The sequence below is a fragment of the Streptomyces sp. NPDC050997 genome, from assembly GCF_040660135.1.
Taxonomy (GTDB): domain Bacteria; phylum Actinomycetota; class Actinomycetes; order Streptomycetales; family Streptomycetaceae; genus Streptomyces.
The window spans coordinates 1-57,104 of sequence record NZ_JBFAGK010000023.1 but is presented as its reverse complement, the minus strand read 5'-3'; the positions used below and the strand labels follow the sequence as shown (position 1 = coordinate 57,104).

Sequence of the window (57,104 nt, the reverse complement as noted above, 5' to 3'; positions counted from 1 at the left end):
CCTCGTCGACCCGGCTGGCGCCGGGACGGGTGGACTCGCCGCCGACGTCCACCAGGTCGGCGCCCTCGGTGACGAGGGCGAGGCCGTGCTTGACGGCGGTCAGGGTGTCGAAGAAGCGGCCGCCGTCGGAGAAGGAATCGGGGGTGACGTTCACGACTCCCATGACCGCGCAGCGGCCCCATTCCGGAAGGCCCGCGACGCGCCCGCGTCCGCTCTGCTTGCTCATACGTTCAGCGTAGGCCCAGGGCGGGGTCACAGGGCCCGGGCCCGGCCGATGCGACGGGCCGGGGTGAGACCCGAGCGGAAGCCCCCGGCTGGAGGAGGGGGCGGGGCTTCCGCTCGGGCCGGTCTCGGTGGCCGCGGCCGGCCTCGGCCTTGGTCCGCTTCGTGAGGCGGCCCGGACCCTCTTCGTCAGGCGGGCGCGCACGTTGTCGTCAAGCGGCCCGCGCGTGGTCGTCAGGCGGCCCGGACCGTCTTCGTGAGGCGGGCGCGCACGTGGTCGTCAGGCCGCCCGCACGTGGTCGCCAGGCGGGCGCGCACGTTGTCGTCAGCCGCCCGCGCGTGGTCGCCAGGCGGCTCGGAGGGTCTTCGTCAGGACGCCGGACGGCGTCGTCAGACCGCCGCTCTGACACTCCGTTCCGTGCCGTGGGCGCACGCGCGCGCGGGGGTCGTACGGCGGCGCAGGAAGCGTGGCAACGGGAGGGCGAGGTTGACGAAGCCCTCCGCCTGCATGGCGGCGAAGCCGATGCGCGGCAGGTCGCCGGACGCGCGGTAGACGACGAAGCGCGGCTCCCAGCGTGGCTGGAACTTCGCGTTGAACTTGTACAGGGACTCGATCTGGAACCAGCGCGAGAGGAAGACCAGCAGCCCGCGCCAGGCGCGCAGCACCGGGCCCGCGCCGATCTTCTCGCCGCGCGCGAGTGCGGCGCGGAACATCGCGAAGTTGAGCGACACGCGCGTGATGCCGAGGCGCGGGGCCGCCTGGAGGGCGGCCACGATCAGCAGCTCGTTCATGCCGGGGTCGGCCGAGCGGTCGCGGCGCATCAGGTCCAGGGAGGCGCCGTCCGTGCCCCAGGGCACGAAGTGCAGGATCGCCTTCAGGTCCCCGTACGGACCGGGCTGGTCGTCCACCTTGTGGGCGGTGGCGATGAGACAGTCGCCGTCCTCCGGGTCGCCGATGCGGCCGAGCGCCATGGAGAAGCCCCGCTCGGTGTCGGTGCCGCGCCAGTCCTCCGCAGCGCGGCGGATCCGCTCCAGCTCGGCCTCCCCGAGGTCACGGACGCGCCGTACCCGGGTTTCGTAACCGGCACGCTCGATGCGCTTGACCATCTGTCGCACATTGCGCATCGCGCGGCCGGCGAGGGAGAAATCCGCGACGTCCACCACCGCCTCGTCACCCAGTTCGAGGGCGTCCAAGCCGGTCTCCCGGGTCCAGACCTCGCCGCCGGTCTCGGAACAGCCCATGACGGCGGGGGTCCAGGAGTGGGCCGTGGCCTCGTCCATGAAGCGTTCGATGGCGCCCGGCCAGGCCTCCACATCCCCGATCGGGTCACCGCTGGCGAGCATCACGCCGGAGACGACCCGGTAGGTCACCGCGGCCTTGCCGCTGGGCGAGAAGACGACGGCCTTGTCGCGCCGCAGCGCGAAGTGGCCCAGGGAGTCGCGGCCGCCGTGCTTGTCCAGCAGGGCGCGCAGACGAACCTCGTCCTCCTCCGTGAGGCGCGCGGCGGGGTGTTCGGGCCGGAAGGCCAGGTAGATCGTTGTGACGGCGGTGAGCAGGCCGAGGGCGCCCAGGGAGAAGGCGACCGTCCACGAGGTGTTGCCCTGGTAGTCGACCGGGCCCTCGAAGCCGAACAGGCCGTACAGGACGTGCGTAATGCGATCGGCCAGGCTCGGGTCGCCCACCATGCGTTCCGCGTGGACGCTGACGATGACCAGTCCGAGGACCAGGGAACCGGCGCCCATGAGGACGAAGTTGGCGAGCGCGCGCCACCGGCTGCGCGGGTCGGGCAGCGCCGCGAACTGGTCGCGGTGGCGCAGCAGGGGCGCGAGCAGCGCGAGCGAGATGAGCACGCCCACCAGGGAGTGCCGGTACGTGAACTGCGCCACCGCGCCGGCCGGGAGCAGCACCACGGCCGCGCGCCAGGCCCGGCGCTTGTGGCGCTTGAGCCCGTGGGCGAGCAGCAGCAACAGGACGCCGGCGCTGAGCGAGAGCGCGGCGGCGAACGGCCCGAGCGCGCCGGGCAACACCTCGGCGAGGGTGTGCATACGGCTGTGCCGGAAGCGCGGGAAGACGCCCGCGGCGATGTCCAGAAGGCCTACGAGGGCACACGCTCTGCCGACGAGGGCGGGTACGGCTTCGGGGCGCGGGCCACGGAGTACGCGCCCCACCCGGTGTGGTCGGGCCGGAACCAGGCCCGACATTTCCTCATCTGTCCTGACAGACATCGCATCCTGTAGTTCTGCGAGAGACCTTGGATCCGGTACCGATTCGGGCATCCGGCGACATTGCGCCCTCTAGGACGGTGTCTTGCACGGAGAGGTTCACTCATCTCTTCAAAGCTGGTTCAAAGGGCGAGGAAAGCGGAAGCAACCAATGGGTCTCACAAGCAACAACACGCTGGCACTGGCGGTTCTGGCGGCCGTTGTGCTGTTCGCCGGCACGGTGTGGCTGTGGCCAAAGCTGGCCCGGCGGTCCTGGCGGGCCGTCGGCGGGCGCGTGGGACTGTTACTCGCGACCCAGTTGGTGCTCTTCGTTTCGGTGGGCCTCGCCGCCAACCAGGCTTTCGGGTTCTACGCCTCCTGGGCGGACCTGTTCGGGCGGGAGACCTCCCAGGGTGTGGTCGTCGACCACACCACCGGCGCTCCTTCGGGCGGGCCCCTTCAGGTGATCGAGACGGGAAGGGTGCGAGGGGCGACCGGGCTCCGACCGTCGTCGGGCGGGCAGATCGAGAAGGTCGACATCGTCGGCCGTACGACAAACATCGCCACGCGCGCGTACGTCTACCTGCCGCCTGAGTACTTCCAGCCGCGATACCGCACCCGTACCTTTCCCGCGGCCGTCGTCCTCACCGGTTATCCGGGTACCGCACAGGCGCTGGTGAGCAAACTCCACTACCCGCGCACGGCTTTGGATCTCGCCCAGGACGGCCGTATGCAGCCGATGATCCTGGTGATGCTGCGGCCGACGGTGGCGCCGCCGCGGGACACGGAGTGCGTGGACATCCCAGGGGGGCCGCAGACCGAGTCGTTCTTCGCCAAGGACCTGCCCGACGCCGTACTGGCGCACTACAGGGTGGGCCGGAAACCGGGCAGCTGGGGCATCATCGGTGACTCCACGGGCGGCTATTGCGCGCTGAAGCTCGCCCTGCACCACCCTGGGGTGTACGCCGCCGGGGCGGGCCTGTCGGCGTACTACGACGCGCCCAAGGACCCCACCACGGGCGATCTCTTCCACGGCGACAAGGGACTGCGCGACCGCGCGAACCTGTGGTGGTACCTCAAACACATGCCCGCGTCCGACACTTCACTGCTCGTCACCAGCAGCAAGGTCGGCGAGCCGAACTACAAGGACACGCTGAAGTTCATAGAGCGGGTGAAGGACACAGGTCTGACCCGCATCTCGTCGGTCATCCTCGAAAGCGGCGGGCACAACTTCAACACCTGGCGGCGGGAGATTCCGCCGACGCTTCAGTGGATCAGCGGACGACTTGCCGGCCACTGAAAACGATCTTGCGGATCTCGCCCTTCTTGCCGACCCCGTCCCGCCAATCCCGTCGTTCCTGCCGAATTCAGTGACAGATCTGATTCCTGATGACGTGTGAAGGCTGCGGGATGGCTGTCTTTTTACGGGCCGGGGCACCATGATTCGCCTACGCGCGGTAAGTTTCTGGCCATGCCACGTGGACGTCACCGCCATTCCCCGCCCTTGCACAGGCTGCTACCCCCGTCGGCGATCGCTGGCGTGTCCCTTGTCTGCGCGCTAGGCCCCTGGGTGTTCACCCAGCCGATGGCGCTCCGAGGACTGGCCGCGGCCGCCGCGGCGACGGCGATCGTCGGAGCGGTCGTGATGCGCCACTGGGACACGCAGGCGGGCAAACAGGTCGCCGACCTCACACGCGCGCGGGCGGGCGACGAGTGGCGGTACGAGGAGCGGGTCGCCGAACTGGAGAGCGACCTGGAGGAGTCGCGCGAGCTACGGGTCAAGCTGGAGCAGCGACTGCGGGCCAAGCGGTCGGAGCTGGCGGGACTGCGCAACGAACACGCGGCGCTGCTGCGGCGGTACGCCACGGCGGAGACCGAGCGGGCGAGCGCCCTGGAGGGCCGCCGGCTGCTGGAGATAGAGACCGCGGTTCCGGCCCGCGAGCTGCTGCCGGCGCCGGCCGCGTCCGCCGAGGAGGCGGGGGCTGTGGCTGCCCCGGCGAAGTCGACGGCCGACGAGGCGGTGGAGGGCGCGGAGACGGCGGAAGCCGCAGAGGGCACAGAGGGCGCGGCTCCCGCCGCCTTCTCGCCGACGGGTTCGCAGCTGTACCTGCGGGCGAAGGGCGCGCTGGCGCGCTTCGGCGACGAGGGCGACGAAGGCGATGCGCGCGACGAGCGCGACGAGCGCGACGGTACGGCGAAGGCCGAAGCGGAGGACGCGGAGTCTGAGGGCGCCGAGTCTGAGGAAGCCGAAGCAACGGATGCCGAAGCGACGGACGTCGAAACGGCGGATGCCGTGACCGCCGTGACCGCCGTGACCGCCGTGACCGCCGGGGCCGACGAGGCCGCCGCCCCCGTCACGGATGTCGAGCTCACCGACGTCGAGCCCGGCGAGCCCGTCATGGCCGGCGAGGTCAAGAGCATCGCCTCAAAGAACATCGCGTCCAAGGGCCTCGCCAAGGACAGGCCCAAGGACAGGCCGAGGGGCGTGCCCAAAGGCGGGCATGAGGGTGCCTCGGACGGTGCGTCGGTGAAGGTCGGCTCCGCCGAGGGGGCCGCTGCCGGTGCCGCCGGGAACAACAAGCCGGAGGCCGCGCAGGAGGACGAGGCGCGGGGGAAGCCCGAGGCGGTCGACGCGCATGAGCGTGCGACCGCCACCCTCACGGCCAGGGGCGCCCAGCCCGTCCGGCAGCCCTCCGGGCACTTCGTCGCGCCGACCGCGGTGGCGGTCGTACCGTCGACTCCGGTGCGACGCCCCACGGTCGAGGGGGACTTCGACTTCTTCGGTACGAAGCAGGGGGCCGAGCCGGCCGCCCTGGAGGCCGTGCAGAACGAGGACCTCGCCGACGTGGTCGGCCAGGAGGCGCTCGCCCTCCACAAGGCCGAGTCCGAGGCCGAGTTCAAGACGGCGAACGAGGAGTCGCGGGGCGTCGGCCAGGTGATCGACCTGACGGCCCACGACGAGACGGAACAGATCGACCTGCAGGGACTGCGGAGCGCGGTGTCCTGACGGCTGCCGCCTCCACCCCGCCGGCCACCGGTGGTCAGGACGCCATCCACCGGTCCGGCCGCGCGTCACGCCGTCCCGTCCGCGATCTCTCCGCCTGCGCCCGCAGCAGCTCCGCGGCCTCTCCTGCGTCCCGCAGGCGGGCCGTCACCGTCTTGTTGGCCCCCGTGTCCACCTTGACGTCGGCGACCCGCCACAGGCGCTTCCACGGCCCTTGAGCGAGCCGTACGCTCTGCACCTTCGCGTGCGGGACGAGCGACAGGCTGCGGCTCAGCAGTCCGTGCCGCGCCGCGAACACGCTGTCGTTGACGGCGAGTCCGTACCCGCGCCACCACACCGGCCGGCACCGCCCGGCCCGTCGGGGCGGCCGGGACAGCGCCGACGGCGGCGGGACGGTCACCCCGGGCAGCACGCGCGCGACGACCGATTCGGCGACCGCGCGCGGAGCGACCGGCACCAGCACCGAGTTGGACGACCCGGCCACGTCCAGCTCGACCCGCACCCAGCCTCCCCCACTCTCGGCTTCGCTCGAGCGGGGGGACCCCCATCGCCTCCACAACAGCGGCTCCACGATCCGTACGGTCTGCACGCGCCCCGGCGGCACCGTCTCGTGGGTACGGTCCAGCAGCCCGTGGTCGATGCGCAGTCCGTCCGGCGACTCGCCGACCGTCCAGTCGTACTCGCCGACGAACCGCCCCACACTGGTCGCGCCCGCCGCGCCCAGCAGCGGCACACCGGTCGCGAGGACCGTCCACACGCTGTGGGTGGCCAGCCACAGCAACGGCGGTACGACGAGCGCGGCGGCCAGCGTGCCCCAGGTCGCGCCGGTCAGCAGCAGGGAGACGGCGAGGACCCGCGGCGGCACGCGCAGCAGCTCGCGGGAGGGTGCCTCGCCGACCTCGTGCGCCGTCTCGGGCGCGAAACCGGCGGCGCGTGCGAGGAGTTCAGCGCGCAGCGCCCGCGCCTCGTCCTCGCCCAGGAAGGCCAGTTCGTCCTTCTTGTCCACGCCTATGACGTCGAGCTTGAGTTTCGCGACGCCCGCGACCCGCGCGAGCAGCGGCTGGGTGACGTCGACCGCCTGGATCCGCTCCAGCCGGATGTGCGCGGTGCGCCGGAACAACAGGCCGGTCCGGATGCGCAGTTCGGTGTCGGTCACCGCGAAGTGGGTGAACCACCAGGTCAGAAAGCCGTAGAGGGCGGCGGCCGGAACGAGTACGGCGAGCGCTATCAGCAGCGTGGTGGTGGTCAGCCTGGTCAACTGGCGCTGCGCCTGGTCGGGATCGTGCACCGCCCACCCGATGAGCACCGCGATCGGCGCCCACGCCCGTCTGAGCGGTGTCACGGGGTGCAGCCGCCGCTCGATGAGGGGCCGCTCCTCGAGTACGCCGCCCTCGACGCCCGGCGCGGTCACAGCCCCGCCGATCGGGCCTCGCCGAGCTCGCTGAGCCGATCGCGCAGCCGTTCCGCCTCGGCCGGGTCGAGCCCCGGGATGGTCGCGTCGGTCGCCGCGGCCGCTGTGTGCAGCTGCACGCTGGCCAGCCGGAAGTGACGTTCCACGGGCCCGGAGGTGACCTCGACCAGCTGCATCCGCCCGTACGGCACGACGGTCTCCTCCTGCCACAGCACGCCCCGGCTGATCAGCAGGTCGTCGGCGCGTTCGGCATAGCGCCAGGAGCGCCAGTTGCGGCCGAGCATCACCCAGCCCCACGCCATGAGCACCAGCGGCAGCAGCGCGAAGGCGGCCCACTCGGGCTCGACGAGCAGCCCGAGCAGCAGGCCCAGCCCCAGGGCCAGCAGCCCCAGCCACACCACCAGCAGAAGCCGCCGCATGCTCAGCAGCCTCGGCGGCAGCCCGGTCCACACCGGCTCGTCACCTGCGGTCCCCGTATCTGGCGCGCTCCCCGTCTCCATACCGCCAGCGTACGTAGGAGAGACTGAGTGCATGACTCCCACGACGGAGACCATGGTCGGAATCGGCGGCGCCGCGGAGAGCACCGACATGGTGCTCAACATCGGCCCTCAGCACCCGTCCACGCACGGTGTGCTGCGCCTCAGGCTCGTCCTGGACGGCGAGCGGATCCAGCACGCGGAGCCGGTGATCGGCTATATGCACCGCGGCGCGGAGAAGCTGTTCGAGGCGCGTGACTACCGCCAGATCATCATGCTCGCCAACCGCCACGACTGGCTGTCGGCGTTCTCCAACGAGCTGGGCGTGGTCCTCGGTGTGGAGCGCATGCTCGGCATGGAGGTGCCCCCGCGCGCGGTGTGGACCCGCACCCTGCTCGCCGAGCTGAACCGGGTGCTGAACCACCTGATGTTCCTGGGCTCGTATCCGCTGGAGCTCGGCGGCATCACGCCGGTCTTCTACGCGTTCCGGGAGCGCGAGGTGCTCCAGAACGTGATGGAGGAGGTCTCCGGGGGCCGTATGCACTACATGTTCAACCGCGTCGGCGGTCTCAAGGAGGACCTGCCGGCCGGATGGGCCACCCGCGCGCGTGCCGCCGTCGCCGCCGTGCGCTCCCGTATGGACCGGTTCGACGATCTGGTGCTCGGCAACGAGATCTTCCGGGGGCGTACCCGGGGCGTGGGCGTCCTCGCACCGGAGGCTGTGCACGCCTACGGAGTGAGCGGGCCGATCGCGCGCGCCTCGGGCGTCGACTTCGACCTGCGCCGGGACGAGCCGTACCTCGGATACGGGGAGCTCCAGGACACCCTCAAGGTGGTCACCCGGACGGAGGGCGACTGCCTCGCCCGCTTCGAGATCCTCCTGGAGCAGACCCACAACGCCCTCGACCTGGCCGACGCCTGTCTCGACCGGCTCGCCGACCTGCCGCCCGGGCCGATCAACCAGCGGCTCCCCAAGGTCCTCAAGGCGCCCGAGGGCCACACGTACGCGTGGACCGAGAACCCCCTCGGCATCAACGGCTACTACCTGGTCAGCAAGGGCGAGAAGACCCCGTACCGGCTGAAGCTGCGCTCGGCGTCGTACAACAACATCCAGGCGCTCGTGGAACTGCTGCCGGGCACGCTGGTGGCGGACATGGTGGCGATCCTGGGGTCACTGTTCTTCGTGGTCGGGGACATCGACAAGTAGGTCTCCCGGCACGTCTCCGGGACGGGTGACAAGCAGGTCTCCCGGGGGCGCGTCCGGGAGTGCGACCGGCTGGAGCAGCCACCCGAAGTCGCCGAGTCCGCCCGTCGCGGTGAGCTCGGCGGCCTCCCCGGCGCTCGCGAGGGCGCGCACGTAGGCCGTGGGGTCGGTGGATGCCAGCGCGAGCGGGGGGCGTGCGCCTGTGAGGCCCAGGGCGTGCAGGGCGGCGCGCTGACTCAGGAGGCGCCCTCCGGGCAGCGCGCACGCGTCCAGCGCGACATGCGCCGTGAGGTCGCACGAGCCGTCCGGCACGGGTGCCGTCTCCCGCCCGTCCCGGAAGCCGGTGAGCGTTCCGAACGGGGGGCGCGCGTCCACCGTGTGCGCGTAGTCCACCGCCACCGCGAGCCCCCGCTCCACGGTGGCGACCGCCGCCGCCCACGCCTCGTCCCTGGGCAGCCCGATCTCGGCCCGCAGCCCCTGTTCGGCCGGCAGCGGCCACCACCGGGTCAGCCACTGGGCCGCCGGGCCGCGGACCGGCTCCGCCAGGCGCTCCCGCCCGTCCTCCCGTACGCGTACCAGCCGCGGTACGCCCGCGGAGTCCACCTCGGCGACGTCCACGGGCACGTTGTCCAGCCACTCGTTGGCGAACAGCAGCCCGGTGACCCCCTGCGGGGGCTCGGCCAGCCACTCGATCCGGTGATCGAGGTCCGCGGGTCGCTCGGCGATCTCGACGGCGTACCCACGCGCGCGGGCGGCCACCTCGGCGGGCAGCGCGGCGAGCACGCCCGCCGCCAACTCGCCGCGCCCCGCGGCCATGTCGACGAAGTCGAGCTCCGCCGGCCGGCCCAGCGCCTCGTCGACCCGGCACAGCAGCCTGGCCACCGCCTCCGCGAACAGCGGCGACGCGTGCACGGACGTACGGAAGTGCCCGGCCGGTCCCTCAGGCCCTCGGTAGAAGCCCTCCGGACCGTAGAGCGCGGCCTCCGTGGCGGCCCGCCAGCCGCGCCAACCGTCCCTCGTCGTCCCTCCGTTTTCCTCCGTCACGTCGTCAGGCTAGGCGCACAGAGGAACGGAGCCTCCACCTTGCGGAGTATGCGCGGGGGCTACGGATCGGCCCTCCGGTTGACCCCTGCACGCATCTCGCTTCCCTACGCTGGGTTACGTGCAGCGCCTCTACGACTTTCTCCGCAGGCACCCGACATGGGTCGACAGCTTCTGGGCCGTCTTCCTCTTCGGGATCTCCGTGGCGGGTGAAGAGGCCCGCCACGGCACCCGGGGCACCGATTCCCCGGGTGTGATCGTGCCGATCGTGCTTCTGCTGTGCCTGGTGATCGCGCTGCGCCGGCGGATGCCGGAGAAGATGCTCCTGCTGGCCCTCGGCCTCGGAGTGACGCAGGTCGTGCTGGACGTCGAGACGTCGCCCGCCGACTTCGCCCTGCTGGTGATCGTCTACACCGTGGCGGCGACGGGCGCCCGCTGGGCCTCGCGGCTCGCGCTGGCCACGGGCCTGTGCGCGGCCACCGTGGCACAGCTGCGCTGGCCGAACGCCGACTCGGGCGCCCTGGGCAACGTCGCGCAAATGATCTTCCTGACGGTGCCGTTCGCGCTCGCCTGGGTGCTCGGCGACTCGATCCGCACCCGCCGCGCCTACTTCGCGCAGTTGGAGGAGCGGGCCGCCCGTCTGGAGAAGGAGCGCGAGGCACAGTCGAAGGTCGCGGTCGCCGCCGAGCGGGCCCGGATCGCCCGCGAGCTGCATGACGTCGTCGCGCACAACGTGTCGGTCATGGTGGTCCAGGCCGACGGCGCCGCCTACGTCCTCGACGCCGCCCCCGACCAGGCGAAAAAGGCCCTGGAGACGATCTCCTCCACCGGCCGCCAGGCCCTCGCCGAGATGCGCCGCCTGCTGGGCGTGCTGCGCACCGGCGAGCACCAGGAGGGCGGCGAGTACGTCCCGCAGCCCGACGTGGAGCAGATCGAGGACCTCGTCGAGCAGTGCCGCGGCTCCGGACTGCCCGTCGACTTCAAGGTCGAGGGCACCCCGCGCCCGCTGCCCAGCGGCGTCGAGCTCACCGCGTACCGCATCGTCCAGGAGGCCCTGACCAACACCCGTAAGCACGGCGGGCCGAACGCGGGTGCCAGCGTCCGGCTGGTCTACTTCGACGACGGGCTCGGCCTGCTCGTCGAGGACGACGGCAAGGGCGCCCCGCACGAGCTGTACGAGGAGGGCGGTGTCGACGGCAGGGGGCACGGCCTGATCGGCATGCGTGAGCGGATCGGCATGGTCGGCGGCACCCTGGACGCCGGCCCGCGTCCCGGCGGAGGATTCCGCATCAGTGCGCTGCTCCCTCTCAAACCGGCGCACTGACGTCCACGCGCCCCGTGTTGACACCTGTAACGCCCCCCACGGACCCCCGACGAACCCCCTACGACCTACGAACCCCCGACGGACAGAGAACGGAAGAGGCCCCGATGACGATCCGCGTGATGCTCGTCGACGACCAGGTGCTGTTGCGCACCGGGTTCCGGATGGTGCTCGCAGCGCAGCCGGACATGGACGTCGTCGCGGAGGCGGGTGACGGCGTGGAGGCTCTTCAGGTGCTGCGTTCGACGGCCGTGGACGTCGTCCTGATGGACGTCCGTATGCCGAAGCTGGACGGTGTGGAGACCACCCGCCGCATCTGCCTGGAGTCCGACCCGCCGAAGGTGCTGATCCTCACCACCTTCGACCTCGACGAGTACGCGTTCTCCGGGCTGAAGGCGGGCGCCTCGGGCTTCATGCTCAAGGACGTGCCGCCCGGTGAACTGCTGGCGGCCATCCGCGCGGTGCACAGCGGTGACGCGGTGGTGGCGCCGTCGACCACGCGCCGCCTGCTCGACCGCTTCGCGCCGCTGCTGCCGAGCGCCGGCAAGGAGCCCCAGCACAAGGAGTTGGAGCGGCTCACCGGACGGGAACGCGAGGTCATGATCCTGGTCGCGCAGGGCCTGTCCAACGGTGAGATCGCGGCCCGGCTCGTGCTGTCCGAGGCGACCGTCAAGACCCATGTGGGCCGCATCCTGACCAAGTTGGGGCTCCGGGACCGGGTGCAGGTGGTCGTCCTGGCGTACGAGACGGGGCTGGTGCGCGCGGGCGGGCACGGTTAGCGGCTGGCGGCTGACGCTGACGCTGACGGCTGGGGGCTCCGGTCGGCGGTCGGCGGTCAGCGGTCAGCGGTCAGCGGTCAGCGCAGGATTCCTTCCAGGAAGTCGCTGCCCAGCCGGGCCACCACGGTGACGTCCAGTTGGTGCAGGACGTACCGGCCGCGGCGCCGCGTGGTGATCAGCCTTCTTCAGCACACCCAGGTGCCGGGATATCTCGGGGGCCGTCACGCCGTGCACCTGGGCCTGCTCGCTCGTGGTGTGCGAACTGCACGTACCGCGCCGACCGGCTCGGTGAACCGGCGCCGCCCGCGCGCGGCGCCCACGACTGGCAGGTCGTCCGCGAAGTGAGTGACCGTCACGCGTTCCGGGCGGCCCTCGCCGAGCGCCCGGCCCACGGACGGATACGCCTTGCCGTGCGCCGCCGGCTGCGTCCCCGGTCCCGTTCCGCCCGCTGACACCTGACCACCTGACGGTCCTTCGGTCAGCGGGGATCGGCCAGCCTGGAGACGAAGTCCGCGACCGCCGACCTCACGTCGTCGCGCGTCCACTCCAGGCCGGCCGCCCGTACGTAGACCTCCGTACAGGCCAGACCGGGGCCCTTCTGGTCCCAGGGGTTGGCGAACAGCAGGGTCCCCGTCTCCTCGGCCTGCCGGACCGCGGCCTCCGAGACGACATCGACGTCGTACGGCAGCCAGACCTGGAAGTCGTGGGTGTGCGGCACCTCTGGGTGGACGCGCGCCCACGGCACCCCGGCCGCCTCGAACCCCGTGCGCAACGCGTCGGCCACCACGCGCGCGTGGGCCACGTACACCGGCAGCCGGGGCAGCTCCCGCTCCAGGCCGATCAGCGCCGACAGCGCGGTCGGGAACTGCTGGAAGAGCGTGCCGCCGTACCGGTGCCGCCAGGCCTTCGCCTCCTCGACCAGCGTCCTGGGGCCGGCCAGGGCCGCTCCGCCGTATCCGTCGAGGGACTTGTAGAACGACACGTAGACGCTGTCCGCCAGGGCCGCGATCTCCTCCAGGGGGCGGCCGAAGTGCACGGTGGACTCCCACAGGCGGGCCCCGTCGAAGTGGACCACCGCGTCGCGTTCCCTGGCCGCCGCCACCACCTCGGTGAGCTCCTCCCAGGAAGGCAGCACGAAACCGGCGTCCCTGAGGGGGAGTTCGAGCATCAGCGCCCCGAAGGGCTCGTCGAAGTCGCGTACCTCGTCCGCGGTCGGCAGCCGGGGCTCACTCGTGACCCGGACCGGGCGCAATCCACTGACCTGGCTGAACGCGTTCCGTTCGTGCGACTCCGGGTGGGCCAGCCCATGCAGGGCGACCGTCGCGTCACCGGTGCGGCCCGCCCAGCAGCGCAGGGCCACCTGCTGGGCCATCGTGCCCGTCGGGAAGAACGCGGCGGCCTCGGTGCCGAGCAGGCCCGCGACCTTCTCCTCCAGGGCCTCGACCACGCCGTTGCCGTACATGTCCGACGTCTCGTCCAGGTCGTACACGTCCGCCGCCGCGTCCAGCAGGGCCAGGCGCTCCCTCAGCGTGCCGAGGAGGCCCAGGCGGGCGAGGACGCGTTCAGCGCCTCGGACGGCGGCGATGCGTCGCTCCCTGCGCCGTGTACGCCGTTCCTCGTCGGAGACCCGCTCGGGCTCCTCCTCACCCGAGACCTGCGTCGGCCCGATTGCGTTCGCTGCCTGCTCCGCCGTATCGCTCATGCCCGGATCATGCCGGTGGCCCTCCATGCGGGCATCCGGATTTCCGTACTTTCGCAAGTGGGCACCCGGTGTACGGAAACCCACAGCCTGTGGACAACCGGACACCCCTCGAACCAATCGCGTTAACATGACGAGAAATCGTCCGGTACCCAGAGCGGACTGGAACGGGGAGGCCGCCGTCGCGTGAGTACATTCCAACAGCCGGATCCCCAGGACCGCCCCGCGCGGCTCACCGTCGGTGTCGTCGGTGCCGGCCGCGTGGGCCCCGCGCTGGCCGCGTCCCTCCAGCTCGCCGGGCACCGTCCGGTGGCCGTCTCCGGGGTCTCGGACGCCTCCCGGCGCCGGGCCGCGCAGCTGCTGCCCGACGTGCCGGTCGTCCCGCCCGCCGAGGTCATGGAGCGCGCCGACCTGGTGCTGTTGACCGTCCCCGACGACGCCCTGCCCGGTCTCGTCGAAGGGCTCGCCGAGACCGGTGCCGTACGGCCGGGACAGCTGCTGGTGCACACCTCAGGGCGATACGGCTCGAAGGTCCTGGACCCCGCCCTGCGCGTGGGCGCGCTGCCACTGGCCCTGCACCCGGCGATGACCTTCACCGGCACGCCCGTTGACGTGCAGCGTCTGGCCGGATGCTCCTTCGGCGTCACCGCGCCCGAGGAACTGCGGCTGGCCGCCGAGGCCCTCGTCATCGAGATGGGCGGCGAACCCGAGTGGATCGCCGAGGAGATGCGGCCGTTCTACCACGCGGCGCTCGCGCTGGGCGCCAACCACCTGGTGACGCTGGTCGCGCAGTCCATGGAGCTGCTGCGCGCGGCCGGTGTCGAGGCTCCCGACCGGATGCTCGGCCCGCTGCTCGGCGCCGCCCTCGACAACGCCCTGCGCTCCGGCGACGCGGCCCTCACCGGCCCCGTCGCGCGGGGCGACGCGGGCACTGTCGCGGCCCACGTCGAACAGCTGCGCAAGCACGCCCCGCAGGCCGTCGCCGGCTACCTGGCGATGGCCCGCACCACGGCGGACCGGGCGCTCGCCCACGGCCTGCTGAAGCCGGAACTCGCGGAGGACCTTCTCGGGGTACTCGCCGACGGGACAGACAGGACCGACGGCACCGAAGGGGACGCCCGATGACCACCGTCCTGCTGCGCACCGCCGCCGAACTGCGGGCCCGCGCGCGCGGAGGCCGCCGCGCCGTCGTGATGACCATGGGCGCCCTGCACGAGGGGCACGCCACGCTGATCCGCACCGCGCGCGAGATCGCGGGACCCGACGGTGAGGTCGTCGTCACGGTCTTCGTGAACCCCCTGCAGTTCGGCGAGGGCGAGGACCTCGACCGCTACCCGCGCACCCTGGAGGCCGACCTCAAGATCGCCGAGGAGTCGGGCGCGGACGTCGTCTTCGCGCCCGCCGTCGACGAGGTCTATCCGGGCGGCGAGCCCCAGGTCCGGGTCAGCGCCGGACCCATGGGGGAGCGCCTGGAGGGCGGTGCGCGGCCCGGCCACTTCGACGGCATGCTCACCGTCGTCGCCAAGCTGCTCCACCTCACCCGCCCCGACGCGGCGCTCTACGGCCAGAAGGACGCCCAGCAACTCGCCCTGATCCGCCGGATGACGCGGGACCTGAACTTCGGCATCGAGATCGTCGGCGTGCCCACCGTGCGCGAGGAGGACGGGCTGGCCCTGTCCAGCCGCAACCGCTACCTCTCGCCGACCGAGCGGCGCACCGCCCTCGCGCTGTCCCGCGCGCTGTTCGCGGGCGGCGACCGGCACGCGGCGCAGGAGGCACTGCGCGCCCGGGCCCGTGAGGTGCCCGCCACGCGTGCGCGTGCCGAGGCCCTGAGCGCCATAGGGGAGTCCCGGGCCGCCGCCGACACCCACGCCGTCGCCAAGGCCGCCCCGGGCGGCCCCGCGACCGTCCGCGCGGCCGCCCGGCTGGTCCTCGACGACGCCGCCCGTCTGGATCCGCCGCTCGCCCTGGACTACCTGGCGCTCGTCGACCCGTCCGACTTCACCGAGATCGAGGACGACTTCACCGGCGAGGCAGTTCTCGCCGTCGCCGCCCGGGTCGGGACGACCCGGCTGATCGACAACATTCCCCTCACCTTCGGAGCCGCCTCGTGACCAGCACAGGCATACGACTGCACGCGCCCGCCCCCGGATGGTCCATCACCGCGGACGTCGTGGTCGTCGGCTCCGGAGTCGCCGGCCTCACCGCGGCCCTGCGCTGCGAGGCCGCCGGCCTGAACACGGTCGTCGTCACCAAGGCCCGCCTCGACGACGGCTCCACCCGCTGGGCGCAGGGCGGCATCGCCGCGGCCCTTGGCGAGGGCGACACCCCCGAACAGCACCTGGACGACACGCTCGTCGCGGGCGCGGGCCTGTGCGACGAGGAGGCCGTACGGCTCCTCGTCACCGAGGGCCCCGACGCCGTCCGCCGGCTGATCGAGACGGGCGCCCACTTCGACGAGTCCGCCGAAGGACGACTGGAACTCACCCGCGAGGGCGGCCACCACCGCCGCCGCATCGCGCACGCCGGCGGCGACGCGACCGGCGCCGAGATCTCCCGGGCGCTCGTCGAGGCGGTCAACGAGGCGATGCCGACAGGCACGCGCGCGCGAGGGCTGCGCACGATCGAGAACGCGCTCGTCCTGGACCTGCTCACGGACGCCGACGGCCGTACCGCCGGAGTGACCCTGCACGTCATGGGCGAGGGCCAGCACGACGGCGTGGGTGCCGTGCACGCCCCCGCGGTGGTCCTCGCGACCGGCGGCATGGGCCAGGTCTTCTCGGCGACCACCAACCCGTCCGTCTCGACGGGCGACGGAGTGGCGCTCGCCCTGCGCGCGGGCGCGGAGGTCTCCGACCTCGAGTTCGTGCAGTTCCACCCCACCGTGCTGTTCCTGGGCGCGGACGCGGAGGGCCAGCAGCCCCTGGTCTCCGAGGCGGTCCGCGGCGAAGGCGCCCACCTGGTGGACGCCCAAGGTGTGCGCTTCATGGTCGGCCAGCACGAACTGGCCGAACTCGCGCCGCGGGACATCGTCGCCAAGGGCATCATGCGCCGCATGCAGGAGCAGGACGCCGAGCACATGTTCCTGGACGCCCGGCACTTCGGCGCCGACATGTGGGAGCACCGCTTCCCGACGATCCTCGCCGCCTGCCGCGCCCACGGCATCGACCCGGTCCACGAGCCCATCCCGATCGCCCCGGCGGCCCACTACGCCTCCGGCGGCGTCCGCACCGACGAGCACGGTCGCACCACCGTTCCCGGCCTCTACGCGTGCGGCGAGGTCGCCTGCACCGGCGTGCACGGCGCGAACCGGCTCGCGTCGAACTCCCTCCTGGAAGGGCTGGTCTACGCCGAGCGCATCGCCGCCGACATCGCGGAGAGCCGCGCCGTGAACGGTCTCCACGCGCGCGTGCCCGCGCCGGTCGAGCACCCCGAGACGCCCGCCCACCCCCTGCTCGCACCGGAGTCCAGGTTCGCGATCCAGCGGATCATGACGCGCGGCGCGTGCGTCCTGCGCTCCGCCCAGTCCCTGGCCACCGCCGCGGACGCCCTCCAGCGCCTGCACGCCGACGCCCGGGGCGCCCTCGACGAGAACGGCAAGACCGCCGAGCCCGGCGTCGACACCTGGGAGGCCACCAACCTCCTGTGCGTGGCCCGCGTCCTGGTCGCCGCCGCGCGCCTGCGCGAGGAGACCCGGGGCTGCCACTGGCGCGAGGACCACGCCGAGCGCGACGACACCGCGTGGCGCCGCCACATCGTCGTACGGCTCAATCCGGACCGCACACTCGCCGTACACACCACCGATACCGCAGACTTCCCCCCGACCCGGCAGCACCGCCAGCGCCTTCAGGAGCAGTGACAGAAGTGAGCACCCCCGACCTTCCCCTCGTCCAGAGCGGCGGCTGCGGCGACGGCTGTGCCTGTGGCGCCGACGCCGGCGTCGGCGGCGAGGAGTACCTGGAGTGCGGGCTCGACCCCGCGCTCGCCCAACTCCTGGCCGACGCGGGACTCGACCCCGTGGAGGTCGAGGACATCGCCAACGTCGCCATCCAGGAGGACCTCGACCAGGGCGTGGACGTGACGACCGTCGCGACCATCCCCGAGGACGCCGTCGCCACCGCCGACTTCACCGCGCGCGAGGCCGGCGTGGTGGCCGGCCTGCGGGTCGCCGAGGCCGTCGTCTCGGTGGTCTGTACGGACGAGTTCGAGGTCGAGCGGCACGTGGAGGACGGCGACCGCGTCGAGGCCGGGCAGAAGCTCCTGTCGGTCACCACGCGTACGCGTGACCTCCTGACCGCCGAACGCAGCGCGCTCAACCTCCTGTGCCGCCTGTCGGGCATCGCGACCGCCACGCGCGCGTGGGCGGACGTCCTGGACGGCACCAAAACCCGTGTGCGGGACACCCGCAAGACGACGCCCGGCCTGCGCTCCCTGGAGAAGTACGCGGTGCGCTGCGGCGGCGGCGTCAACCACCGCATGTCGCTGTCCGACGCGGCCCTCGTCAAGGACAACCACGTGGTCGCCGCGGGCGGCGTCGCCCAGGCCTTCAAGTCCGTACGTGAGGCCTTCCCCGAGGTGCCGATCGAGGTCGAGGTCGACACCCTGCACCAGCTGCGCGAGGTCGTGGACGCCGGAGCCGACCTGATCCTGCTCGACAACTTCACGCCGGGCGAGTGCGGGGAGGCGGTGGCCCTGGTACACGGCCGCGCGGCCCTGGAGGCCTCCGGCCGGCTCACCCTGGGGAACGCCAAGGTCTACGCGGACACCGGCGTCGACTACCTCGCCGTAGGGGCCCTCACCCACTCCTCGCCGATCCTGGACATCGGCCTGGACCTGCGCGAGGCGGAGTAGCGCGATGCTCCTCACGATCGACGTGGGCAACACGCACACGGTTCTGGGTCTGTTCGACGGCGAGGACATCGTCGAGCACTGGCGGATCTCGACGGACGCCCGTCGCACCGCCGACGAGCTGGCGGTGCTCCTGCGGGGCCTGATGGGCATGCATCCGCTCCTCGGCGACGAGTTGGGGGACGGCATCGACGGCATCGCGATCTGCGCGACCGTGCCGTCCGTGCTGCACGAGCTGCGCGAGGTGACACGGCGCTACTACGGCGACGTACCCGCGGTCCTCGTCGAACCCGGCGTGAAGACGGGCGTGCCGATCCTGACCGACAACCCCAAGGAGGTCGGCGCGGACCGGATCATCAACGCGGCGGCCGCCGTCGAGCTGTACGGCGGGCCCGCCATCGTCGTGGACTTCGGTACGGCGACGACCTTCGACGCGGTGTCCGCGCGCGGGGAGTACGTCGGCGGTGTCATCGCGCCCGGTATCGAGATCTCCGTGGAGGCCCTCGGCGTGAAGGGGGCGCAGCTGCGGAAGATCGAGGTGGCGCGACCGCGGAGCGTGATCGGCAAGAACACGGTCGAGGCGATGCAGGCCGGGATCATCTACGGGTTCGCGGGCCAGGTCGACGGTGTGGTGAGCCGGATGGCGCGGGAGCTGGCGGACGAACCGGAGGACGTGACGGTCATCGCGACGGGCGGGCTCGCGCCCATGGTGCTCGGGGAGTCCTCGGTGATCGACGAGCACGAGCCGTGGCTGACGCTGATCGGCCTGCGGCTGGTGTACGAGCGGAACGTCTCGCGGATGTGACCCGCGGTGCGGGCCGGCGCACCTCTGGACGCGATCTGAGGGCTTGAGGGCGCACGTCCGGGTGGGTGGCCACGGGCGCCACACCCGGTGCCCTTATGTCAAATTTGTCTGATTAGCGCGTATCGTCGCCGCATGCCCACGCCATACGGATCCCGCGGCGGCATGGCGTTCGGTGTGGAGGAGCTGCGTGTGCTCCGCCGCGCTCTCGCCCTCGCCATCCACCCCACGCCCGCCCCGGCCGAGGACGTCCAGGACTGTCTCCGCCTAGCCGAGTCCCTCGACGAGGCGACGCGTGAGGGCGCACGGCTGCGTGCCTTCCTGGTGGCCGACCTCGCCCGGTACCGCGCCGCCCTCCCCGGCACCGCCGCCGGCTATCTCACGCTCCTGGAGGAGGCACTGGGCGCCGGATACCGCCCGGACCCCGACGACCTGGCCGCGCTCCGGGCCCTGCGCGGCAACCCCGTCGCGGCCGTCCTCCTCGACCGCTGCCAGGCGCTGGCCGAACAGGACGTACGGGCCCGTCTGGCCCGCGGTGCCGCTCGCCGGGCCGTCCCGGCCACCCCGACCGTCCCCGCCTCCCGTACGCGCCTCCTGGCCCTCCCCGGAGGCGGTTCCGCTGCCACCGAGCACCCGGCCGGACGGCGCGGCGCCGAAGAGCGGGCCAAGAGCCACGCGAAAGCCTCCGCCGGGGTTCTTTCCACGGATTCCGCCAAGGAGCCGGCGAAGGAACCGGCCAAGGATCCGGACAGGGGGCCCGGCCGAAAGCCCCCGCAGAAGCCCGCCGAGCGGCCCGAGCGGCCGGAGCGGCCCGCCGCCCCCAGGCCGGCGTCCCCCGCCGCCCCGAAGCCGTCCCGCCCCATCCCCACCCCGGGCGAGGTCTTCCCCCGTCGCAAACCGACCACCCCGCCGCCCGCCGGCCCTCCGCAGCAACTGGCCGCGGGCTGAGGCGTCCGTCGCCGCCCTGGTTCCCGGGGGACGCTCCGCCCCACTTCGCCCCACCCCGCCCCGGGCGTCCCCCGGCCCGTGGCTACTCTGGACGCATGGACTACGTCTCCGCGCTCGTGCCGCCGGTCGTCATGGCCGTGTTCTTCATCGGTCTGATCAGGGTGATCGTGAAGACCCAGGGCGGGGCCAACAAGGCCAAGGAGGACGCGGCCGTCGACGCCGCCCTCGCGCGCGCGGAGAACGTCCGTCAGAGCTCCGCGAGCAGCGACGCCTGAGCGGTAGCCGCACGGGGCGGTGACGGTCGTCCCGCCCGCTTACGGCAGTGCGTCATGGGCGTACGACTCCGAACTTTCCCGAGTCGTCCGCCCTTTTTGCGCTTGTTTGCCGGTGTAGTGCACGTCCGTCAGGCCAATACCGGGATCTCCCACTATTGTGCTGAACTGTGCCTCGCCCATTGGGAGAACTCGAAGACGCGGTCATGACGCGGGTGTGGAAGTGGAACCGCCCGGTGACCGTTCGAGAAGTCCTGGAAGATCTCCAGCAGGAACGGTCCATCGCGTACACCACGGTGATGACCGTCCTGGACAATCTCCATCAGAAGGGCTGGGTGCGCCGCGAGGCGGAAGCCCGGGCCTATCGATATGAGGCGGTCTCCACCCGGGCCGCGTACGCCGCGGCGCTGATGAACGACGCCTGGTCCCAGAGTGACAACCCGGCCGCGGCTCTCGTCGCGTTCTTCGGCATGATGAGCGAGGAACAGCGGCATGCCCTGCGAGATGCCGTACGCATGGTCCAGGGTCCGGAATCATCAGAAGCCCCTCCCGGCCCACCCCCCGATACCGCCGGGACGAACCCCGGCTCGGCACCGGAGGGCGACGAGCGATAGCGTCCGCTCATGTCAGCAGAGAGCTCAGCGGAGAGTCCGTCCGCGGAGAGTCCCGAAGTCACCGCAAAAGCCATCACCGTCCGGCGGGCCCGCACCGGCGATGTCACGGCCGTGCGTAGCCTCCTTGACGCCTACGTCCGTGACCGCATCCTGCTCGACAAAGCGACGGTGACCCTTTACGAGGACATCCAGGAGTTCTGGGTCGCCGAACGGGACGACAACGCCGAGGTCGTCGGCTGCGGCGCCCTGCATGTGATGTGGGAAGACCTCGCGGAAGTCCGCACTCTCGCGGTGAAGGGCGGCTTGAAGGGGGCCGGTGTCGGCCATCAGTTGCTGGAGAAGTTGCTGCACACGGCACGCTGGCTCGGTGTTCGCCGCGTTTTCTGTCTGACCTTCGAAGTGGACTTCTTCGGCAAGCACGGCTTCGTCGAGATCGGCGAGACGCCCGTCGACACCGATGTCTACGCGGAGCTCCTGCGTTCCTATGACGAAGGCGTGGCGGAGTTCCTCGGTCTCGAACGAGTGAAACCGAACACCTTGGGCAACAGTCGGATGCTTCTGCATCTGTGATCGCCAAGGCGTGCCATGGGTCGACAAGGTCAGATGGGGAAGACCAATTCCGCCCGGCCCGGGCCCTGCCCAGGTTCCCTATGTCCGAAACGCACATGTTTCCGGACTGTGGGAGGTCGGTCGATCCCTCCCGGGGTTTGTGTTTTTCCAGCAAAAGCGGTTTGCTTTCCGACGTACTGCAGTACTGCATATAACAGGGGACGGCGAAACGGCGGACGCCGCAGACCCCCGGTCCTCAAGTTATGGATGAAAGGAAATCCGGTGGCACAGAAGGTTCAGGTCCTTCTTGTCGATGACATCGACGGAGGCGAGGCGGACGAGACCGTCACGTTCGCGTTGGACGGCAAGACCTACGAGATCGATCTCACGACCACCAATGCGGACAACCTGCGTGGTCTTCTTGAGCCTTACGTGAAGGGTGGTCGCCGCACTGGGGGCCGTGCTTCGGGTGGACGCGGAAAGGCGCGTGCCGCTTCCGGCGGCAGCCAGGACACCGCGCAGATCCGCGCTTGGGCGAAGGACAACGGTTACGAGGTCAATGACCGCGGCCGCGTTCCGCAGACCATTCGTGAGGCTTACGAGAAGGCCAACGGCTGATCGAGGTATCCGGCTCGGTGCGGATCCGGCCCGAAGTGGTGCCTGGCTCAGTGCCGGGCTTGGGGGACGGCCGACGGCCGGGCGCACGGGTGTCGCAGCCGCAGGCGGTGACACTGCGTTGCCACGGTGCTCAGAACGCGTACGAGATCGGGGGCGCCCCCACCGCCCCCCATGGCCGACAGCGTCGGCAGCGAGGCCTCGACCTCGCACCCGGGCTCGGGGGGCCGCACCCACACGGCGGCTCCCTGCACGGCCCCGAAGCGGCCCTGGGAGAGCGAGCGCACCCCGGCAGGTCCCGGGGGCGAGGGAAGCCGTGGAGCGGCTTCGTGGAGCGGCCGGGTCACCGCCGCCTGCTCGGGCTCATCGAGAACTGTCTTCCCGGGCCGTGCGTAGAGCAGCCCCGCCTGCCCCGGCTCGCAAAGCAGCCCCGCCTGCCCCGTCTCCGGCGGCGAGGGCGCGTCCAGTACCCCTCCCTCGCCGATCATCGTGAGGTCGAGCGGCAGCGTGCCCCACTCCAGCCAGTGCAGCACCCCCGGCAGCTCCTCCGCGCTGCCCGCGGCCACCAGGATTCGCATCCGGTGGCCCTGCAGGGCCACGGGGGACGCTGCGGCCAGGTGACGCAGCGCCGCTCGTCCCGCCTCGGCCGGCACATCCAGAACGTCGAAGCGCAGGCCCACCGAGAGCTGTACCGGGGCCCCGGGGATGCCTGGAGTTCCGTGCTGTCCGAGCTGTCCGGGCGGCGCGGGCACTGTCGGCCAGCCCAGTTCGTTCTCGTACCACCGGCGGATCCGGTCGCTCGGATCGAGTGGTCGACGGGGGAGCGGAACCGTGGGGGATCCGGTGGTTACTGGGGGGAGGGTGCCAACCATGCCAAGTGCAACAGTCGAAGAGGCACGCGAGTTACGATGCGTGCCCTTTCGTATGCGAAGAGTGCTGAAGCGGGGGCGTTCGGGCGTGCGGGGAGGCGTGAGGTTGTTCGCCCATAGCGGAGCGAACCGGTGTGCGCGGCATGGAGTGTGTCAGTCCCAGCGGGTAAGACATCCCTAGTGGGAGGGGGCGACACGCAGGAGAGGCCGTCTCACGTTCGCCATCGGCGTACTGATGGTGAGGGTAACTGCCTGGCCTGCGGGAACATCGTCTCGCACCATCGGGTTGGAGCAGATGTCGGCGTTCGGGGTCAGGAGGCCATCGACGGTGTCGGCAGTTGGAATGAGCGGTCCCCGCTTGCGGGACTAAGCTGCGGAAGGACAGGGAGGGGAAGTTCCCCCCACTGCCTGACCGCTCTGAGGAGCGATTAACGATGTTCGAGAGGTTCACCGACCGCGCGCGGCGGGTTGTCGTCCTGGCTCAGGAAGAAGCCCGGATGCTCAACCACAACTACATCGGCACCGAGCACATCCTCCTGGGCCTGATCCACGAGGGTGAGGGTGTCGCCGCCAAGGCCCTTGAGAGCCTCGGGATTTCGCTCGAGGCGGTCCGCCAGCAGGTGGAGGAGATCATCGGCCAGGGCCAGCAGGCCCCGTCCGGGCACATCCCCTTCACCCCCCGTGCCAAGAAGGTCCTGGAGCTGTCGCTCCGGGAGGCTCTTCAGCTGGGCCACAACTACATCGGCACGGAGCACATCCTGCTCGGCCTGATCCGTGAGGGCGAGGGCGTCGCCGCCCAGGTCCTGGTCAAGCTGGGCGCCGATCTCAACCGGGTCCGGCAGCAGGTCATCCAGCTGCTCTCCGGTTACCAGGGCAAGGAGACCGCCACCGCCGGCGGCCCTGCCGAGGGCACCCCCTCGACGTCCCTGGTCCTCGACCAGTTCGGCCGGAACCTCACCCAGGCCGCTCGTGAGTCCAAGCTCGACCCGGTCATCGGGCGCGAGAAGGAGATCGAGCGGGTCATGCAGGTGCTGTCCCGCCGTACCAAGAACAACCCGGTCCTGATCGGTGAGCCCGGCGTCGGCAAGACCGCCGTCGTCGAGGGCCTCGCCCAGGCCATCGTCAAGGGCGAGGTGCCCGAGACCCTCAAGGACAAGCACCTCTACACCCTGGACCTCGGCGCGCTGGTCGCCGGCTCCCGCTACCGCGGTGACTTCGAGGAGCGCCTGAAGAAGGTGCTCAAGGAGATCCGCACCCGCGGCGACATCATCCTGTTCATCGACGAGCTGCACACGCTGGTCGGTGCGGGTGCCGCCGAGGGCGCCATCGACGCCGCTTCGATCCTGAAGCCGATGCTGGCCCGCGGTGAGCTGCAGACCATCGGTGCGACCACGCTGGACGAGTACCGCAAGCACCTGGAGAAGGACGCGGCCCTGGAGCGCCGCTTCCAGCCCATCCAGGTCGCGGAGCCGTCCCTGCCGCACACGATCGAGATCCTCAAGGGCCTGCGGGACCGCTACGAGGCCCACCACCGTGTCTCCATCACGGACGAGGCGCTGGTGCAGGCCGCGACCCTGGCCGACCGGTACATCTCGGACCGCTTCCTGCCGGACAAGGCGATCGACCTGATCGACGAGGCCGGCTCCCGGATGCGCATCCGCCGGATGACCGCGCCGCCGGACCTGCGTGAGTTCGACGAGAAGATCGCCGGCGTCCGCCGCGACAAGGAGTCCGCGATCGACTCGCAGGACTTCGAGAAGGCCGCCTCCCTCCGCGACAAGGAGAAGCAGCTCCTGGCCGGCAAGGCCAAGCGGGAGAAGGAGTGGAAGGCCGGCGACATGGACGTCGTCGCCGAGGTCGACGGCGAGCTGATCGCCGAGGTCCTCGCGACCGCCACCGGCATCCCGGTCTTCAAGCTGACCGAGGAGGAGTCCTCGCGTCTGCTGCGCATGGAGGACGAGCTCCACAAGCGGGTCATCGGCCAGATCGACGCCGTCAAGGCGCTGTCGAAGGCGATCCGTCGTACGCGTGCCGGTCTGAAGGACCCGAAGCGTCCCGGTGGTTCGTTCATCTTCGCCGGCCCGTCCGGTGTCGGTAAGACCGAGCTGTCCAAGGCGCTCGCCGAGTTCCTCTTCGGTGACGAGGACGCGCTGATCTCCCTCGACATGTCGGAGTTCAGCGAGAAGCACACGGTGTCGCGTCTCTTCGGTTCGCCCCCCGGCTACGTGGGCTACGAAGAGGGTGGCCAGCTGACCGAGAAGGTCCGCCGCAAGCCGTTCTCCGTCGTCCTGTTCGACGAGGTCGAGAAGGCCCACCCGGACATCTTCAACTCGCTGCTGCAGATCCTGGAGGACGGTCGCCTGACCGACTCCCAGGGCCGGGTCGTGGACTTCAAGAACACGGTCATCATCATGACGACCAACCTCGGCACCCGGGACATCTCCAAGGGCTTCAACCTGGGCTTCGCGGCCTCGGGTGACAAGAAGTCCAACTACGAGCGCATGAAGAACAAGGTGTCGGACGAGCTCAAGCAGCACTTCCGTCCCGAGTTCCTCAACCGCGTCGACGACGTGGTCGTCTTCCCGCAGCTGACCCAGGACGACATCCTCAAGATCGTCGACCTGATGGTCGGCAAGGTGGACGAGCGCCTCAAGGACCGGGACATGGGCATCGAGCTCTCCCAGGCCGCCAAGGAGCTGCTGTCCAAGAAGGGTTACGACCCGGTGCTGGGTGCGCGGCCGCTGCGCCGCACCATCCAGCGCGAGATCGAGGACACGCTGTCGGAGAAGATCCTCTTCGGCGAGCTGCGTCCCGGTCACATCGTGGTCGTGGGCACCGAGGGCGAGGGCGAGGCCCAGACCTTCACCTTCCGCGGTGAGGAGAAGTCGGCGCTGCCGGACGTCCCGCCGATCGAGCAGGCGGCCGGCGGAGCCGGACCGAACCTGAGCAAGGAGGCGTAAGCCTCACGGCCGTAGGCCGGGGAAAGGGGCCGGTGCTTTCGAGCACCGGCCCCTTTCGCATGCCCGCGGGTGGTTACGACAACTGACCGTCGTAGTCAGGAAGTTTGTACGTCTTCTCGGCGTGGCCGCCCGACAGGTCGGTGGCGCTGTTGCCGATGTTCGCGATGATCGTGTAGCCCTTGGACTCGATGTCGACGCGCTGGGCGGTCTTGTAGGTGGCGACGTCCTTGAAGAGGTCGCCCAAGCCGCGGACGTAGAGCCCGGACACCTGGTAGCCGACGGTCTTGAGGTTGTAGTCGGTCACGCCGGAGATGATTCCCGGGCGGGCGGTGACGAAGTACAGCGAGACGCCGTGCTCCTGGGCGTATTCGGCGACGTCCAGGACCGGCTTGTTGGCGGGCTGCGGATAGCTGAAGCCGAAGTCGGTCTCCAGCGTGGTGTTGTCGACGTCGAAGACGATCGCCTGCTTCTCGCCCGGCTTGGTGGCCGCTATGCGCTGCTTCAGATAGGGCAGCGCCTGGTCCATGACGACCTGGCAGTCCTGCTGCCAGGTGGCGTAGTCGACATCCGCGGCCGCGGCGGCCGAGGCGGTCGTGGAGGTGTTCGTGGTCGTCGTCGCGGCCTCGGCGGGGACTGCCAGCGCCATGAGGGCGGCGGCGGAGGCGGCGGTGACGGCTGTGCGGCGCGCCCAAGGGCGTCGTCTTGTCATGTGGGGGGTTCCTCTCACGTCCGGACGTTCTGCAGTATTCGGATGCATGTTCGTGGGTGAGGGTGGCGCGAGGGGAACCGTAGGGTTACTGAGGGGTAAGTAGCTAGAGACGGGCGTCACATTTTGCGGGATTCCTGAAGCTGACTGATGGTCAGAACCCTGAGCGGGAGCCCTAGTTGGCCGAAGCGATACAGGGAGTCGATCCATCCGCCCTCCCCCTGGGCCCTGTTTGGGCGGCGGAGTAGCCGCCGTCACATTCTGAAGCCCGATGATCTCGCGGTCCCGTGATATGCCGCACAGGCGATTTGTCCGTTACTAGGGGGAATAGTGGAAAAGCAGAAATGCGCAAAAAGGACATTTGATATGTAACCCACGGGTCGGCCTTGCCGTCCTGGGCTGGTTTATCCCTGATGGGCGTTCTGTCAATAAGCATCAAGCTTTTGAATGAAATACTAGTTTCGTTCGTAGATAGCTGATTTGGGGTGATCTGGGACCGGCGGTTACCAAGGGATGGCCCATCCGGCAGGCGCTTGTGCGCCGGGTGGTCTTTCTGTCCCCGTACCCGTGAGGTTCTGATGTCCCAGCGTGTCTTGTCCCGTTCTTCCCGTGCGTCCCTTCTCCGTGCCCGCGCGGCCGTTCTCGTCGTCGGCCTGGGAGCGTCGGTCGCGCTGGGGGCCGGAGTCGCGGCCGCCGCCGATGTCACGTCGGCGGCCTCCACCGCCGGCGCCGTCCAGGCGCAGTCCGTCGCGCAGGCGAAAACCGCCAAGACCACCGCCGCCGAGCAGGCGAAGGCGAAGGCGCAGGCCGCGGCGAAGAAGGCCGCGGCGAAGAAGGCGGCCGCCAAGAAGAAGGTCTCCTGGATCGACCCGGTGCGGAAGTACACGCTGTCCGCGAAGTTCGCCCAGGCCGGCGGTATGTGGCAGCACAAGCACAGCGGGCAGGACTTCGCTGTGCCGAGCGGTACGCGCGTCATGGCCGCGCACGGCGGCACCGTCGTCAAGGCGGGCGGCAACGGCGCCGGTGACGGTCCCGCGTACGGCAACGCCATCGTCATCAGGCACGGCAACGGGACGTACTCCCAGTACGCCCACCTGTCGCGGATCGACGTGAACATCGGCCAGATAGTCAAGACCGGTCAGCGCATCGCCCTGTCCGGCAGCACCGGCAACTCCAGCGGCCCGCACCTGCACTTCGAGATCCGCACCACCGCCAACTACGGCTCGGCCATCGACCCGGTCAAGTTCCTGCGCGCCAAGGGCGTCCACGTCTGAGGCCGCCGCCTCGGGGTGGCCCCGGATCGCTCCGGTCCCGGGCCGTTCCAGGCCCTCAGGCGCCCTTGTGTGCCTGGGTCACCAGGTCCGTAGCCACGTCCAGGACCGCCTTGCGCTTTTCCTCGGGGGTGGCGTCCAGGTCCTGGAGCAGGAACATCCCCGCGTGCATGGTGAAGAGAGCGCTGACGCAGCGGACCTGGTCGGCCAGGTCCGCGTCCGGGTCGACGATGATCTCGCGCAGGCCCTGCATGCGGTCCTTGAAGGTCTCGCCGACCCGCAGCTCACGTACCGTCGCCTGGTTCTCCTGCATGAAGCGGAACAGTGGCGTCGCGCCGGCCAGGATCTCGCTGTAGCGCCGCACTATCTCCTTCTTCGTCTCCAGGGTGTGCGGCTGCTGCCTGCCCCACTCGATCAGGTCGAGGATGGGTTGCGTGCGGTCCTCGAAGATGCTGACGAGGATCTCTTCCTTGGTCTTGAAGTGGTAGTACAGGGCCGCCTTGGTGACGTCGAGGCGCTCCGCGATCTCGCGCAGGGAGGTCTTCTCGTACCCCTGCTCGGCGAAGAGTCCGAGTGCCACGTCCTGGATGCGCTGGCGGGTGTTGCCGCGGCGCTGCTGCTTGGGGCCGTCCATGATGCCGCCCATCCTCGCGTTCCTCGACTTTCCACGAAACTTACTTGACGACCGGCTAGTTGCGCGTCTACCTTCCCCTTAGTGTAGTCAACTAGCCGGGCGGCAAGTAAGTAGGAGTCCCGGCCGCAGTACCAGGGGAGTGGGAAACGATGGCGGACACAGAGACGGCCGGCCCCGTCGACGCGGTGGCGGAGAAACAGCCCAAGAGCGTGCGGGTCGTGCTGCTCGCGCTCATGATCACGATGATGCTCGCGATGCTCGACAACATGATCGTGGGCACGGCGATGCCGACGATCGTGGGTGAGCTCGGCGGACTCGAACACCTTTCGTGGGTGGTGACCGGGTACACGCTCGCGACCGCCGCCTCCACCCCGCTGTGGGGCAAGATCGGCGACATGTACGGGCGCAAGGGCGTCTTCATGAGCTCGATCGTGCTGTTCCTGATCGGGTCGGCACTGAGCGGCATGGCCCAGGACATGGGGCAGCTGATCGGCTTCCGCGCGATTCAGGGCCTCGGCGCCGGTGGTCTGATGGTCGGCGTCATGGCGATCATCGGCGACCTGATTCCGCCCCGCGAGCGCGGCAAGTACCAGGGCATGATGGCGGGCGTCATGGCGCTCGCGATGATCGGCGGGCCGCTGGTCGGCGGCACCATCACCGACCACTGGGGCTGGCGCTGGGCGTTCTACATCAACCTGCCGCTCGGCGTGGTGGCGCTGGCCGCGATCAGTGCCGTACTGCATCTGCCGAAGAAGCGGGCGCAGGCGCGGATCGACTATCTCGGCGCCGGTCTGCTGACCGTCGGCATCACCTCCATCGTGCTCGTCACCACCTGGGGAGGCTCGGAGTACGCCTGGACGTCCGCGCGGATCATGGAATTGATCGGCATCGGCGTCGCCTCGCTCATCGGGTTCGTGTTCTGGCAGACCAAGGCCGCCGAGCCGGTCGTGCCGCTGCACATCTTCCGCAGCCGCAACTTCACCCTGATGTCGCTCATCGGCTTCATCACCGGCTTCGTGATGTTCGGTGCGACCCTCTTCCTGCCGCTGTACCAGCAGTCGGTGCAGGGCGCGTCCGCGACCAACTCCGGGCTGCTGCTCCTGCCGATGCTCGGCGCCATGCTGGTCACCTCGATGGTCGCGGGACGAGTGACCACCAACACCGGCAAGTACAAGATCTTCCCGGTCGTCGGCAGCGTCATGATGGTCGTCGGGCTGTATCTGCTCTCGACGATGGACACCGGTACTACCCGGTTCACCTCCGGGGTGTTCATGGCTGTCGTCGGTCTCGGCATGGGCTGCCTGATGCAGATCACCATGCTGGTCGCGCAGAACAGCGTGGAGATGAGGGACATGGGTGTCGCGTCCTCGTCGACCACCCTGTTCCGTACGCTCGGCTCCTCCTTCGGTGTCGCGATCATGGGCGCGCTGTTCAACAACCGGGTCAACGACGTCATGTCCGAGCGGGCCGGGGCGCTGGGCTCCAAGGTGACCGAGCAGTCCGCGCAGCTGGACGCGGCGAGCCTGGCGAAGCTGCCGGAAGCGGTGAGCGAGGCGTACAAGCACGCGGTGTCGTCCGGCACGCACTCGGCGTTCCTGCTGGGAGCGAGCGTCGCCGTGGCCTCGCTGCTGGCGGCCGTGTTCGTCAAGGAGGTTCCGCTGAAGGGAGCGGGACCGCAGAAGGCGGACGAGGATTCGAAGGGCGACGGTTCGACGGACGGTGTGGCGGCGAACTCGCCGGTCGTCGAGGCCGTCTGAACTCGCGACTGATCTCTCGATGAGCAGAAGGCCCCCGGACGGTGTCCGCCCCGGGGGCCTTCGTCATGTCCGGAGCTCGCACGAGAATGTCCGGAGCCCGCGCGAAAGTGTCCGGAGCCCGCACGAGACCGGTCCTGTCCGGCGGGGGCCGTCGGCGAGCGAGGGCGCCTTCCCACGGACGACTGTCGCGGTGACGTGACCACGCGACCTTCGAGGCGCGCGGCGTCGAATTCATCCAGGCCGCAGGAGTTCATGCAGGCCGCAGAAGTGGCCGTACGGCATCGAGGCGATCGCCCGCGACGACAACGGCAACCGGCAACCGGCAACCCGCACCCGCCGAGCCGCCGCGGCAAGCAGCTCGACTACTCGAAGGACCTCGACCGCTGAGCCGCTGGAGAAACTACGGCAGCATCGGATAGCTGCCCGTGTTCGTCGGCGCGTGTTCCGGCAGCCACAGCACGGCCACCGCCCCCTCCGCCGGTACGTCCTCGGGCGCGCCCACCGGTCGTACGTTGCGGAAGGTCAGCCGGGCCCCCAGCACCCTGGCCTGCCCGTCCGCGATGGTCAGGCCCAGCCCGTGGCCGCGGCCGGAGCGGTCGGTGCTGCCCGTGCGGAAGCGGCTCGGCCCCTCGGCGAGCAGGTGCTCGGGGAACCCGGGGCCGTGGTCGCGGACCCGGATCACCCGGCCCTCGACGGTGACCTCGATCGGCGGTCTGCCGTGCCGGGCCGCGTTGGCGAGCAGGTTGAACAGCACGCGCTCCAGGCGGCGCGGGTCGGTGGTGACCTCCGACTCGTGCACCACCCGCACCTCGATCGCGGGGTCCTTCGCCACCACCCGTCGGCTGATGAACTCGCCCAGCAGGATGTCCTGCAGCTCGGCCCGTTCGGAGGCGCCGTCGAGGCGGGCGACCTCCAGGACGTCCTCGACGAGGGTGCGCATGGCCTTCGCCCGGTCGAGGACCAGCTCCGTCGGGCGGCCCGGGGGCAGCAGTTCGGCGGCGGTCAGCAGTCCGGTCACCGGGGTGCGCAGCTCGTGCGCGATGTCGGCGGTGACCCGGCGCTCCGCCTCCAGCCGCTGCTGCAACGCGTCCGCCATGGCGTCCACCGCCCTCGCGAGATCGTCGGTCTCGTCCCGTACGACCCCGCCGATGGCGTCCCGCACCCGCACGTCCGCCTCGCCGTTGGCGACCTGGTTCGCCGCGGCCGCCGCCTTGCGCAGCCGGCGCGAGAGCTGCCCGCCGATGAGTACGCCGAGCGCGCTGCCGCCGAAGACGACCGCGATGGAGCCGATCACCAAGGCCTGGTCGAGGTCCTTGAGGATGTCGGTGCTGCGGTCGGTGAACCCGGTGTGCAGGGACAGCACATGCCCGCCCTTGACCGGTACGGCCGCCCAGATGTCCGGCACCCCGCCCGGCCGGTCCGACACATAGGTCGCCCGGCGCCCCTGCTCGACCTTCGCCCGCAGCTCCCCGGGCAGACCCGGGTCGTCGATCTTGATGCTGGGGAAGTTCGGCCGGTCGGACAGCTCGTAGTTGCGCTGGGCGATCTGGACGCGCTCGTCGGCCAGGTCACGCGCGTTGTCCAGCATCGACACACGCGCCGCGTTGTGCACGACGAGACTCAGTGCGATCGCCACCAGCGCACCGACCAGCGCGATGGCCGCGCTCAGCTTCCAGCGCAGGCCCGTACGCAGGCCCAGTCTGTCCATGACAGCTGTGCCCGGTCGCCGAAGGTTCCTCCCCCGCATATCTCTGATACCCCTGCTCAGGCCTTCAACTTGTAGCCGAAACCGCGGACCGTCTCGATCCGGTCCTGGCCTATCTTCGTGCGCAGCCGCTGCACATGGACGTCCACGACCCGGGTGTCACCACCCCAGCCGTAGTCCCACACCCGCTCCAGGAGCTTGTCGCGCGAGAGCACCGTGCCCGGCGCGGTGGAGAACTCGAGGAGCAGCCGCATCTCGGTCGGCGTCAGCGCCACCGGCTGCCCGGCCCGGCGCACCTCCATGCCCTCGGTGTCGACCTCCAGCTCACCGAAGGCCAGCAGGCCACCGCCGGCCGCCAGGGCCCCGGACTCGTCCGTACGGTCGCCACCGCCGGCGTGTCCGAAGCGGCGCAGCACGGCGCGGATCCGGGCGACCAGGACCGCGCCGTCGAATGGCTTGGTGACATAGTCGTCGGCGCCCGCCTCCAACCCCAGTACGACGTCGATGGAGTCGGCACGCGCCGACAGCATGATCACCGGGACGGTCGACTCGTCCCGGATACGGCGGCACAGGCTCACCCCGTCGAGCCCGGGCACCATGACGTCCAGCAGGGCGATGTCGGGGCGGTCCGCGCGGAACGCGTCAAGGCCCGACAACCCGTCGGGCATGGCGGTGACCGCGAAACCGTTCCGCTCCAGGGCGAGCTGGGTGGCCTCGCGGATGACGTCGTCGTCCTCGACGAACAGAACGTGGGTCTGGTCTGCCATCCGTCGCTCTCTGTTCTCGGTCCTCGTGTCGTGCCGTCACGCGGTGATCGGATCGGCGGGCCCGGTCGGTTCACGCCGTCATGGATCCATCTTCATGTCCGTCGTCAAGGAGTCGTCAGCCGGGTCAGCCGGATCGGCCCGGGGCAGCCGGGTCAGTCGGCCGTCGCCGGTGTGGGGCTGTCCTCGGACGTCTTTCCGTAGTCGTTGCGCGAGCTGTACGTCTGGGCGAAGCGGCTTCCGCTCCAGTGGTATGTGATCACGGTCTCGCCCGACGGAGCCGACACCGGGTCGCCCCTCTCGTACACCTGCTTGGTCACCACCAGATCGCCGCGGTCGATCTCCGCGTAGACCGGCGGCTCCTCGGCCTTGAAGACGTTCTGGTACGAACCGTCCTGCTCGCGATACACATACGAGCCGATCCCGACCGCGTCCCCGCAGGTCAGCACGTTGACGACGACGTCGTCCACCGAACCTCCGGTCAGGTCGCCGTACGACACGTCCACCGGGTACTGGTCGGCCACGCACGGCTTCAGCTCGCGCTTGACCTCCGCGGAGACCGCCGGATCGGCCTTGACGAGCCGGACGGCGTCCGCGCGGTCGGTCGTCCGCGCAGGGGACGGCGAGGGCGACGGAGAGGCTTTGGCGCCCGTCACCGTGTCGGCGTGCGCCGGGCCCTCGTCGCGTGCGCCGGTGCCGCCGGTGCCGCACGCGGACACGCAAAGGGCGAGGGCGGCGAGCACGGCCACCGCCGTGATCGCCGCCTGCAAAGCCCCCCGGGCGGGTGTGGGCCCCGGCGGGCGGGGGTCGCCGTCGTCGGGATCCCCGCCCGTGTGCCCGGTGCCGCTGGCCCTCGTGCCTAGGCCGCGCAACGCTCCCGCTCCTCACGCTCCAGCGCGCGTGCGTCCAGATCGCGACTCTCCAGCTCCTCGCGGAGCCGGGCGAGCGCCCGGTGCAGCGTGCTCTTGACCGTTCCGGCCGACATGCCGAGTGCGGCGGCCGTCTCCTCCGTGGACATCTGCTCCCAGTGTCGCAGCACGACCACGCTGCGCTGCTTGGGGGCGAGGACCTTCATGATGTCCATCAGCAGGGCGCGGTCCGCGTGCTGCTCGGTGGCGTCGTCGACCGAGGCGTCCGGGAGCTGCTCGGTCGGCACCTCCTCCAGCTTCCGCGCCCGCCACCACTCGGTGCGGGTGTTGATCATCACCCGGCGCAGGTAGGCGTCCGCGAGCCGCTTGTCCGCGATCCCGTCCCAGCGGCCGTACGTCCGCACCAGCGCCGTCTGGAGCAGGTCCTGCGCGTCGACCGGGTCCGGGACCAGCCGGCGTGCGCTGCGCAGCAGCGCGTCCTGCCGGGTGCGGACGTACTCCTCGAACTCGAGCACCTCGCCCTGCGCCATGTCGACCGCCTCCTGATCCCCGTGTCCGCCGGCTTGTTCACCGTCGGTCCGTCCTTCGTCGTCCCGGGTCCGCCGGGTACGCAACTGAAGCTACGGAGTTGTTGTCACGGGGCTGTGCGAAGCAGCGCGCGGCTAGCACTCGGCTGTCCGTCGGTTGTGTAACAGAAGTAGGGACGGGGTAAGACGGCACACCAATTGGCGTTGATATAGGGGGATTTGGCATCAGCTTCGTGTCAACGGCAGTCGATACAAACCACCCGGGAGGGGTTCCACCAGACCGTCCGAGACCAGACCGTCCAGTGCCCGGGCGCGCTGCACCGGCTCATGCCACACCCGGTCCAGGGCCGGCTGCGGGACGGGCCCGCGCGCGTCGCGCAGTACGGCGAGCAGCCTGCCGCGGACCTGCCGGTCCGTACCGGCGTACGTCTGACCCCGGCGCGGCGGACCCTCGTGCTCCGGCTTGCCGGCGAGCCGCCAGGCGCACTGTGCGGCGATCGGGCAGCGGGGGCAGCTCTCGTTCTTGGCGGTGCAGACGAGTGCGCCCAGCTCCATGGACGCGGCTGCCCAGCGCGCGGCCGTCCTCTCGTCCTCGGGCAACAGCGAGCGGGCCAGCTTGCGTTCGGCGGCGGTGGTGGCGTTCGGCGGGTATCGCACGCCGGTCACGGCCCGGGCGAAGACCCGGCGGACGTTGGTGTCCAGTACCGCGTGCCGCTGCCCGTAGGCGAAGGAGGCGACGGCGGCGGCCGTGTACTCGCCGATGCCGGGCAGCGCCAGCAGCTGGGCGTGGTCCGTCGGTACGTCACCGCCGTGCCGTTCCGTTATGGCGACGGCGGCGCCGTGCAGCCGCAGGGCGCGGCGCGGGTAGCCGAGCCGGCCCCAGGCGCGCACGGCCTCGCCCGGCGCGTCCTCGGCCAGGTCGGCGGGGCGCGGCCAGCGGGCCAGCCACTGCTCGTAGACGGGCAGGACGCGGTTCACCGGCGTCTGCTGCAACATGAACTCGCTCACCATCACCCCCCACGGGCCGGCCTCGGGGCGCCGCCACGGGAGATCGCGGGCGTGCTCGTCGAACCAGTCGATGACGGGGGTGTGGAGCGGCTCGCCGAGGGCGTCGCCGACGGGGCTGTTCACGGGGTGCGGGGACTTCGTGGGCACAGTCATGGCCTTCCGATCCTGCCATGACGAAGGGCGCGCACGTGTGTTCCCCGGGGGGCGCGCGCTGGTGTGTTCCGGAGCCGGGGGAGTGTGAGGGGGCGTCCGTCGGCCTGTCGGCGAGGTCGGCCGGCCGACGGGGTGGTGGGGCGGCCGGTCGGCCGAATCCGGTGGGTCCGCGGGGAGGTTGTGGGGTCATGGCCGGGCTGGGGGACCGGTTACCGGGTGCTCGCGCGGGGCCAGTGCGGGTTCGGCGCCGTCAGGTCACCGGCCGACCCGACGCATCGCGCAGCCCCTGGTCACAGACCGTGATCGATCGAGGGGTGTCGTCACAGTTCGCGATCGTCACGTGCCGCTCTTGACGACGGACGAGGGCGGGACGGTTGGTTCCGGGATGATGATCCGGAAAAGTTGTGATCCACGGCGGCGGGTGGGACCAGCGCACGCGCCGATCTCTCGTACAGTTTGCGCCGTGGGATCTCTGCGCAATCCGGTCGGGCCGCTTCCCTCCTCCATCTACTGGCGACGGAGGGTCGTACTGGTGTCCGTGATGGCCCTGTTGGCGCTGCTGGTCGCCTGGATCGTCATGTCGGGCGGCGGAGGCGGCAACAACGGTGCCGACGGGTCCAACGACAAGAATCCCTCACCCTCGACGATCACTCCCGGGCCGACGGGTTCCGGGCCCGCGATCAGCCAAGCGCCCGGCGGGCGGGAGGAGTCGAGCGGCGGGGACTCCAGCGGCTCGGGGTCCGGTGACGGTTCGGGTGACGGTTCGGGTTCGGACGCCGGGTCCGGTTCGGGTGGCTCCGGCGGGTCGAACGGCTCGGAAGGTTCGGGCGGCGGGACGGCCGGTGGCGGTTCGGGCGGCAGCGTCGGCACCGGCGACGCGCTCCCGGCGAGTTCCACGCTTCCCAACTGCGCCGCCAGCGCCATGAAGTTGACCGTGCGCAGCCTCCACAACACGTACGGGCCCGGTGCCACGCCCGCCCTGCTGCTCACCGCGACGAACTCGTCCGGCGGTGACTGCAAGGTCGATCTCGGCCCGAAGAACGCGGTGTTGACGATCACTCAGGCGGCCGGCGAGGACGACTACTGGTCCTCGGCGGACTGCCCGAAGCCCTCCGGAAACCTGGTGTTCCGGGTGCCGGCCGACAGCAGCATCACCTACACGGTGAAGTGGGACCGCAAGCCCAGCGCTCCCGAGTGCGCGACTCCGCCGAAGGGGTCGGCCGGGGCCGGGACGTACCTGGTGGAGGCGAAGACCCCCGGCTTCGGGACCGTCCAGACGTCGTTCGTGCTGGAGAACGACTGAGGCGTGCCGGAGAAGTCTGAGGCGCGTCGGAGATGACTGAGGCGCGCCGACGACGCTTGAGGCGTAGTGGCGAACGTCTGAGGCATGCCGGCGAACGTGTTCGCCGCGTGCCTCAGAGCCTGAGGGGCACGCCCTAGACGTAGCGCTCCAGGATCGACGACTCCGCCAGCCGGGAAAGCCCCTCCCGCACGCTCCGTGCCCGCGCCTCGCCGACGCCGTCCACGGTCTGCAGGTCGTCCACGCTCGCGGCCAGCAGCTTCTGCAGGCCGCCGAAGTGCTCCACCAGCCGGTCGATGATCGCGCCCGGCAGCCTGGGCACCTTCGCCAGCAGCCGGAAGCCCCGCGGGGACACCGCCGAGTCCAGCGCCTCCGGTGAGCCGGTGTAGCCCAACGCCCGTGCCACCGTGGGTAGTTCGAGCAGTTCGGCGTGGGTGAGCGCGTCGAGCTCGTACAGCGCCTCCTCGACCGTGCGGGAGCGCTTCGCGGTCGGCTCGGGGACGTAGTCCCGGACGACCAGCTCACGCTCGGGCTCCACGCCGGCGATCAACTCGTCCAGCTGCAATGCCAGCAGCCGCCCGTCCGTGCCGAGCTCCACCACGTACTCGGCGATCTCGGTGGCGATACGGCGGACCATCTCCAGGCGCTGGGCCACGGCCGAGACGTCCCGGACGGTCACCAGATCCTCGATCTCCAGCGCGGACAGCGTGCCCGCGACCTCGTCGAGGCGGAGCTTGTAGCGCTCCAGGGTCGCCAGCGCCTGGTTGGCGCGGGACAGGATCGCCGCCGAGTCCTCCAGGACCCGGCGCTGACCGTGGACGTACAAGGCGATCAGCCGCATCGACTGGGAGACCGAGACGACCGGGAAGCCGACCTGCTTGCTCACCCGGTCCGCGGTGCGGTGCCGCGTGCCCGTCTCCTCGGTGGGGATCGTCGGGTCGGGGAGCAGTTGGACACCCGCCCGAAGGATCTTCGACAGGTCGGAGGACAGCACGATGCCGCCGTCGAGCTTGCACAGCTCCCGCAGTCGCGTCGCGGTGAACTCGACATCCAGGACGAAACCGCCCGTACACATCGATTCGACGATCTTGTCGGAGCCGAGCAGGATGAGGCCGCCGGTGTTGCCGCGCAGGACCCGCTCAAGGCCGTCGCGCAGGGGTGTACCGGGAGCCACGGCGCTCAGTGAGGCACGCATCATGCCATCGGCACCGGAACTCCCGCCGGACTTTCCGGGAGCTGCTGCCCGGTCGTTGGCTGCCACTGCACTCCTCCGGTCGCAGGTTCTTAGGCCTTCCCCTTTCGCACAAGCTGTTCGTACGGACGGGCGAGACCAGGGCAAAGTCTACCGGCGGTCCTCGTCGTCCCGTGGGGCCTCTCGCCGACGCGAGCGTGGAAGGACTCTCAGGGCGTCCCCTATGTCCGCGACTTCCAGCACCTTCATGCCCGGCGGGACCTTGCCCGGGTCGCTCGGTACGAGCGCGTGCGTGAAGCCGAGACGGTGTGCTTCGGCGAGCCGGCGCTGCACTCCCGTGACCCGTCTGACCTCGCCCGCGAGGCCTACTTCGCCGATCGCGACGAGGTTCTTGGGCAGGGGGGCGTCGCTGGCCGCCGACGCCAGGGCGAGGGCGATGGCGAGGTCCGCGGCGGGCTCCGACAACTTCACACCGCCGACTGTCGCGGAGTAGATATCCCTCTTGCCCAGGGCGCTGATCCGGCCGCGCTGCTCCAGGACGGCGAGCATCATCGACACCCGGGAGGTCTCCAGCCCGGACGTCGTGCGCCGGGGCGAGGGGATCTGCGAGTCGACGGTGAGCGCCTGGACCTCGGCGACCAGGGGGCGGCGGCCCTCCAGGGTGACGGTGAGGCAGGTGCCGGGCACCGCTTCGGCACGCCGGGTCAGGAACAGGCCGCTGGGGTCGGCGAGGCCGACGATGCCCTCGTCGTGCAGCTCGAAGCAGCCGACCTCGTCCGTGGCGCCGTAGCGGTTCTTGACTCCTCGTACGAGACGCAGGCGGGCGTGCCGGTCGCCCTCGAAGCTCAGTACGACGTCCACGAGGTGTTCCAGCAGGCGGGGACCGGCGATGGCACCGTCCTTGGTGACATGGCCCACCAGGAGAGTCGCCATCCCGCGCTCCTTGGAGGCCCGGATCAGCGCACCCGCGACCTCCCGCACCTGCGCCATGCCGCCGGGGGCGCCGTCGATCTCCGGGGAGGCCACCGTCTGCACCGAGTCGACGATCAGCAGGGACGGCTTCACCGCGTCCAAGTGTCCCAGCACGGCGGACAGATCGGTCTCGGCGGCGAGATACAGGTGGTCGTCGATCGCACCGATCCGGTCGGCGCGCAGCCGGACCTGGCTCGCCGACTCCTCGCCGGTCACATAGAGCGTGCGGTGCTCCTCGCTCGCCGACTTGGCCGCCACGTCCAGGAGCAGGGTGGACTTGCCGACGCCGGGCTCGCCCGCGAGCAGGGCCACGGCGCCGGGGACCAGGCCACCGCCGAGCACCCGGTCCAGTTCGGGCACGCCGGTGGAGCGGGCGGTCGCCTGCCGGCCGTCGACCTGGCCGATGGGCACCGCGGAGGTGGTGACGCGGCCCGGTGTCGTCGTCCGCACGGCGGGCGCGCCGTACTCCTCGACCGTCCCCCAGGCCTGGCACTCGGGGCAGCGGCCGAGCCACTTGGCCGTCTGCCAGCCGCACTCCGTGCAGCGGTAGGACGGGCGCTCCTTGGTGGACTTCGTGCGGGCAGCCATGCACGAACCGTAACCGCCACCACTGACAGCACGGACGGGGCCCGGGTGACGTGCCTCGGACCGCCCGGCCCCGCCTCACTGTCACCCCGCGCGATCCGGCCACCCGCATCGTGAACAAGCCACGGACGGAGCCGTTCGTGTCCCCTATTGAGGGATCGTTTCACCCGTATGGATTAAAAGAACTCAAGGGACAAGAAGGGACGAACGTGTGCCCCCTACGGTCCACGGGTGATGAGCAGCATTCCGGAGACCTCGACCCGCATCACCGGCGCACACCGGGCGCACCGGGAGGCGCGCGACCGCGCGGCGGCGCGCACGCTGGCGCAGTGGCCGCTCGCGCGCTACGAGCCGTACCTGGACGGCCTGTTCACCTACTGCCTGTCCGTGCTGTGCGACCACGACGCCGCGACCGCCGCCCTCGGCGACGTCGTCGCGCTCGCCGAGAAGCGCCGTGGCCCGGACGCCGCCGGGGACCTCAGGGCCTGGCTGTACGCGCTGGCCCGCTGGGCCTGTCTGCGCAAACTGGCCGAGGCCAAGCAGAAACGTCAGAGCACGCACGCGGCGGGCCGCTCCGGCACCGACCGGCGCCGGAGCGCGCAGCCCGCCACCGAGCCGGTCTCCGACGACCTCCAGGAGGAGCGAAGGCGCGAACTGGCCCTGCTCGCCTGGCCGGAGGCCGCCGGCACCACCCCGGAGCAGCGCGAGGCGCTCGAACTCGCCGTGCGCCACCACCTCGCCGCCCACGAACTCGCCGCCGTCCTCGGCCTGAACCCCGCCGCGGCCCGCGAGCTGCTCGCCTCCGCCGCCTGCGAGGTCGAGCGCACGCGCGCGGCCCTGGCCGTCGTGGAGACCGGTGACTGTCCGAGCGTCGCCCGGCTCACCGGCGACAACCAGCTGGTGCTCAGCACCGCCCTGCGCCGCGAACTCGTCCGGCACGTCGACGACTGCCCGCACTGCCGCCGCACCGCCGAGCGCGCGACCCCCGGCCGCTGGCCCGGCGCCGTCGTCACCCCCGCCGAACTGCCGATCCTCCCGGCGCCCCGCGCGGCCCTGCACGGGGCGATGGCGCACCTCCCACGCGCGCGGGGCACCGCGCCCCGCTTCGACCGGCGCGGCTTCCCGATGGCCCCCAAGGACCGTGCCGCGCGCCGGGACCGGCTCCGCGCGCGTGCCGTCACCACGACCGTCGTCGCCACGGTCGTCGCCGCCCCCGTCCTGGCCCTGTGGGCCGCCTACCGGGGCACCCCGGCCGACGAGGGCCCGGGCGGCGGTTCCGCCAGCGCCAGCGAGGCGCACGGCCCCGGCACCCTCGACGGCGAGACCGCCAGTGGCGGCTACGCGAACGCCGGCAACGCCAGCACCAGGCCCGGCGGCCGCTTCACCAAGGACGGCGAGCCCGACGTCTCCGTGGAGGTCCTCAGCGTCGCCGGCGTCGGCCGGAAGGGCACCGGGCACCTGGAGGTGGCGGCCGGCAACAGCGGCGACACCACACTGGTCAAGCTCACGGCGACCGGCTCCGCACGCGTGCACTGGTCCGCGACCACCGCGGCGGCCTGGCTCTACCTCAGCCAGTCCTCGGGAACGCTCGAACCGGGCGAATCGTTGACGATCAAGGTGTACGTCGACCATCTGCGCGAGCCGTCCGGGCACTGGAGCGCGCGGGTGGCGATCTCACCGGTCGGCGCCATCGTCTCCATCGAGGGCTACGGCACCGCGCCCAGCCCCTCCGCCCCCGAACCCACCGACCCCGGTCACGGTCATGGCCACCACGGCCCCGGCCCCGGCGCCCCCACACCGCCGCCGCCCGACCCAGGCCCGGACCCGACGACTCCGCCCTCCGCCGACCCCACCCCCACCGACCCGCCCCCGTCCTCCGGCCCGGAGCCGACCCCGCCCGGCCCGGACCCGTCCGACCCGGGGGGCTCGATGCCACCGCCCGGCGAGGGCGGCGACCCGAGTCCGTCCATGTCGTAGGCCCGCCACGACAGGCCTCGGGACATGTCAGCCGACAGGATTTGCCGGACCTGCGGGATCCGCCGGATGCGGTGCCAGCAACGGCAGCTGCGAGGCCAGCCGCTCCTCGCACAGCTCGACCAGCCGGTCGTAGCCCGCCTTGCCCATCAGCTCGATCAGCTCCGGCCGATAGGACACGTACACCGGGTCGCCCGCGCCGTGCGCCGAGGTCGCAGACGTGCACCACCAGTGCAGGTCGTGTCCGCCCGGACCCCAGCCGCGCCGGTCGTACTCACCGATCGACACCTGGAGCACCCGCGTGTCGTCGGGCCGGTCGATCCAGTCGTACGTCCGCCGCACCGGCAGCTGCCAGCAGACGTCCGGCTTGGTCTCCAGCGGCTCGCGGCCCTCCTTCAGGGCGAGGATGTGCAGCGAGCAGCCCGCGCCGCCCGCGAAACCGGGCCGGTTCTGGAAGATGCACGAGCCCTCGAACGGCCGGGTCTGCCGGTCGCCGTCCTCGTCCTCCGAGACCCAGCCCTGCGCCACGCCCTCGTCGTGGTGCTGCCAGATGTCCGGAGTGAGCCTGGCCACATGCCCGGCGACCCGCTTCTCGTCGTCCTCGTCGGAGAAGTGGGCACCCAAGCTGCAGCACCCGTCGTCCGCACGGCCGGCCTGGATGCCCTGGCAGCCGCTGCCGAAGATGCAGTTCCAGCGAGAGGTCAGCCATGTCAGATCGCACCGGAAAACCTGCTCTTCGTCCGCTGGATCAGGGAACTCCACCCACGCGCGCGCGAAGTCGAGGCCCTTCTCGTCGGCTTCCAGGGCCTTCTTCGACTTCTTCGGTGCTTTCGCCTGCGAAGAACCCTGGGGCGTTTTGGCCGTCTTGTCGCTCTTCGCCTTTTTCGTCTTTGGCACCCGTCCAGGGTAAGTCGCCCGCGGCCGGTCCAGAGACAGCAGTGTGGACGGCTTCGAGAACGGCTTCGAAAACGGCTTCGAGAACGGTGAGGGCGGTGATGACGGCTCCGGGCGCAGCCCAGGGCTTCGCGGGCAGTAGCGTTCCGTACATGAGACTCGGTGTCCTCGACGTGGGATCGAACACGGTGCATCTGCTGGTGGTGGATGCGCACCCAGGGGCGTGCCCGTTGCCCGCACACTCGCACAAGGCGGAGCTGCGCCTTGCCCAACTCCTCGACGAGGACGGGGCCATCGGTCCCGAGGGCGTCGACAAACTCGTCGGAGTCATCAAGGAGGCGCTCCAGGCCGCCGAGGACAAGGGCGTCGAGGACCTGCTGCCGTTCGCCACCTCCGCCGTGCGCGAGGCCAGCAACGCGGACGACGTCCTCGCGCGCGTGCAGACCGAGACCGGTGTCGACCTCCAGGTCCTCACCGGCGCCGAGGAGGCCCGGCTCACCTTCCTCGCCGCCCGCCGCTGGTTCGGCTGGTCGGCCGGAAAACTGCTGGTCCTGGACATCGGCGGCGGCTCCCTCGAGGTCGCGTACGGCATCGACGAGGATCCGGACGCCGCGGTGTCGCTGCCGCTCGGCGCGGGCCGCCTCACCGCGGGCTGGCTCCCCGACGACCTCCCGGACCCCGAGGAGATCAGGGCCCTGCGGCGCCATGTCCGCGCCCAGATCGCACGCACGGTCGGCGAGTTCACCCGCTTCGGCACCCCCGACCACGTGGTCGCCACGTCCAAGACCTTCAAGCAACTCGCCCGCCTCGCCGGCGCGGCCCGCTCCACCGAGGGCCTCTACGTCCAGCGTGACCTCAAGCGAGAGTCCCTGGAGGCGTGGGTGCCACGGCTGGCCGGCATGACCGCCGCCCAGCGCGCCGAACTCCCCGGCGTCTCGGAGGGCCGCGCCAACCAGCTCCTCGCGGGCGCCCTGGTCGCCGAGGGCGCGATGGACCTGTTGGGCGTGGAGAGCGTGGAGATATGCCCATGGGCACTCCGGGAGGGCGTGATCCTGCGGCGACTTGACCACATGGGTTCGCTGTAGCGCCTTGAAGGGGCGCGGGGCCGTATCGACATGCGGCCCCACCGCGTGGCGGGCAACCACGAGGAACCCGCCCTTGCCCGTGGCGAACACCACACCGGCGAACAGGCACCCCGCACCCACCCAACCGCACCCCTTAGGCTGTCCCGGTGGCTGAACCAAGGGACGTAGTCCGTATCCCGGATGCGAAGGTCGCCCTCTCGACGGCCTCCGTCTACCCGGAGTCGACGGCGACGGCCTTCGAGATCGCCGCACGCCTCGGCTACGACGGCGTCGAGGTCATGGTGTGGACCGACCCCGTCAGTCAGGACGTCCAGGCGCTGCGCAGACTCAGCGACTACCACGGCGTCCCGATCCTCGCGGTGCACGCACCCTGCCTGCTCATCACGCAGCGCGTCTGGTCCACCGACCCCTGGGTCAAGCTCCAGCGCGCCCGCGCCGCCGCCGAGAAGCTCGGTGCGAGCACGGTCGTCGTGCACCCGCCGTTCCGCTGGCAGCGCCAGTACGCCCGCGACTTCGTCACCGGGATCTGGCGCATGGCGAACGAGACGGACGTACGGTTCGCCGTCGAGAACATGTACCCCTGGCGCTACCGCGACCGCGAGATGCTCGCCTACGCGCCCGACTGGGACGTGACGAAGGACGACTACCGGCACTTCACGATCGACCTCAGCCACACCTCGACGGCCCGCTCGGACGCGATCCAGATGGTCGACCGCATGGGCGACCGCCTCGGCCACGTCCACCTCGCCGACGGCAGGGGTTCCGCGAAGGACGAGCACCTGGTCCCCGGCCGCGGCACCCAGCCCTGCGCCGAGCTGCTGGAACGCCTCGCCCTGACCGGCTTCGACGGCCATGTCGTCATCGAGGTCAACACCCGCCGCGCCATGTCCGGCGCCGAGCGCGAGGCCGACCTCGCCGAGGCGCTGGCCTTCGCACGGCTGCACCTGGCCTCCACCGTGAAGGTGCCCCGACGATGAGTCCGCGCGGCGAAGACGCCCCGGCGACGGGCGACGTCACCGCTCGCAAGCGGGGCCGCCCCCCTCGTACGGAATCGGCGGACACCCGCGACCGCATCCTGACCGCGGCCCGCGCGGAGTTCTCCGAGCGGGGCTACGACAAGGCGTCGGTACGCGGGATCGCCAAGGCCGCCGGGGTCGACGCGGCCCTGGTCCACCACTACTTCGGCACCAAGGAGCAGGTCTTCGAGGCGGCGATCACGGTCGCCTTCGCGCCCGCCCTGAACGCCTCGGACGCGGTCGCCGACGGTCCGCTCGACGGGGTCGGCGAGCGTCTGACCCGTTTCGTCCTCGGCATCTGGGAGAACCCGACCACCCGTACGCCGCTGCTGGCGATCGTCCGCTCGGCCGTGAACAACGAGACCGCGGCCGCCGTCCTCCGCCGCCTGGTCGCCTCCCAGCTGCTGCGTCGCGTCGCCGCTCAGCTGGACCTGCCCGACGCCGAACTGCGTGCCGAGCTGGCGGCGGCACAGCTGGTCGGTACGGCGATGCTGCGCTACGTGATCAAGGTGGAGCCGCTGGCGTCGGCGGACGTGGAGCAGATCGTCGCGCGGGTGGCACCGGTGGTGCAGGGGCATCTGACCGGCGACTGATCGCCTGCCTCGCGAAGCGGCGGCCCGCCGGCGGCCCGCCTGGGACCGGCGATCCCGGCGACCCCGGTCGCCCCCTGATCCGGCGGCCCGGACGGCGGCCCGGACGTCCGATGATCTCGATGACCCCGAGACAGCCATCCCGTATTCCGGACACCTCGTCCCGACCCCTGGATGACCGGCGTACGCTCAATAGCAGCCATACCTGTCTGAAGGAGCGAGTGACGATGCCCGAGCTGAGGTCCCGCACAGTCACCCACGGCCGCAACATGGCGGGCGCACGCGCCCTTATGCGCGCCTCCGGTGTACCCGGTGCGGACATCGGCCGCAAGCCGATCATCGCGGTCGCGAACAGTTTCACCGAGTTCGTCCCGGGCCACACCCACCTGCAGCCGGTCGGCCGGATCGTCAGCGAGGCGATCGTCGAGGCCGGCGGCATCCCGCGCGAGTTCAACACCATCGCGGTGGACGACGGCATCGCGATGGGCCACGGAGGAATGCTCTACAGCCTCCCCTCCCGCGACCTCATCGCGGACTCGGTCGAGTACATGGTCGAGGCCCACTGCGCCGACGCCCTGATCTGCATCTCCAACTGCGACAAGATCACCCCGGGCATGCTGAACGCGGCCCTGCGCCTGAACATCCCGACGGTCTTCGTCTCCGGCGGCCCGATGGAGTCCGGCCGCGCCACCCTGGTCGACGGCACGGTCCGTACGCTCGACCTGGTCGACGCGATCTCCGACGCCGTGAACGACAAGATCTCGGACGAGGACATCCTCCGTATCGAGGAGAACGCCTGTCCGACCTGCGGCAGCTGTTCCGGCATGTTCACCGCCAACTCGATGAACTGCCTGACCGAGGCCATCGGTCTCTCCCTCCCCGGCAACGGCTCGGTCCTCGCCACGCACACGGCCCGCAAGGCGCTGTACCAGGACGCGGGGCGCACGGTGATGGACATCACCCGCCGCTACTACGAGCAGGACGACGAGACGGTCCTGCCCCGCAACATCGCCACCATCGCGGCCTTCGAGAACGCGATGGCCCTGGACATCGCCATGGGCGGCTCGACCAACACGATCCTGCACCTGCTGGCGGCGGCCCAGGAGGCGGATGTCCCCTTCGGCCTCGACGAGATCAACGCGGTCTCGCGCCGGGTGCCCTGCCTCGCCAAGGTCGCTCCGAACGTCGCCAAGGACCGCACGTACTACATGGAGGACGTGCACCGCGCCGGCGGCATCCCCGCCCTCCTCGGCGAACTGCACCGCGCCGGCCTGCTCAACGAGGACGTGCACTCCGTCCACAGCCCGACCCTGTCGGACTGGCTCAAGACGTGGGACGTCCGCGCCGGCTCGCCGTCCCCCGAAGCCCTGGAACTGTGGCACGCGGCGCCCGGCTGCGTGCGCTCCGCCGAGGCCTTCTCCCAGTCCGAGCGCTGGGAGGCCCTGGACGAGGACGCCGAGGGCGGCTGCATCCGCTCCGCCGAGCACGCCTACTCCAAGGACGGCGGCCTGGCGGTCCTCAAGGGCAACCTGGCGGTCGACGGCTGCGTGGTGAAGACGGCCGGCGTCGACGAGTCCATCTGGACCTTCGAGGGCCCGGCGGTCGTCTGCGAGTCGCAGGAAGAGGCCGTCGAGAAGATCCTCAACAAGCAGATCACGCACGGCGATGTCGTCGTCATCCGCTACGAGGGCCCCAAGGGCGGCCCCGGCATGCAGGAGATGCTCTACCCGACGTCCTTCCTCAAGGGCCGCGGCCTCGGCAAGACCTGCGCCCTGATCACCGACGGCCGCTTCTCCGGCGGCACGTCCGGCCTGTCCATCGGCCACGCGTCCCCGGAGGCGGCCTCCGGCGGCACGATCGCCCTGGTCGAGGACGGCGACCGCATCCGCATCGACATCCCGAACCGCACCATCGAGCTGCTGGTGGACCAGGCCGAACTGACCCGCCGCGAGCAGGCACTGGGCGGCGTCTACGCCCCGAAGAACCGCGAGCGCAAGGTCTCGGCGGCTCTGCGGGCATACGCGGCGATGGCCACCAGCGCGGACAAGGGCGCCGTACGAGACGTCAGCAAGCTGGGCTGAGCGGTCCCGGTTCTACCGGTCCTGGCTACTGGTACTGGTACTGGTTCCCGGTATACGAAGGGGCCGCCTTCGGATTCTCCGAAGGCGGCCCCTTTCGTCTGCTACCAGGCCGCCGGATCACGCCCGTCGACGGCGAAGACGGTGCCGTCGGGGGAACTGGCGTAGACGTGGTCGTCGGCGACCACGGGTTCGGGCAGACCGGCCGCGACCTGGCCCGAGTTGGTCGTACCCAGCCGCGGGGACGTCTGCCCGAGCAGAGTGCCGTCGCGGGCGTCCACGGCGAGCAACCGACCGTCAGGGGCCGTGAAATAGACATGCCGGCCGTCGGCCACCGGAGCGGAGCCCCGGGACACCGCCGTCTCCAAGGACCACCGCTGCTTGCGCGCGTCCATGTCGACGGCCACCAGCGAACCACCGGTGCCCATCAGGTGGACGATGTCCCCGTGCACGGTGACGTGGGCCTGTTCGACCGGGACGGACAGCGGCACCCGCCGTGAACTGCTGCTGTCCGGCGAGTAGCGGACCACGGCCTCCGCGCGCCCGTACACCTGGTCGACGGAAACGAAGAAGACCGCCCCGTCCGCCGAACCGACCGGCTTCAACGACCCTTGCAGCCGTGCGTCCCACCGCACCTCACCCGTGCCCGGATCCACCGCGGTGACCCGCGTGCTCGCCCCGTCCGCCGAGGCGCTCGTCGCGTACGCCAGCGGATCCCCGCTGAACGAGACGAAGGTCGGCGCCTCGTGCCCCGGTATCCGCCCGCTCCACTTCGTGCCGCCCGAAGCACCGTCGACCCCGGTGACCCGGCCGTCGGCGCCGGTGACCAGCAGCATGCCCCCGGCGCTCTCCAGCCCGCTGTACGCGGGCATCTTCCGCTGCCAACGGGCTTTGCCCGAGGCCGGATCGAGCCCCTCCAGGAGTCGGCCCTGATCCAACGAAGGCTGGACGAGGCCACCTGCCACGACCGGCGGTCCGCTCCTGCGTGTCTCGGCGACGGAGTGCCGCCACACCAACCGACCGTCGGACGGGTCGAGGGCGAAGACCAGCCCGGTCTGGGCGCAGAGCAACTTCCCCGCGCCGTAGGAACACTGGGGCGTGCCCTGCGTGTGCGTCGGCGTCGCCGCCCAGGCGCGGAACGCGGCTGCCGTCGTCCGAGGCGGACCGCTCTTCGGTGCCGCCGTCTCACCGCCGAGCAGCTGGAGCGAGAGCAGTGAGACGACCGTGAGCAGACCGAGAGCGCCGGCTCCGACTGCCGCCCGCTTGCCCAGGCGTCGCTTGCGGGCCGGCCCCGATCCCGGGCCCGACCCCTGCCCCTGCCCCGGCTCCTCGGTCCGAGGCTCCGGCTCGGGCGTATCGCTCGTCCGCTGCTCCGGAATGAACACCTGCGTGTCGTACGAGGCCGCCACCGACCGCAGCTCGCGCATCAACTCGTCGGGCGTCGGCCGTTCCTCGGGCTCCTTGGCGAGACACCGCACGATGAGCGGAGCGAGGTTCTCCGGTACGTCGGTCAGGTCGGGCTCGTCGTGTACGACCTGGTAGGCGACGACGTACGGGCTGTCGGAGTCGAACGGCCCGCGTCCGGTGGCCGCGTGCACCAGCACGGAACCGAGGGCGAAGACGTCGGCGGCGGGTCCGACCTCGCGCGGCCGACGGAACTGCTCGGGTGCCATGAAGGGCGGAGTTCCGATCAACTTGCCCGTCTCGGTGCGCAGTTCGCTGTCCTTCGGCCGAGAGATACCGAAGTCGATGACCTTCGGTCCGTCCTCCGCGAGCAACACGTTGCTGGGCTTCAGGTCCCGGTGCACGACTCCGACCCGATGGATGTCACGCAGGGCCTCGGCGAGACCGGCCATCAGCCGGCGCAACTGGTAGGGCCCCATGGGGCCATTCCGCTTCACATGGTCGGACAGCGTCGGTCCGGGGATGAACAGCGTGGCCATCCAAGGCCGTTCGGCCTCCGGATCGGCGTCGACGACAGACGCGGTGAAGGCACCGCTCACCCGCCGCGCGGCCGCCACCTCCTGCCTGAACCTCCCCCTGAACTCAGGGTCCTTGGCGAACCGGGCGTGCACCACCTTCACCGCGACCTTCATCCCGGAGGTACTCCGGGCCAGGTGCACCACGCCCATGCCGCCGGAGCCCAGACGTGAATCCAGCCGGTAGTGACCGGCGTACTCGGGAAGTTCCGCTTCCGCGCCCGCTCCGATGTTGTGCTGCGGCGCCATGGAACCACCCCCGTGCTGTTCGTCCGCGCGCGCGACGCACGGAGCCTAGTCGATGACTCGTACGAGACGGAGGAGGCTTGCTAGCCTCCGCGTACGAGTTGCGTACATGTGTTTCATAGCGTGATTCGGGGGAATCAACGGGACCCCATGGCACTCATGGGGCTCAACGGGGGAGGTCTCATATGTCTGTCGACCGTGTCGAAAAGGTGGAGAGCGGCGGCGTGGCGGAAGCCGTCACCACGGCGGCCACTGCGGTGACCTACTACTCGGTCGCACCGGGCGTCCGTCTCAACGTCCGCAGCGGCCCTGGCACCGGCTACACACTCGTCCGCGTTCTGCCCGAGGGTGCGAAGGTCCCGATCTTCTGCCAGACGCCGGGCACCAACGTGGCGGGTCCGTACGGCTCATCGAACATCTGGGACAGCATCGACGACGGAGAGTTCGTCTCGGACGCCTATGTGAACACAGGCAGCGACGGCTACGTCCGTCCGCGCTGTTCCTTCTGACGATCCCGCCCTGTCTCAGGAGAGCCCCATGGTTCTCCTGAGACGAAGGCCGGACGGCTGCCTGATCCCTCCGGAGCCCGCGGCACGGCACCGCGCCATAATCGACGGGTGAGCGACGAACACGGCACCGCACCCGCGGGCTCCGAAGGCGGTCCCCGCCCCGAACCCCTCCGCTTCTTCGGCACCACCTGGCTGAACCACGACAACGGCTACACGCCCCGCCGCATAGCGGCAGCCGTCGGCTCACTCGCCGCCGCGGTCGCCTCCTGCCTCGTCCTCCGCTTCGCCTTCGAGGGCCTCCAGATCGCCGACACCGGCAGCTTCGTGGCCGTCCTGGTCGTCGCGATGTTCGCCATCTGCAGCGCGCTGGCCTTCCGCCAGACCTGGGACGGCTTCGGCAAACGTCCCGACCTCGACCGCCAGGCCTCCCTCCGCGGCCTCCTGGCCATCGGCTTCGTCGGCTCGCTCCTCGCCTACTTCTTCCGGTCCCTCACCGAGGCCCCCGGCGAGAGACTCCACCGCGAGGAGTACGAGGCCGCGCTCCAACAACACGAGAAGCGCACCTCCCGCCGCACCCGCAACCCATCCAAGAAGCGCCGCCGCGCGTAGCCCCCTCGTCTCTCACCGAAAACTCGCCGCGCCTCGCACCGACCCCCGCCACCATGGTCCCCATGACGGCCTCCCACCGTGCCACTCGCGCCCACTCCTTCAACTCCGCCGCAGCCCAGTACGCCGCCAACCGCCCGGCCTACCCGCCCGCCCTCTTCGACGCGATCGAGGACCTCGCCGGCCATCCCCTCCGCGGCGCCCGTGTCGCCGACATCGGCGCCGGTACCGGGATAGCGACCGCTCTTATGCACGCCCGCGGCGCCGACGTGATCGCCGTGGAACCCGGTGACGGCATGGCGGCCCAGTTCCGCCGCGCCCGCCCCGACATCCCGATCGTCCGGGGCGACGGCAACACCCTCCCCCTGACCACCGCTTCCGTCGACTTCGTCACCTACGCCCAGGCCTGGCACTGGACCGACCCCGCCCAAGCCGTCCCGGAAGCCGTCCGGGTACTGCGCCCGGGCGGCGCGCTCGCCCTGTGGTGGAACACGGACGCCCTCGACGTGTCGTGGATCGCCGAGGCCGCCGACCGCACCGAGCGCTTCTTCGGCGTGAACGTCGCCGCCGAGAAGCGCAACGTCGACGCCCGCCAAGCGGACCCCACCGGCAGCCTCGACTTCACCGACCGCGTGGTCCGCTGGAGCCGACGCATACCGGTGGACACCCACCTCGCCAACCTCGGCAGCCACTCGATCTTCCTGGTCCACGGCGAAGAGACGAGCGCCGCCTTCCTCGCCGAGGAGCGAAAGCACCTGCTGCGCACCTTCCCGGACGGATGCGTCGAAGAGGTCTACGACGTCATCCTGCTCCTCGCCACCACCCCCTGACCCTCCCTCGACCGCCACCACCCCGCCCCACCAGCCGGCTCTACGCCGCCGCACTCCCGCTCGCCAACCGGCCGCTGACCGCTGCCTCCTGCCCCCGCCCCGTGGCCCACCCCTCCAGGGCGGCCGCACACGCGTGGTCGATATGCCGTAGCCCGCCCAGCTCCAGCCGCACCTCCCGGTCCCGCGGCAACGCCTCCAACGCGTCCAGCAGCTTCGGCAACCGCAGGAACGTCGCATGCCCCAGCACCCGTACGACGAGCCCCGCATCCCCGCGGTCCTCGGTCTCGACGTGCACATGGCTGATGTCCCACGCGGTCTTCGCCACCGCCAACGCCAGCCCCACCAAAACCCCCTCAAACAGATTCCCGACCACAATCGCCACGGCCGTCACCCCCAGCACGGCCACCTCTCCGCGATGCCCGCGCCACCACACCCGCACCTCCCGCACCGGCACGAGCTTGCACCCCGCGTGCACCAGCAACCCGGCCAGCGCCGCGACCGGAATCACCCCCAGCGCCCCGGGCACCACCACCGTGAACACCAGCAGCCACACCCCGTGCAGCACCCGCGAGGCCTTCGTCCGAGCCCCCGCCTGTACATTCGCCGCGCTCCGCACGATCACCGCGGTCATCGGCAGCCCACCGAGCACCCCGCACACCGCGTTCCCCGTGCCCTGCGCGATCAACTCACGGTCGTAGTCGGTCCGCGCCCCCGTATGCAGCCGGTCCACCGCCGCCGCGCTGAACAACGACTCAGCCGACGCGATCAACGCGAACGCCACGACGGTCCCGATCACCCCCACTTCCATCAGCCGCCCGAAATCCGCCCCCTCCGGGACCCGCACCGCATCGACCAGCCCCCGCACCTCGACCCGCCGCACATCCAGGTCGAACACCCCGGTCACCAGGGCCGCCAGCACCACCGCCACCAGCGGCGCGGGCACCACCCGCGCCCCCCGCCGCCACCGAGGCCACAGGAGCAATACGCCCATAGTGGCAGCCCCCACTGACAACGCCACCGGATCCACCCGCCCCGGCAGCGACACCAACCCGGCGATCTTCCCGAGCCCGCTCGCGGGTGCCGCGGCGTCCCCCAGCGCGTACACCTGAGCGGCGACCAGCACGAGCCCGATCCCGGCGAGCATCCCCTGCACGACGGCCGCGGACACGGCCCGGAACCACCGCCCGAGCCGCAACAGCCCGAGCCCCAACTGCACCAGCCCGGCCCCGAGCACCAGCACCCCGAGTGCCTCGACGCCGTACCTCTGCACTGCTTCGTACACGAGCACGGTCAGCCCGGCCGCCGGCCCACTGACCTGCAGACTGCTGCCGGGCAGGGCGCCGGCGACCAATCCGCCGACGAGCCCGGTGAGCAGACCCAGCTCGGCGGGAACACCGGAAGCGATGGCGATCCCCACACACAGGGGCAACGCCACGAGAAACACGACGAGGGACGCGAACAGATCGGCCTTGCCTACGCGACAGCGCATCAGAACAGCACCTCCGCTGAGGAACGGAAAGGGAGATGCGTGGGCCGCCGCACCGGGGGAGGGCACGGCTGACACACGTGGAACGGCATATGACGTCACACTGAAATCCATTGTCGGGAAGGCGAGTTGATCGCGCACCGGGTTCACCGTGACGTTCGATGCGTCCTGAGGCGCACAGACCGGAACGCCCGACTCCGATCACGCCCCTATGCGCCTGCGCCACCCCACGCACCCCGCTTGACGGAGCCCACCCCCAGGAGGATTATTCATCGAGTGATGAATTATGCACCCGACACCCTCGACGCACCCGCCGTCCGCGCCCAAGGACTCACCGTCGTCCGAGGCGCCCGCACGGTCCTGCGTGGCCTCGACTTCACCGTCCCGCGAGGCCAGATCACCGGTCTGCTCGGGCCGTCGGGATGCGGAAAGTCGACGTTGATGCGCGCGATCGTCGGCACCCAGGCCAAGGTCACCGGCACTCTCGACGTCCTCGGCGCCCCAGCCGGCCACCCAGCCCTCCGCACCCGCATCGGCTACGTCACTCAAGCTCCCTCCGTCTACGACGACCTGACCGTCCGCCAGAACCTCGACTACTTCGCCGCGATCCTCGCCCCGGGCCGCGCCGCCACCGACCGCCGCCACGAGAACGTCACCCGAGCCATCGCCGACGTGGATCTGACCACCCACGCCGACGCCCTCGCCGGCAACCTCTCCGGCGGCCAACGCAGCCGCGTCTCCCTGGCCGTCGCCCTCCTCGGCGCCCCAGAACTCCTGGTCCTCGACGAACCGACCGTCGGCCTGGACCCCGTCCTCCGCCGCGACCTGTGGAACCTCTTCCACGACATCGCGACGCAGCGAGGCGCGAGCCTGTTGATCTCCTCCCACGTCATGGACGAGGCCGAGCGCTGCCACCGCCTCCTGCTGATGCGCGAGGGCGAGATCCTCGCCGACGACACCCCCGACGCCCTGCGCACCCGCACCCACTCCGAGACGGTAGAGGCGGCGTTCCTGCATCTGGTCGACGAGGCGATCGCAGCCGGCCGCACCAAGGAGACCGCACGATGAGCACGAACACGACGGGCACGAACACGACGGACACTCCGCGCTCGACGGCGACGCCCGCTCCGCCCCGCGCCCTGAACGCCTCCCGAACCACCGCCACCGCGGCCCGCGTCCTGCGCCAACTCGGCCACGACCCGCGCACCATCGCGATGATGATCCTCATCCCCTGCGTGATGCTGTTCCTGCTGCGCTATGTCTTCGACGGCAGCCCGCGCACCTTCGACAGCATCGGCGCCTCCCTCCTCGGGATCTTCCCCCTGATCACGATGTTCCTGGTCACCTCCATCGCCACCCTGCGCGAACGCACCTCCGGCACCCTCGAACGCCTCCTCGCCATGCCCCTCGGCAAGGGAGACCTCATCGCCGGCTACGCCCTCGCCTTCGGCGCCCTCGCGATCATCCAGTCCGCCCTCGCGACGGGCCTCGCGCTCTGGCTCCTCGACCTGGACGTCACCGGCAGCCCCTGGCTCCTGCTCCTCGTCGCCCTCCTCGACGCCCTGCTCGGCACCGCCCTCGGCCTCTTCGTCTCGGCCTTCGCGGCCTCGGAGTTCCAGGCGGTCCAGTTCATGCCGGCGGTGATCTTCCCCCAACTCCTCCTCTGCGGCCTCTTCACCCCTCGCGACAACATGCATCCGGTCCTGGAGGCCATCTCCGACGTCCTCCCCATGTCCTACGCGGTCGACGGCATGAACGAGGTCCTCACCCACACGGACATGACAGCCGCCTTCGTACGAGACGCCCTGATCGTGGCGGGATGCGCGCTGCTGGTACTGGGCCTGGGCGCGGCGACGCTACGACGCCGGACGGCGTGACGCGCCGCAGCCGCAGCCGGACACGATCACTCGTCCACCTGATCCCCGACATCCCGCCCACCGGACACCCGAGCCGCGTCCATCCCCCCGATGCGAGGATGAAACCGGACGACACACCCCCCGGAGGGCACCCCAGCCATGACCCAGAAAGTCGCAGTCCTCGGCACCGGCAAGATCGGCGAAGCCCTGCTCAGCGGAATGATCCGCGCCGGCTGGGCCCCGGCCGACCTCCTGGTCACCGCCCGCCGCCCCGAGCGAGCCGAAGAACTCCGCACCCGCCACGGAGTCACCCCGGTCACCAACCCGGAAGCCGCCAAGTCGGCCGACACCCTGATCCTCACGGTCAAACCGCAGGACATGGGCACCCTCCTCGACGAGCTCACCCCGCATGTCCCCGCCGACCGACTGATCATCAGCGGCGCGGCCGGTATCCCCACCTCCTTCTTCGAGGAGCGCCTCGCCACCGGCACCCCTGTCGTCCGCGTCATGACGAACACGCCCGCCCTGGTCGACGAGGCCATGTCCGTCATCTCCGCCGGCACCCACGCCACCGCCGACCACCTCGCGCACACCGAGGAGATCTTCGGCGCCGTAGGCAAGACGCTCCGCGTCCCCGAGTCCCAGCAGGACGCCTGCACCGCCCTCTCCGGCTCCGGCCCGGCGTACTTCTTCTACCTGGTCGAAGCCATGACGGACGCCGGCATCCTCCTCGGCCTGCCCCGCGACAAGGCCCACGACCTGATCGTCCAGTCCGCGATCGGCGCCGCGACCATGCTTCGCGACAGCGGCGAACATCCGGTCAAGCTCCGCGAGAACGTCACCTCCCCCGCGGGCACGACCATCAACGCCATCCGCGAACTCGAGAACCACGGCGTACGAGCCGCCCTCATCGCCGCCCTCGAAGCCGCCCGCGACCGCAGCCGCGCACTGGCATCCGGCAACAACGGCTGACGCCCTGAAGCCCTGCCGCCCCCAGCCTCAGGAACCCTCCGGGGGCGGCACCGCACGCCTACCGAGCCGCGCTCACCCCGCTATCGGATGAGGCCGGCAGCAACCCGATCGCGCGATAAGCGGCATCCACGGTAGGCCGCGCCATCGCCCGCGCTCTCTCCGCGCCATCCCGCAGCACCCCCTCCACAAAGCCAGGATCCGCGCACAGCTCCCTGTGCCTGTCCTGCACGGGCCTGAGGACCTCGACCACGGCCTCCGCGGTGTCCTTCTTCAAGGCGCCGTACGACTCATATACACCGCTCAGGTCCGATGGGTTCCCACCCGTGCAGCCGGCGAGAATCTCCAGCAGGTTGGCGAGCCCCGGCCGCGCCTCCCGGTCGTAGACGACATCCCGCCCACTGTCGGTCACCGCCCGCATGACCTTCTTCCGCACCACGTCCGGCTCGTCGAGCAGATAGACGATCCCCGGCCCGGAGTCATCGCTCTTCCCCATCTTCGCCGTCGGCTCCTGCAGATTCATCACCCGAGCCGCCACCCCCGGAGACGTCGCCCGAGGCACCACGAACGTGCGCCCGTACCGCTGGTTGAACCGCACCGCCAGATCCCGGGCCAGCTCCACATGCTGCGCCTGATCGTCCCCGACCGGCACCTCGTCACTCCCGTACGCCAGGATGTCCGCCGCCATCAGCACGGGATACGTCAGCAACGACAGTCGCACACTCCCGCCCCGCTGCCGCTCCCGCGCGGCCTTCTCCTTGTACTGGATCATCCGCCGCATCTCGCCGTCCGTGGCCACGCACTCCAGCACATACGACAGCCGCGCGTGCTCATCCACATGACTCTGTACGAACACGGTGCACAGCTCGGGATCGAGCCCCGTCGCCAACAGCAGCGTCGCCGCCTGCCGACTCAGTCGTCTTACCCGCGCCGGATCGTGATCCACGGTCAGCGCGTGCAGATCGACGATGCAGAACAGCGCGTCGGCCTGGTGCTGATCGACCGCTGTCCACCGCCGCATGGCTCCCAGGTAGTTCCCCAGCGTCAGATGCCCGGTCGGCTTGATCCCGCTGAATACCCGTGCCACCTCTGTCATCTCTCCCTCTCCTCCTGGTCGGGCCCACCGCCTCAGCCGGCCGGCTGCCCCTCTGGAGTGCTGGAGGGAGATACAGAAACGGCCGCCGAAGCGGCGGCCGTCGAGTGCATACGTGAGAACGGCCGCCGTCAGGCGGCCCGCCACAGCTGGGCACACGTACGCGTAGTCATGCGGCCCAGACTACGCCTCCGAAGCCCCGTCAGGACTGAAGTTGACACACCCCGACCCCGTACGTAGTGTTCTCCGAGTTGTCCGACGTGAGCGCCGACCCCGGTCGGTCCCCGGACAGCCATTTCGCAAGACCAACCAACACACGACGACCAGTCGTTCTGTTGTCGTGTCATTGGCATGGGTATTTGCGAATGAGGAATCCGTGTTCGAAAGGACGCAGCCCCCGATTAGCGTCGGGAGCAGGGAATCCGCTAAAGTCTCACTCGTCGGAACGGCCCAACAGCCGCGAAGACAACCCCCGCTGACCGGGGATCAGGGCCGAAAGGATCTGATAGAGTCGGAACCGCCGGAAAGGGAAACGCGGAAGCGGGAACCTGGAAAGCGCCGAGGAAATCGGATCGAGAAAAAGATCTGATAGAGTCGGAAACGCAAGACCGAAG

At 70.7% G+C, this 57,104-nt stretch carries 52 protein-coding genes and 1 pseudogene (1 of these 53 running past the window's edge); 31 read left to right on the top strand and 22 right to left on the bottom strand.

Translation table 11 applies throughout. The annotated features are described in order from the left end of the window. Together folP and AB0H86_RS36440 are read right to left on the bottom strand one after the other, a co-directional pair. Positions 1-226, bottom strand: the 5' end (the start) of a protein-coding gene (gene folP, locus AB0H86_RS36445) for a dihydropteroate synthase (protein WP_362449010.1). Its footprint begins 665 nt before the window's first position; 226 of the gene's 891 nt are visible here — the first part of the coding sequence; it begins with the start codon at positions 224-226; its stop codon lies beyond the left edge, outside the window. A gap of 386 nt (positions 227-612) precedes the next feature. After that, positions 613-2,424, bottom strand: coding sequence for a phosphatidylglycerol lysyltransferase domain-containing protein (locus tag AB0H86_RS36440; RefSeq protein ID WP_362449008.1), 1,812 nt, complete (start codon positions 2,422-2,424; stop codon positions 613-615). Positions 2,425-2,596: 172 nt separating this feature from the next. Between AB0H86_RS36440 and AB0H86_RS36435 the strand changes: the two genes are divergently transcribed. Both AB0H86_RS36435 and AB0H86_RS36430 read left to right on the top strand, forming a co-directional pair. Further along, a complete protein-coding gene (locus tag AB0H86_RS36435) occupies positions 2,597-3,724 on the top strand; it encodes an alpha/beta hydrolase-fold protein (protein ID WP_362449006.1) in 1,128 nt (375 codons plus the stop codon). A 285-nt stretch (positions 3,725-4,009) separates the two neighbouring features. Continuing rightward, entirely contained in the window at positions 4,010-5,431 is a 1,422-nt protein-coding gene (locus AB0H86_RS36430; RefSeq protein WP_362449004.1) for a hypothetical protein, read from the top strand. Between the two features lie 34 nt (positions 5,432-5,465). Here the strand turns inward: AB0H86_RS36430 and AB0H86_RS36425 are convergent, their stop codons facing one another. After that, on the bottom strand, positions 5,466-6,839 hold the full coding sequence (locus tag AB0H86_RS36425; RefSeq protein WP_362449002.1) for a PH domain-containing protein: 1,374 nt from the start codon (positions 6,837-6,839) through the stop codon (positions 5,466-5,468). Next, a complete protein-coding gene (locus AB0H86_RS36420; protein WP_362449000.1) occupies positions 6,836-7,339 on the bottom strand; it encodes a PH domain-containing protein in 504 nt (167 codons plus the stop codon). Before AB0H86_RS36420 ends, AB0H86_RS36425 begins: the two co-directional genes overlap by 4 nt. 31 nt (positions 7,340-7,370) lie before the next feature. On the opposite strand from AB0H86_RS36420, the gene AB0H86_RS36415 reads away from it, so the two are divergent. Beyond that, complete coding sequence (locus tag AB0H86_RS36415) at positions 7,371-8,522, top strand: NADH-quinone oxidoreductase subunit D (protein ID WP_362448998.1); 1,152 nt, start codon at positions 7,371-7,373, stop codon at positions 8,520-8,522. Here the strand turns inward: AB0H86_RS36415 and AB0H86_RS36410 are convergent. Next, a complete protein-coding gene (locus AB0H86_RS36410) occupies positions 8,487-9,563 on the bottom strand; it encodes an SAM-dependent methyltransferase (protein ID WP_362448996.1) in 1,077 nt (358 codons plus the stop codon). The two genes, AB0H86_RS36415 and AB0H86_RS36410, sit on opposite strands and share 36 nt — an antisense overlap. A gap of 118 nt (positions 9,564-9,681) precedes the next feature. Between AB0H86_RS36410 and AB0H86_RS36405 the strand changes: the two genes are divergently transcribed. Together AB0H86_RS36405 and AB0H86_RS36400 are read left to right on the top strand one after the other, a co-directional pair. Beyond that, on the top strand, positions 9,682-10,884 hold the full coding sequence (locus AB0H86_RS36405) for a sensor histidine kinase (RefSeq protein ID WP_362448994.1): 1,203 nt from the start codon (positions 9,682-9,684) through the stop codon (positions 10,882-10,884). Between the two features lie 104 nt (positions 10,885-10,988). Then, positions 10,989-11,660, top strand: coding sequence for a response regulator transcription factor (locus AB0H86_RS36400; RefSeq protein ID WP_362448992.1), 672 nt, complete (start codon positions 10,989-10,991; stop codon positions 11,658-11,660). Positions 11,661-11,737: 77 nt separating this feature from the next. Here the strand turns inward: AB0H86_RS36400 and AB0H86_RS36395 are convergent. Together AB0H86_RS36395 and AB0H86_RS36390 are read right to left on the bottom strand one after the other, a co-directional pair. Then, positions 11,738-11,924: pseudogene (locus tag AB0H86_RS36395) on the bottom strand (helix-turn-helix domain-containing protein); the annotation flags it as partial. A gap of 214 nt (positions 11,925-12,138) precedes the next feature. Next, positions 12,139-13,362: a beta-eliminating lyase-related protein gene (locus tag AB0H86_RS36390; RefSeq protein ID WP_362448990.1), complete on the bottom strand. Its 1,224-nt coding sequence runs from the start codon at positions 13,360-13,362 to the stop codon at positions 12,139-12,141. Between the two features lie 183 nt (positions 13,363-13,545). Between AB0H86_RS36390 and AB0H86_RS36385 the strand changes: the two genes are divergently transcribed. From AB0H86_RS36385 to AB0H86_RS36340, 10 genes are all read left to right on the top strand, one after another. Continuing rightward, positions 13,546-14,484, top strand: coding sequence for a DUF2520 domain-containing protein (locus AB0H86_RS36385; RefSeq protein WP_362448988.1), 939 nt, complete (start codon positions 13,546-13,548; stop codon positions 14,482-14,484). Further along, entirely contained in the window at positions 14,481-15,473 is a 993-nt protein-coding gene (gene panC, locus AB0H86_RS36380) for a pantoate--beta-alanine ligase (protein ID WP_362448986.1), read from the top strand. Before AB0H86_RS36385 ends, panC begins: the two co-directional genes overlap by 4 nt. Then, complete coding sequence (locus AB0H86_RS36375; protein WP_362448984.1) at positions 15,470-17,218, top strand: L-aspartate oxidase; 1,749 nt, start codon at positions 15,470-15,472, stop codon at positions 17,216-17,218. Before panC ends, AB0H86_RS36375 begins: the two co-directional genes overlap by 4 nt. A gap of 5 nt (positions 17,219-17,223) precedes the next feature. Further along, complete coding sequence (gene nadC / locus AB0H86_RS36370; RefSeq protein ID WP_362448982.1) at positions 17,224-18,210, top strand: carboxylating nicotinate-nucleotide diphosphorylase; 987 nt, start codon at positions 17,224-17,226, stop codon at positions 18,208-18,210. Positions 18,211-18,214: 4 nt separating this feature from the next. Then, positions 18,215-19,012, top strand: coding sequence for a type III pantothenate kinase (locus AB0H86_RS36365; RefSeq protein WP_362448980.1), 798 nt, complete (start codon positions 18,215-18,217; stop codon positions 19,010-19,012). A 162-nt stretch (positions 19,013-19,174) separates the two neighbouring features. Then, positions 19,175-19,957 carry a hypothetical protein gene (locus AB0H86_RS36360; protein WP_362449165.1) on the top strand — a complete coding sequence of 261 codons (783 nt, stop codon included), beginning with the start codon at positions 19,175-19,177 and terminating at the stop codon, positions 19,955-19,957. 95 nt (positions 19,958-20,052) lie between these two features. Beyond that, positions 20,053-20,232, top strand: coding sequence for a hypothetical protein (locus tag AB0H86_RS36355; protein WP_362448978.1), 180 nt, complete (start codon positions 20,053-20,055; stop codon positions 20,230-20,232). Between the two features lie 167 nt (positions 20,233-20,399). Further along, the gene (locus tag AB0H86_RS36350) at positions 20,400-20,843 is read left to right on the top strand and encodes a BlaI/MecI/CopY family transcriptional regulator (RefSeq protein WP_362448976.1); all 444 of its coding nucleotides are present in this window, start codon (positions 20,400-20,402) and stop codon (positions 20,841-20,843) included. A 9-nt stretch (positions 20,844-20,852) separates the two neighbouring features. Then, complete coding sequence (locus AB0H86_RS36345; protein WP_362448974.1) at positions 20,853-21,413, top strand: amino-acid N-acetyltransferase; 561 nt, start codon at positions 20,853-20,855, stop codon at positions 21,411-21,413. 261 nt (positions 21,414-21,674) lie between these two features. Next, on the top strand, positions 21,675-22,010 hold the full coding sequence (locus AB0H86_RS36340) for an Lsr2 family protein (protein ID WP_362448972.1): 336 nt from the start codon (positions 21,675-21,677) through the stop codon (positions 22,008-22,010). Between the two features lie 47 nt (positions 22,011-22,057). Here the strand turns inward: AB0H86_RS36340 and AB0H86_RS36335 are convergent, their stop codons facing one another. Next, positions 22,058-22,879 carry an SCO3374 family protein gene (locus AB0H86_RS36335; protein WP_362448970.1) on the bottom strand — a complete coding sequence of 274 codons (822 nt, stop codon included), beginning with the start codon at positions 22,877-22,879 and terminating at the stop codon, positions 22,058-22,060. Positions 22,880-23,310: 431 nt separating this feature from the next. On the opposite strand from AB0H86_RS36335, the gene AB0H86_RS36330 reads away from it, so the two are divergent. Next, on the top strand, positions 23,311-25,836 hold the full coding sequence (locus tag AB0H86_RS36330; RefSeq protein ID WP_362448968.1) for an ATP-dependent Clp protease ATP-binding subunit: 2,526 nt from the start codon (positions 23,311-23,313) through the stop codon (positions 25,834-25,836). 73 nt (positions 25,837-25,909) lie between these two features. Here the strand turns inward: AB0H86_RS36330 and AB0H86_RS36325 are convergent, their stop codons facing one another. Then, positions 25,910-26,545, bottom strand: a complete 636-nt coding sequence (locus tag AB0H86_RS36325) for an HAD family acid phosphatase (protein ID WP_362448966.1) — start codon at positions 26,543-26,545, stop codon at positions 25,910-25,912. 575 nt (positions 26,546-27,120) lie between these two features. Here AB0H86_RS36325 and AB0H86_RS36320 point away from each other — a divergent pair. After that, on the top strand, positions 27,121-27,816 hold the full coding sequence (locus AB0H86_RS36320) for a M23 family metallopeptidase (RefSeq protein ID WP_362448964.1): 696 nt from the start codon (positions 27,121-27,123) through the stop codon (positions 27,814-27,816). 55 nt (positions 27,817-27,871) lie between these two features. Here AB0H86_RS36320 and AB0H86_RS36315 read toward each other — a convergent pair whose 3' ends face one another. Further along, positions 27,872-28,459, bottom strand: a complete 588-nt coding sequence (locus AB0H86_RS36315; RefSeq protein ID WP_362448961.1) for a TetR/AcrR family transcriptional regulator — start codon at positions 28,457-28,459, stop codon at positions 27,872-27,874. A gap of 137 nt (positions 28,460-28,596) precedes the next feature. Between AB0H86_RS36315 and AB0H86_RS36310 the strand changes: the two genes are divergently transcribed. Beyond that, positions 28,597-30,204 (top strand): MDR family MFS transporter, encoded by a 1,608-nt coding sequence (locus AB0H86_RS36310; RefSeq protein ID WP_362448959.1) that lies wholly within the window; start codon positions 28,597-28,599, stop codon positions 30,202-30,204. 252 nt (positions 30,205-30,456) lie between these two features. Next, the gene (locus tag AB0H86_RS36305) at positions 30,457-30,591 is read left to right on the top strand and encodes a hypothetical protein (protein WP_362448957.1); all 135 of its coding nucleotides are present in this window, start codon (positions 30,457-30,459) and stop codon (positions 30,589-30,591) included. Positions 30,592-30,604: 13 nt separating this feature from the next. Here AB0H86_RS36305 and cseC read toward each other — a convergent pair whose 3' ends face one another. The 5 genes from cseC to AB0H86_RS36280 all read right to left on the bottom strand — a co-directional run bounded on the left by cseC (position 30,605) and on the right by AB0H86_RS36280 (position 35,230). Next, positions 30,605-31,912, bottom strand: coding sequence for a two-component system sensor histidine kinase CseC (gene cseC, locus AB0H86_RS36300; RefSeq protein WP_362448955.1), 1,308 nt, complete (start codon positions 31,910-31,912; stop codon positions 30,605-30,607). Positions 31,913-31,968: 56 nt separating this feature from the next. Continuing rightward, complete coding sequence (gene cseB / locus AB0H86_RS36295) at positions 31,969-32,676, bottom strand: two-component system response regulator CseB (RefSeq protein WP_362448953.1); 708 nt, start codon at positions 32,674-32,676, stop codon at positions 31,969-31,971. A gap of 152 nt (positions 32,677-32,828) precedes the next feature. Continuing rightward, complete coding sequence (locus AB0H86_RS36290) at positions 32,829-33,443, bottom strand: hypothetical protein (RefSeq protein ID WP_362449163.1); 615 nt, start codon at positions 33,441-33,443, stop codon at positions 32,829-32,831. 89 nt (positions 33,444-33,532) lie between these two features. After that, the gene (locus AB0H86_RS36285; RefSeq protein WP_362448951.1) at positions 33,533-34,072 is read right to left on the bottom strand and encodes a SigE family RNA polymerase sigma factor; all 540 of its coding nucleotides are present in this window, start codon (positions 34,070-34,072) and stop codon (positions 33,533-33,535) included. Between the two features lie 222 nt (positions 34,073-34,294). Next, complete coding sequence (locus AB0H86_RS36280) at positions 34,295-35,230, bottom strand: A/G-specific adenine glycosylase (RefSeq protein WP_362448949.1); 936 nt, start codon at positions 35,228-35,230, stop codon at positions 34,295-34,297. Positions 35,231-35,693: 463 nt separating this feature from the next. On the opposite strand from AB0H86_RS36280, the gene AB0H86_RS36275 reads away from it, so the two are divergent. Then, on the top strand, positions 35,694-36,533 hold the full coding sequence (locus AB0H86_RS36275) for a hypothetical protein (RefSeq protein ID WP_362448947.1): 840 nt from the start codon (positions 35,694-35,696) through the stop codon (positions 36,531-36,533). Between the two features lie 133 nt (positions 36,534-36,666). Here AB0H86_RS36275 and disA read toward each other — a convergent pair whose 3' ends face one another. Beyond that, positions 36,667-37,791 carry a DNA integrity scanning diadenylate cyclase DisA gene (disA, locus tag AB0H86_RS36270; RefSeq protein ID WP_362448945.1) on the bottom strand — a complete coding sequence of 375 codons (1,125 nt, stop codon included), beginning with the start codon at positions 37,789-37,791 and terminating at the stop codon, positions 36,667-36,669. 81 nt (positions 37,792-37,872) lie between these two features. Then, positions 37,873-39,282: a DNA repair protein RadA gene (gene radA / locus AB0H86_RS36265; RefSeq protein WP_362448943.1), complete on the bottom strand. Its 1,410-nt coding sequence runs from the start codon at positions 39,280-39,282 to the stop codon at positions 37,873-37,875. 228 nt (positions 39,283-39,510) lie between these two features. Between radA and AB0H86_RS36260 the strand changes: the two genes are divergently transcribed. After that, positions 39,511-41,256 carry a hypothetical protein gene (locus tag AB0H86_RS36260; protein WP_362448941.1) on the top strand — a complete coding sequence of 582 codons (1,746 nt, stop codon included), beginning with the start codon at positions 39,511-39,513 and terminating at the stop codon, positions 41,254-41,256. A 27-nt stretch (positions 41,257-41,283) separates the two neighbouring features. Here the strand turns inward: AB0H86_RS36260 and AB0H86_RS36255 are convergent, their stop codons facing one another. Further along, positions 41,284-42,057 carry a hypothetical protein gene (locus AB0H86_RS36255; RefSeq protein WP_362449161.1) on the bottom strand — a complete coding sequence of 258 codons (774 nt, stop codon included), beginning with the start codon at positions 42,055-42,057 and terminating at the stop codon, positions 41,284-41,286. 242 nt (positions 42,058-42,299) lie between these two features. On the opposite strand from AB0H86_RS36255, the gene AB0H86_RS36250 reads away from it, so the two are divergent. From AB0H86_RS36250 to ilvD, 4 genes are all read left to right on the top strand, one after another. Continuing rightward, the gene (locus tag AB0H86_RS36250; RefSeq protein WP_362448939.1) at positions 42,300-43,232 is read left to right on the top strand and encodes a Ppx/GppA phosphatase family protein; all 933 of its coding nucleotides are present in this window, start codon (positions 42,300-42,302) and stop codon (positions 43,230-43,232) included. A 146-nt stretch (positions 43,233-43,378) separates the two neighbouring features. Further along, positions 43,379-44,209, top strand: a complete 831-nt coding sequence (locus AB0H86_RS36245; protein ID WP_362448937.1) for a sugar phosphate isomerase/epimerase — start codon at positions 43,379-43,381, stop codon at positions 44,207-44,209. Next, positions 44,206-44,841 carry a TetR family transcriptional regulator gene (locus AB0H86_RS36240; RefSeq protein WP_362448935.1) on the top strand — a complete coding sequence of 212 codons (636 nt, stop codon included), beginning with the start codon at positions 44,206-44,208 and terminating at the stop codon, positions 44,839-44,841. The genes AB0H86_RS36245 and AB0H86_RS36240 overlap by 4 nt, the downstream gene beginning before the upstream one ends. 224 nt (positions 44,842-45,065) lie before the next feature. Further along, entirely contained in the window at positions 45,066-46,919 is a 1,854-nt protein-coding gene (ilvD, locus tag AB0H86_RS36235) for a dihydroxy-acid dehydratase (protein WP_362448933.1), read from the top strand. Between the two features lie 101 nt (positions 46,920-47,020). Here ilvD and AB0H86_RS36230 read toward each other — a convergent pair whose 3' ends face one another. Then, positions 47,021-49,144 (bottom strand): serine/threonine-protein kinase, encoded by a 2,124-nt coding sequence (locus AB0H86_RS36230; protein ID WP_362448931.1) that lies wholly within the window; start codon positions 49,142-49,144, stop codon positions 47,021-47,023. Between the two features lie 182 nt (positions 49,145-49,326). Between AB0H86_RS36230 and AB0H86_RS36225 the strand changes: the two genes are divergently transcribed. The 3 genes from AB0H86_RS36225 (at position 49,327) to AB0H86_RS36215 (ending at position 51,086) form a co-directional block, all read left to right on the top strand. Then, entirely contained in the window at positions 49,327-49,650 is a 324-nt protein-coding gene (locus AB0H86_RS36225) for an SH3 domain-containing protein (RefSeq protein ID WP_362448929.1), read from the top strand. Between the two features lie 108 nt (positions 49,651-49,758). Next, entirely contained in the window at positions 49,759-50,259 is a 501-nt protein-coding gene (locus tag AB0H86_RS36220; RefSeq protein ID WP_362448927.1) for an EamA/RhaT family transporter, read from the top strand. Positions 50,260-50,321: 62 nt separating this feature from the next. After that, positions 50,322-51,086 (top strand): class I SAM-dependent methyltransferase, encoded by a 765-nt coding sequence (locus AB0H86_RS36215; RefSeq protein ID WP_362448925.1) that lies wholly within the window; start codon positions 50,322-50,324, stop codon positions 51,084-51,086. Positions 51,087-51,126: 40 nt separating this feature from the next. Here AB0H86_RS36215 and AB0H86_RS36210 read toward each other — a convergent pair whose 3' ends face one another. After that, complete coding sequence (locus tag AB0H86_RS36210; protein ID WP_362448923.1) at positions 51,127-52,575, bottom strand: SulP family inorganic anion transporter; 1,449 nt, start codon at positions 52,573-52,575, stop codon at positions 51,127-51,129. 276 nt (positions 52,576-52,851) lie between these two features. Between AB0H86_RS36210 and AB0H86_RS36205 the strand changes: the two genes are divergently transcribed. The 3 genes from AB0H86_RS36205 (at position 52,852) to proC (ending at position 55,400) form a co-directional block, all read left to right on the top strand. Beyond that, positions 52,852-53,640, top strand: coding sequence for an ABC transporter ATP-binding protein (locus AB0H86_RS36205; protein ID WP_362448921.1), 789 nt, complete (start codon positions 52,852-52,854; stop codon positions 53,638-53,640). After that, complete coding sequence (locus AB0H86_RS36200) at positions 53,637-54,449, top strand: ABC transporter permease (RefSeq protein ID WP_362448919.1); 813 nt, start codon at positions 53,637-53,639, stop codon at positions 54,447-54,449. The genes AB0H86_RS36205 and AB0H86_RS36200 overlap by 4 nt, the downstream gene beginning before the upstream one ends. 138 nt (positions 54,450-54,587) lie before the next feature. After that, positions 54,588-55,400: a pyrroline-5-carboxylate reductase gene (proC, locus tag AB0H86_RS36195; protein WP_362448917.1), complete on the top strand. Its 813-nt coding sequence runs from the start codon at positions 54,588-54,590 to the stop codon at positions 55,398-55,400. A 58-nt stretch (positions 55,401-55,458) separates the two neighbouring features. Here the strand turns inward: proC and trpS are convergent, their stop codons facing one another. Beyond that, complete coding sequence (trpS, locus tag AB0H86_RS36190) at positions 55,459-56,484, bottom strand: tryptophan--tRNA ligase (protein WP_362449159.1); 1,026 nt, start codon at positions 56,482-56,484, stop codon at positions 55,459-55,461. A 439-nt stretch (positions 56,485-56,923) separates the two neighbouring features. Then, positions 56,924-57,104, bottom strand: a 181-nt coding sequence (locus tag AB0H86_RS36185; RefSeq protein WP_362448915.1) for a hypothetical protein, incomplete at its 5' end; no start/stop codon positions are given.

Bases quoted from the DNA above. Each gene is read 5' to 3' on its own strand.
- AB0H86_RS36440 (WP_362449008.1), bottom strand. From the start codon at position 2,424: ATGTCGGGCCTGGTTCCGGCCCGACCACACCGGGTGGGGCGCGTACTC.
- AB0H86_RS36435 (WP_362449006.1), top strand. From the start codon at position 2,597: ATGGGTCTCACAAGCAACAACACGCTGGCACTGGCGGTTCTGGCGGCC.
- AB0H86_RS36430 (WP_362449004.1), top strand. From the start codon at position 4,010: ATGGCGCTCCGAGGACTGGCCGCGGCCGCCGCGGCGACGGCGATCGTC.
- AB0H86_RS36420 (WP_362449000.1), bottom strand. From the start codon at position 7,339: ATGGAGACGGGGAGCGCGCCAGATACGGGGACCGCAGGTGACGAGCCG.
- AB0H86_RS36415 (WP_362448998.1), top strand. From the start codon at position 7,371: ATGACTCCCACGACGGAGACCATGGTCGGAATCGGCGGCGCCGCGGAG.
- AB0H86_RS36400 (WP_362448992.1), top strand. From the start codon at position 10,989: ATGACGATCCGCGTGATGCTCGTCGACGACCAGGTGCTGTTGCGCACC.
- AB0H86_RS36390 (WP_362448990.1), bottom strand. From the start codon at position 13,362: ATGAGCGATACGGCGGAGCAGGCAGCGAACGCAATCGGGCCGACGCAG.
- panC (WP_362448986.1), top strand. From the start codon at position 14,481: ATGACCACCGTCCTGCTGCGCACCGCCGCCGAACTGCGGGCCCGCGCG.
- AB0H86_RS36365 (WP_362448980.1), top strand. From the start codon at position 18,215: ATGCTCCTCACGATCGACGTGGGCAACACGCACACGGTTCTGGGTCTG.
- AB0H86_RS36360 (WP_362449165.1), top strand. From the start codon at position 19,175: ATGGCGTTCGGTGTGGAGGAGCTGCGTGTGCTCCGCCGCGCTCTCGCC.
- AB0H86_RS36355 (WP_362448978.1), top strand. From the start codon at position 20,053: ATGGACTACGTCTCCGCGCTCGTGCCGCCGGTCGTCATGGCCGTGTTC.
- AB0H86_RS36345 (WP_362448974.1), top strand. From the start codon at position 20,853: ATGTCAGCAGAGAGCTCAGCGGAGAGTCCGTCCGCGGAGAGTCCCGAA.
- AB0H86_RS36335 (WP_362448970.1), bottom strand. From the start codon at position 22,879: ATGGTTGGCACCCTCCCCCCAGTAACCACCGGATCCCCCACGGTTCCG.
- AB0H86_RS36330 (WP_362448968.1), top strand. From the start codon at position 23,311: ATGTTCGAGAGGTTCACCGACCGCGCGCGGCGGGTTGTCGTCCTGGCT.
- AB0H86_RS36325 (WP_362448966.1), bottom strand. From the start codon at position 26,545: ATGACAAGACGACGCCCTTGGGCGCGCCGCACAGCCGTCACCGCCGCC.
- AB0H86_RS36320 (WP_362448964.1), top strand. From the start codon at position 27,121: ATGTCCCAGCGTGTCTTGTCCCGTTCTTCCCGTGCGTCCCTTCTCCGT.
- AB0H86_RS36315 (WP_362448961.1), bottom strand. From the start codon at position 28,459: ATGGGCGGCATCATGGACGGCCCCAAGCAGCAGCGCCGCGGCAACACC.
- AB0H86_RS36310 (WP_362448959.1), top strand. From the start codon at position 28,597: ATGGCGGACACAGAGACGGCCGGCCCCGTCGACGCGGTGGCGGAGAAA.
- AB0H86_RS36305 (WP_362448957.1), top strand. From the start codon at position 30,457: ATGCAGGCCGCAGAAGTGGCCGTACGGCATCGAGGCGATCGCCCGCGA.
- cseC (WP_362448955.1), bottom strand. From the start codon at position 31,912: ATGGACAGACTGGGCCTGCGTACGGGCCTGCGCTGGAAGCTGAGCGCG.
- cseB (WP_362448953.1), bottom strand. From the start codon at position 32,676: ATGGCAGACCAGACCCACGTTCTGTTCGTCGAGGACGACGACGTCATC.
- AB0H86_RS36285 (WP_362448951.1), bottom strand. From the start codon at position 34,072: ATGGCGCAGGGCGAGGTGCTCGAGTTCGAGGAGTACGTCCGCACCCGG.
- AB0H86_RS36280 (WP_362448949.1), bottom strand. From the start codon at position 35,230: ATGACTGTGCCCACGAAGTCCCCGCACCCCGTGAACAGCCCCGTCGGC.
- radA (WP_362448943.1), bottom strand. From the start codon at position 39,282: ATGGCTGCCCGCACGAAGTCCACCAAGGAGCGCCCGTCCTACCGCTGC.
- AB0H86_RS36250 (WP_362448939.1), top strand. From the start codon at position 42,300: ATGAGACTCGGTGTCCTCGACGTGGGATCGAACACGGTGCATCTGCTG.
- AB0H86_RS36240 (WP_362448935.1), top strand. From the start codon at position 44,206: ATGAGTCCGCGCGGCGAAGACGCCCCGGCGACGGGCGACGTCACCGCT.
- ilvD (WP_362448933.1), top strand. From the start codon at position 45,066: ATGCCCGAGCTGAGGTCCCGCACAGTCACCCACGGCCGCAACATGGCG.
- AB0H86_RS36230 (WP_362448931.1), bottom strand. From the start codon at position 49,144: ATGGCGCCGCAGCACAACATCGGAGCGGGCGCGGAAGCGGAACTTCCC.
- AB0H86_RS36225 (WP_362448929.1), top strand. From the start codon at position 49,327: ATGTCTGTCGACCGTGTCGAAAAGGTGGAGAGCGGCGGCGTGGCGGAA.
- AB0H86_RS36215 (WP_362448925.1), top strand. From the start codon at position 50,322: ATGACGGCCTCCCACCGTGCCACTCGCGCCCACTCCTTCAACTCCGCC.
- AB0H86_RS36210 (WP_362448923.1), bottom strand. From the start codon at position 52,575: ATGCGCTGTCGCGTAGGCAAGGCCGATCTGTTCGCGTCCCTCGTCGTG.
- AB0H86_RS36205 (WP_362448921.1), top strand. From the start codon at position 52,852: ATGAATTATGCACCCGACACCCTCGACGCACCCGCCGTCCGCGCCCAA.
- AB0H86_RS36200 (WP_362448919.1), top strand. From the start codon at position 53,637: ATGAGCACGAACACGACGGGCACGAACACGACGGACACTCCGCGCTCG.
- proC (WP_362448917.1), top strand. From the start codon at position 54,588: ATGACCCAGAAAGTCGCAGTCCTCGGCACCGGCAAGATCGGCGAAGCC.